Origin of the sequence: Cellulosilyticum ruminicola JCM 14822 (assembly GCF_001311925.1) — a bacterium.
In the GTDB taxonomy this organism is placed as follows: domain Bacteria; phylum Bacillota; class Clostridia; order Lachnospirales; family Cellulosilyticaceae; genus Cellulosilyticum; species Cellulosilyticum ruminicola.
In genome coordinates this window covers 1-52,824 of sequence record NZ_BBCG01000023.1, presented here as the reverse complement: position 1 = coordinate 52,824, position 52,824 = coordinate 1, and the positions used below count along the sequence as shown (strand labels likewise).

General features: G+C 32.2%; 46 protein-coding genes and 2 pseudogenes. 42 read left to right on the top strand and 6 right to left on the bottom strand.

The features are described from left to right. Positions 1-413: CAP domain-containing protein (locus JCM14822_RS09555; protein WP_242861469.1), on the top strand; the 413-nt coding region annotated here is incomplete at its 5' end. Between the two features lie 83 nt (positions 414-496). After that, positions 497-1,108, top strand: a complete 612-nt coding sequence (locus JCM14822_RS09550) for a TetR/AcrR family transcriptional regulator (protein ID WP_054741852.1) — start codon at positions 497-499, stop codon at positions 1,106-1,108. Between the two features lie 255 nt (positions 1,109-1,363). On the opposite strand, the pseudogene JCM14822_RS09545 reads toward JCM14822_RS09550, so the two are convergent. After that, positions 1,364-2,209: pseudogene (locus JCM14822_RS09545) on the bottom strand (IS110 family transposase); the annotation flags it as partial. Positions 2,210-2,510: 301 nt separating this feature from the next. On the opposite strand from JCM14822_RS09545, the gene JCM14822_RS09540 reads away from it, so the two are divergent. From JCM14822_RS09540 to JCM14822_RS23860, 18 genes and pseudogenes are all read left to right on the top strand, one after another. After that, complete coding sequence (locus tag JCM14822_RS09540; protein ID WP_054741854.1) at positions 2,511-4,259, top strand: ABC transporter ATP-binding protein; 1,749 nt, start codon at positions 2,511-2,513, stop codon at positions 4,257-4,259. Between the two features lie 18 nt (positions 4,260-4,277). Then, positions 4,278-6,032 (top strand): ABC transporter ATP-binding protein, encoded by a 1,755-nt coding sequence (locus JCM14822_RS09535; protein ID WP_054741848.1) that lies wholly within the window; start codon positions 4,278-4,280, stop codon positions 6,030-6,032. Between the two features lie 199 nt (positions 6,033-6,231). Beyond that, the gene (locus JCM14822_RS09530) at positions 6,232-6,981 is read left to right on the top strand and encodes a thioesterase II family protein (RefSeq protein WP_054741846.1); all 750 of its coding nucleotides are present in this window, start codon (positions 6,232-6,234) and stop codon (positions 6,979-6,981) included. A gap of 126 nt (positions 6,982-7,107) precedes the next feature. After that, positions 7,108-7,701 (top strand): MptD family putative ECF transporter S component, encoded by a 594-nt coding sequence (locus JCM14822_RS09525; RefSeq protein ID WP_054741844.1) that lies wholly within the window; start codon positions 7,108-7,110, stop codon positions 7,699-7,701. Next, complete coding sequence (locus JCM14822_RS09520) at positions 7,698-8,372, top strand: energy-coupling factor transporter transmembrane component T family protein (RefSeq protein ID WP_054741842.1); 675 nt, start codon at positions 7,698-7,700, stop codon at positions 8,370-8,372. Before JCM14822_RS09525 ends, JCM14822_RS09520 begins: the two co-directional genes overlap by 4 nt. Positions 8,373-8,380: 8 nt before the next feature. After that, complete coding sequence (locus tag JCM14822_RS09515; protein WP_083461361.1) at positions 8,381-9,688, top strand: ABC transporter ATP-binding protein; 1,308 nt, start codon at positions 8,381-8,383, stop codon at positions 9,686-9,688. A gap of 94 nt (positions 9,689-9,782) precedes the next feature. Then, a complete protein-coding gene (locus tag JCM14822_RS09510; RefSeq protein ID WP_054741840.1) occupies positions 9,783-10,763 on the top strand; it encodes a saccharopine dehydrogenase NADP-binding domain-containing protein in 981 nt (326 codons plus the stop codon). A gap of 122 nt (positions 10,764-10,885) precedes the next feature. Then, complete coding sequence (locus tag JCM14822_RS09505; RefSeq protein ID WP_054741838.1) at positions 10,886-14,212, top strand: non-ribosomal peptide synthetase; 3,327 nt, start codon at positions 10,886-10,888, stop codon at positions 14,210-14,212. A gap of 34 nt (positions 14,213-14,246) precedes the next feature. Further along, a complete protein-coding gene (locus JCM14822_RS09500; RefSeq protein ID WP_054741836.1) occupies positions 14,247-15,023 on the top strand; it encodes a thioesterase II family protein in 777 nt (258 codons plus the stop codon). Between the two features lie 15 nt (positions 15,024-15,038). Next, positions 15,039-16,616 carry a (2,3-dihydroxybenzoyl)adenylate synthase gene (locus tag JCM14822_RS09495; protein ID WP_054741835.1) on the top strand — a complete coding sequence of 526 codons (1,578 nt, stop codon included), beginning with the start codon at positions 15,039-15,041 and terminating at the stop codon, positions 16,614-16,616. A gap of 51 nt (positions 16,617-16,667) precedes the next feature. After that, positions 16,668-19,640 carry a non-ribosomal peptide synthetase gene (locus JCM14822_RS09490; RefSeq protein WP_054741833.1) on the top strand — a complete coding sequence of 991 codons (2,973 nt, stop codon included), beginning with the start codon at positions 16,668-16,670 and terminating at the stop codon, positions 19,638-19,640. Beyond that, positions 19,637-24,349, top strand: coding sequence for a non-ribosomal peptide synthetase (locus tag JCM14822_RS09485; RefSeq protein ID WP_054741831.1), 4,713 nt, complete (start codon positions 19,637-19,639; stop codon positions 24,347-24,349). The genes JCM14822_RS09490 and JCM14822_RS09485 overlap by 4 nt, the downstream gene beginning before the upstream one ends. 46 nt (positions 24,350-24,395) lie before the next feature. Then, on the top strand, positions 24,396-25,451 hold the full coding sequence (locus JCM14822_RS09480) for an SDR family oxidoreductase (protein WP_054741829.1): 1,056 nt from the start codon (positions 24,396-24,398) through the stop codon (positions 25,449-25,451). Then, positions 25,448-25,855: a hypothetical protein gene (locus tag JCM14822_RS09475; protein WP_054741827.1), complete on the top strand. Its 408-nt coding sequence runs from the start codon at positions 25,448-25,450 to the stop codon at positions 25,853-25,855. The genes JCM14822_RS09480 and JCM14822_RS09475 overlap by 4 nt, the downstream gene beginning before the upstream one ends. A gap of 257 nt (positions 25,856-26,112) precedes the next feature. Next, positions 26,113-26,610 (top strand): NADH-quinone oxidoreductase subunit NuoE family protein, encoded by a 498-nt coding sequence (locus tag JCM14822_RS09470; protein WP_054741825.1) that lies wholly within the window; start codon positions 26,113-26,115, stop codon positions 26,608-26,610. Between the two features lie 10 nt (positions 26,611-26,620). After that, positions 26,621-27,874 (top strand): complex I 51 kDa subunit family protein, encoded by a 1,254-nt coding sequence (locus tag JCM14822_RS09465; RefSeq protein ID WP_054741823.1) that lies wholly within the window; start codon positions 26,621-26,623, stop codon positions 27,872-27,874. After that, positions 27,874-29,330 (top strand): annotated as a pseudogene (locus tag JCM14822_RS09460) ([FeFe] hydrogenase, group A); the annotation flags it as partial. The gene JCM14822_RS09465 and the pseudogene JCM14822_RS09460, both read left to right, overlap by 1 nt. Then, a complete protein-coding gene (locus JCM14822_RS23860) occupies positions 29,310-29,615 on the top strand; it encodes an iron hydrogenase small subunit (protein WP_330377446.1) in 306 nt (101 codons plus the stop codon). The pseudogene JCM14822_RS09460 and the gene JCM14822_RS23860, both read left to right, overlap by 21 nt. A gap of 113 nt (positions 29,616-29,728) precedes the next feature. Here JCM14822_RS23860 and rpsD read toward each other — a convergent pair whose 3' ends face one another. Next, positions 29,729-30,316: a 30S ribosomal protein S4 gene (gene rpsD / locus JCM14822_RS09455; protein WP_054741821.1), complete on the bottom strand. Its 588-nt coding sequence runs from the start codon at positions 30,314-30,316 to the stop codon at positions 29,729-29,731. Between the two features lie 277 nt (positions 30,317-30,593). Between rpsD and JCM14822_RS20220 the strand changes: the two genes are divergently transcribed. From JCM14822_RS20220 to JCM14822_RS09445, 3 genes are all read left to right on the top strand, one after another. Then, entirely contained in the window at positions 30,594-30,821 is a 228-nt protein-coding gene (locus JCM14822_RS20220; protein ID WP_157047704.1) for a YdcF family protein, read from the top strand. Positions 30,822-30,829: 8 nt separating this feature from the next. Next, the gene (locus JCM14822_RS09450) at positions 30,830-31,045 is read left to right on the top strand and encodes a YdcF family protein (protein WP_083461359.1); all 216 of its coding nucleotides are present in this window, start codon (positions 30,830-30,832) and stop codon (positions 31,043-31,045) included. Positions 31,046-31,360: 315 nt separating this feature from the next. Further along, positions 31,361-31,984, top strand: coding sequence for a flavodoxin family protein (locus tag JCM14822_RS09445; RefSeq protein ID WP_054741817.1), 624 nt, complete (start codon positions 31,361-31,363; stop codon positions 31,982-31,984). Between the two features lie 72 nt (positions 31,985-32,056). On the opposite strand, the gene JCM14822_RS09440 is transcribed toward JCM14822_RS09445, so the two are convergent. Together JCM14822_RS09440 and JCM14822_RS09435 are read right to left on the bottom strand one after the other, a co-directional pair. Beyond that, the gene (locus JCM14822_RS09440; RefSeq protein WP_172674802.1) at positions 32,057-32,341 is read right to left on the bottom strand and encodes a hypothetical protein; all 285 of its coding nucleotides are present in this window, start codon (positions 32,339-32,341) and stop codon (positions 32,057-32,059) included. A 759-nt stretch (positions 32,342-33,100) separates the two neighbouring features. Then, positions 33,101-35,038, bottom strand: coding sequence for an ABC-F family ATP-binding cassette domain-containing protein (locus JCM14822_RS09435; protein WP_054741812.1), 1,938 nt, complete (start codon positions 35,036-35,038; stop codon positions 33,101-33,103). A gap of 145 nt (positions 35,039-35,183) precedes the next feature. On the opposite strand from JCM14822_RS09435, the gene JCM14822_RS09430 reads away from it, so the two are divergent. From JCM14822_RS09430 to JCM14822_RS22540, 18 genes are all read left to right on the top strand, one after another. After that, entirely contained in the window at positions 35,184-35,840 is a 657-nt protein-coding gene (locus JCM14822_RS09430; RefSeq protein WP_054741810.1) for a redox-sensing transcriptional repressor Rex, read from the top strand. Between the two features lie 136 nt (positions 35,841-35,976). Further along, positions 35,977-36,105 carry a hypothetical protein gene (locus JCM14822_RS22550; RefSeq protein ID WP_278287199.1) on the top strand — a complete coding sequence of 43 codons (129 nt, stop codon included), beginning with the start codon at positions 35,977-35,979 and terminating at the stop codon, positions 36,103-36,105. Between the two features lie 40 nt (positions 36,106-36,145). Next, positions 36,146-36,922: a hypothetical protein gene (locus JCM14822_RS09425; RefSeq protein WP_054741808.1), complete on the top strand. Its 777-nt coding sequence runs from the start codon at positions 36,146-36,148 to the stop codon at positions 36,920-36,922. Between the two features lie 395 nt (positions 36,923-37,317). Then, positions 37,318-38,004 carry a hypothetical protein gene (locus tag JCM14822_RS09420; RefSeq protein WP_054741806.1) on the top strand — a complete coding sequence of 229 codons (687 nt, stop codon included), beginning with the start codon at positions 37,318-37,320 and terminating at the stop codon, positions 38,002-38,004. Then, complete coding sequence (gene acpS / locus JCM14822_RS09415; protein WP_054741804.1) at positions 38,001-38,384, top strand: holo-ACP synthase; 384 nt, start codon at positions 38,001-38,003, stop codon at positions 38,382-38,384. Before JCM14822_RS09420 ends, acpS begins: the two co-directional genes overlap by 4 nt. Further along, the gene (locus JCM14822_RS09410; protein WP_054741802.1) at positions 38,381-39,097 is read left to right on the top strand and encodes an NAD(P)H-hydrate epimerase; all 717 of its coding nucleotides are present in this window, start codon (positions 38,381-38,383) and stop codon (positions 39,095-39,097) included. The genes acpS and JCM14822_RS09410 overlap by 4 nt, the downstream gene beginning before the upstream one ends. Beyond that, a complete protein-coding gene (locus tag JCM14822_RS09405) occupies positions 39,078-39,947 on the top strand; it encodes an NAD(P)H-hydrate dehydratase (RefSeq protein WP_054741800.1) in 870 nt (289 codons plus the stop codon). Before JCM14822_RS09410 ends, JCM14822_RS09405 begins: the two co-directional genes overlap by 20 nt. Before the next feature lie 34 nt (positions 39,948-39,981). Continuing rightward, a complete protein-coding gene (locus JCM14822_RS09400) occupies positions 39,982-40,431 on the top strand; it encodes a CBS domain-containing protein (RefSeq protein ID WP_054741798.1) in 450 nt (149 codons plus the stop codon). Positions 40,432-40,445: 14 nt separating this feature from the next. Then, positions 40,446-41,033, top strand: coding sequence for a hypothetical protein (locus JCM14822_RS09395; RefSeq protein WP_054741796.1), 588 nt, complete (start codon positions 40,446-40,448; stop codon positions 41,031-41,033). 27 nt (positions 41,034-41,060) lie between these two features. Further along, positions 41,061-42,188, top strand: coding sequence for an alanine racemase (gene alr / locus JCM14822_RS09390; protein ID WP_054741794.1), 1,128 nt, complete (start codon positions 41,061-41,063; stop codon positions 42,186-42,188). 76 nt (positions 42,189-42,264) lie between these two features. Beyond that, positions 42,265-42,531, top strand: coding sequence for a hypothetical protein (locus tag JCM14822_RS09385; RefSeq protein ID WP_054741792.1), 267 nt, complete (start codon positions 42,265-42,267; stop codon positions 42,529-42,531). Beyond that, positions 42,522-42,869 carry a type II toxin-antitoxin system PemK/MazF family toxin gene (locus JCM14822_RS09380; RefSeq protein WP_054741790.1) on the top strand — a complete coding sequence of 116 codons (348 nt, stop codon included), beginning with the start codon at positions 42,522-42,524 and terminating at the stop codon, positions 42,867-42,869. Before JCM14822_RS09385 ends, JCM14822_RS09380 begins: the two co-directional genes overlap by 10 nt. Before the next feature lie 341 nt (positions 42,870-43,210). Then, complete coding sequence (locus JCM14822_RS09375; protein WP_054741788.1) at positions 43,211-43,684, top strand: hypothetical protein; 474 nt, start codon at positions 43,211-43,213, stop codon at positions 43,682-43,684. A 50-nt stretch (positions 43,685-43,734) separates the two neighbouring features. Next, a complete protein-coding gene (locus tag JCM14822_RS09370) occupies positions 43,735-46,185 on the top strand; it encodes an ATP-dependent Clp protease ATP-binding subunit (RefSeq protein ID WP_054741786.1) in 2,451 nt (816 codons plus the stop codon). A 93-nt stretch (positions 46,186-46,278) separates the two neighbouring features. Next, positions 46,279-46,695 carry a hypothetical protein gene (locus tag JCM14822_RS09365; protein ID WP_054741785.1) on the top strand — a complete coding sequence of 139 codons (417 nt, stop codon included), beginning with the start codon at positions 46,279-46,281 and terminating at the stop codon, positions 46,693-46,695. Positions 46,696-46,823: 128 nt separating this feature from the next. Beyond that, positions 46,824-48,224 carry a DNA repair protein RadA gene (gene radA / locus JCM14822_RS09360; protein WP_054741784.1) on the top strand — a complete coding sequence of 467 codons (1,401 nt, stop codon included), beginning with the start codon at positions 46,824-46,826 and terminating at the stop codon, positions 48,222-48,224. Between the two features lie 819 nt (positions 48,225-49,043). Next, the gene (locus JCM14822_RS22545; RefSeq protein WP_278287198.1) at positions 49,044-49,730 is read left to right on the top strand and encodes an AbgT family transporter; all 687 of its coding nucleotides are present in this window, start codon (positions 49,044-49,046) and stop codon (positions 49,728-49,730) included. Then, the gene (locus tag JCM14822_RS22540; RefSeq protein ID WP_278287197.1) at positions 49,706-50,581 is read left to right on the top strand and encodes an AbgT family transporter; all 876 of its coding nucleotides are present in this window, start codon (positions 49,706-49,708) and stop codon (positions 50,579-50,581) included. Before JCM14822_RS22545 ends, JCM14822_RS22540 begins: the two co-directional genes overlap by 25 nt. 77 nt (positions 50,582-50,658) lie before the next feature. On the opposite strand, the gene JCM14822_RS09350 is transcribed toward JCM14822_RS22540, so the two are convergent. Next, a complete protein-coding gene (locus tag JCM14822_RS09350) occupies positions 50,659-51,135 on the bottom strand; it encodes an NUDIX domain-containing protein (protein ID WP_054741782.1) in 477 nt (158 codons plus the stop codon). 107 nt (positions 51,136-51,242) lie between these two features. Beyond that, complete coding sequence (locus JCM14822_RS09345) at positions 51,243-51,668, bottom strand: nucleoside triphosphate pyrophosphohydrolase family protein (protein ID WP_157047703.1); 426 nt, start codon at positions 51,666-51,668, stop codon at positions 51,243-51,245. Between the two features lie 243 nt (positions 51,669-51,911). Between JCM14822_RS09345 and JCM14822_RS09340 the strand changes: the two genes are divergently transcribed. Further along, positions 51,912-52,610: a M48 family metallopeptidase gene (locus JCM14822_RS09340; protein WP_054741778.1), complete on the top strand. Its 699-nt coding sequence runs from the start codon at positions 51,912-51,914 to the stop codon at positions 52,608-52,610. Positions 52,611-52,824 lie beyond the last annotated feature (214 nt).

Here is a 52,824-nt window from a genome sequence, read left to right as displayed (position 1 = left end):
CAACAAAACCAGAAACAAGCGAGTCAGAGACAAATCAAGCAGCTTTTGAGAATGAGGTATTAAGACTTGTAAATATTGAACGTAGTAAACAAGGATTAAGTGCACTTCAAATGGATGAAAATGTAAGAAATGTAGCAAAAGTAAAAGCAACAGATATGTATAAAAATAAATACTTTAGTCATACAAGTCCAACATATGGATCACCATTTGATATGATGAAAAAATTCGGTATTACATATAAAGCAGCAGCTGAGAACATTGCGCAAGGGCAAATAACTCCAGCACAAGTAGTAAATACATGGATGAATAGTTCAGGACATAGAGCAAATATTTTAAACAGTAAATACACACATATTGGAATTGGTTATGAAGCTAACGGCAATAACTGGGTGCAAATGTTCATAAGTAAATAGAACTTTATAAGAGTTAATAAAAATATTTTTCTTTTTTTTAATATTAATGGTCTTATAATAGCTAACAGAAGTGAGGGAAAAATATGAGACTAATTAATGAAAAATTAAAAGAAGCTATACAGGAAGCTGGTAAACAGGAGTTTTTAGCACAAGGCTTTCAAAAAGCATCTATGAGAAATATTGCGAAAGCGGCAGGTGCAACTACTGGAGCTGTATATAAATACTTCCCAGATAAGGAAGCATTATTTAATTCTATAATAAGTGATGTAGCAAATATACTAGAAACTAAATACAAGGCTACACAAGAAGAATTCCGAGATTTAAATATAAATGATCAAGTTGAAAGATTAGATAAGATTATAACAGAGGATTGGATGATAGATTATATTTATGATCATTACGATGTGTTTAAATTAATTTATTGCTGTTCAGCTGGCACAAAATATGAAAATTATATTGATTGTTTAGTAGATATTGAGGTAAGTGCAAGCTTAGATTTAATTAAGAGATTACAAACAGAGGGCTATAAGATATTTAATATTGATGAGGAACTTATTCATATCGTAGCAAACACATTATTTGCTGGTATATTTGAAACGATAGTCCATGATATGCCTAGACATAAGGCAAAGGAGTATGTGAAAAGTTTATATATTTTTTATGAAGCAGGATGGTTTAGGTTATTAGGTATATAAATGAAAATTATTTTCAAAAAATATAACAGAATATATAGAAAATATTGACATGAGTTGAAATAAGTTTTAAAATAACGGTGTTATTAAATAACGATGTTATTTTAAGCTATGGAAAAGTCCGGAGCTTAATGCTTCGGACTTTTTCTATTTTTAACAGGAAAATAGGAGGAGAATTAGTGTGAAAAAGGAAACCTAGAAGTAGACATAGCAAACAAGCCCTTGAATAGCTCCAAGAAGCGACAAATAAGATATTAAATACAATTCATGATTAAAATCCTCTTCTTTAGAAAGCATATGGTAAATACAGATTAGCATGGTTCTGGCAATTGCGATTAGGGCACGCTTATGATCACGACGCCGTTTGATGCGTTCATATTTAATACGAAATGGACTATCTATCTTTAATAGCTGCAAGGGTACATTGAACAAGAATAGGTTTTAGATAAGAGCCAGCTTTACTGATACGTACACTTTTCTTTTTACCTGCACTTTCATTATTTTGGGGTGTAAGCCCAGCCTAGGAACATAAATGTTTAGAACTATCAAACTTAGACAAGAAATCATATGATTAATAATAGCAGCGCTAGATTTACCGAAAGTGTCAGAAACAACACTAGCAATCATGATATTAGAGATGGTTAAGGAGTTTTGAACTCTATTTTTTTCACTAGAACGCATACTAACAAGTTTACGTCTATAACGTATAACATCTTTAAGATCACGAATAGATTTAGGTTGAATCAAACTGCCATGCACAAGACCATGTTTATGAAGATTAGCAATCCAGATAGAATCTTTCTTGTCTGTTTTCTTACCAGGAATAGCTTTAATATATTTAGGATTAGCTAAAGTGATATGACAAGAAGTTTCGAGGACATTAAAAATAGGAATCCAATACTTACCAGTGGATTCCATGCAGACTTCAGAGCAGTTATTATCCTTAAGCCAAGAAACGAGGCTGAGTAAATCATCGGTAGAAGTAGAAAACTGCTTAGTTTGATAGGTTGTAACATTATTGGAGTTAGTAGTGGCAAGCGTAGCGACAACAAATTTTTTGTGAACGTCTATGCCACAACAGATAGGATATACAATTTTAAGCATTTAAACACTCCTTTAGGCAAAAAAATAAAGTAAACAATCATTGACTGAATACTTAATAATAAACAAGGTTTTGCTTATGCAAAGATTAGTGTACGTGCTCAATGGCACAATTATTTGTACTTGGATAAAGTATTCGGCACATGTTAAGATATGGGATTTCCCGTAGAGGAATCGTCAATTCTCCTCCCGTGCTCTGTAGTATAATTGTTTACCTACTAAAAGTATTGCCAAAGGTATAGGGGCTTAAATATTTTTCATGAATTTTTGTGCCTTGAGCACAGCGAAAGGAATGATAGTTAAGATGGAAGAAAAAAAGAAACAGTCACCTATTAATACAGCTTTAGGATGGGGGAAAGCGTATAAAGGACAATTTTTTTTATCTGTAGTATTTGCAGTAATAGGTGTAGCGGGAGGCGTTTTGCCTTACTTTTGTGGGGCGCAAATAGTAACGGGGTTACTAGATGGTAATGAAGAGATGGTGTTTTATAGTAAATGGTGTATGTATGCTTTAATAGGTTACGTTATTAGAATTGTATTTATATGTATTTCTACAAGTATATCACATAGGGCAACTTATAAAACATTAAGGGATTTAAGACTTAATTTAATTAATAAATTAACTAGACTTCCTATGGGGACAATTTTAGATACACCATCTGGGCAATATAAAACGATAATAGTAGATTGCGTAGAGGGGATGGAATCTACATTAGCCCATCTCCTTCCAGAGATGACAGCGAATATATTGGTACCAATTGTAATCATTATATATTTATTTGTTTTAGATTGGAGAATGGCCTTGGCTTCTATGATTACAGTAGTAATTGGTATGGGTGTTTTGATGATGGGGATGAAAGATTATCCAGCTAAGTATGAGAAAGCAGTTGAGCTTGGAAAGAAGATGGCAGATACAGTAATTGAATATATTAGTGGAATTGAAGTAATTAAAACATTTAATCAATCAGCAGGTTCTTATGGAAAATATAAAGATGCTGTTTCGGACAATGGTAATTATTATATAGAGTGGATGAGAGAAAATCAAAAGACCATGAGTATATATCAAGCATTATTACCATCTACTTTATTAGCAATTCTTCCAATTGGATTTTTATTTTGGATAAAAGGAAGTCTTGAAATAAATGAATTTATAACAATTATTATTTTATCATTAGCAGCTATGGGACCTATTATGGCAGCTTTTACATTTACGGATGATATTGCAGTATTAAGTACAAATATTGCAGAAATAGAGGGTATTTTACAAGCAAAGGAGCTTGTTCGTCCGAACAAAGAAGTTGGATTAGTTAATAATAGTATTCAAATGACACATGTTTCTTTTAGATATGATGCAGCAAAAGATTATGTTCTAAAAGATATTACATTAGAGATTAAACCCAATACTATGGCAGCTTTAGTAGGACCTTCTGGTTCAGGTAAATCAACTATTGCAAAATTAATTGCAGGTTTTTGGGATGCTACAACAGGAAGCATTAAGTTTGGTGGTGTAGATATTAAACAAATACCACTTACACAACTTAATAAACAAATTGCTTATGTTTCTCAAGATACTTATTTATTTGATAAGAGTATTCGCGAAAATATTAGAATGGGCAATCCGAATGCTTCAGATGAGCAAGTAGAAGAAGTTGCTAGAAAAGCAGGTTGTGATGAATTTATTCGTAAATTAGATAATAGATATGAAACATTAGTTGGTACAGCAGGAGGTCAATTATCTGGTGGGGAAAGGCAAAGAATTACTATAGCTAGAGCCATGCTTAAGGATGCACCTATTGTTATTCTTGATGAAGCAACGGCTGCAATGGATCCTGAAAATGAAGCGGAAATTCAAAGAGCAATATCAGCTCTTACTAAAAATAAGACACTTATTGTAATAGCACACCGTTTATCTACGATTACAGAGGCAGATCAAATTATTGTAGTTAATAAAGGTCATATTGTAGAAACAGGAACACAAGAAGAATTACTTAAAAATAGCGATTTATATGCTTCAATGTGGCATGCACATATTGATGCAAAAGATCAAGCATAATACAAGGGGGAAGAGGATATGCTTCATATATTTAGGAAGATTTTTAAATTTGCAGGTAGCCGCAAAAAGCTACTTGTACAATCTATAGGAATTAACTTTATTGGTGCTATATTTTCTGCTTTTCAATTTTGGGCATTGATGATTGTTTTACAAGGTTTATTAAGTGAGAATAAAGAGTTAAAAATAGCTTTATGTGCATTTTTAGTTATGTTAATTTCGGTAATAGGTAAATCTTGGGCCACTTATGGTTCAATTATTAAACAGACAGAAACAGGATACGGAATGGTTATTGAAAAAAGAATACATATTGGTGACCGGTTAAGATACATTCCAATGGGTTTTTTTAATAAAAATAGTTTAGGAAATATTACGGCTGTAGTTACAACATCTTTAGGAGATGTAGAAAATACAGCAGCACGTAGTTTAGCTATTATTTTAAGTGGTATTTTACAATCATTAGCATTTGCACTAGCTATACTTATGATAGATTTTAGAATTGGATGTATTGTGCTAGGTGGTATAATAATTTATTTAATTATGACGGAAGTGGCCCAAAGACAATCTACAAAACATTCAGTTTTACGTCAAATGGCTCAAGAAGATTTAGTTGAAGCCACACTGGAATATGTGCAAGGAATGAGTATCGTTAAATCTTTCAATTTAGAAAAACTGGGAAACCAAAAAATTAATGAGACAATTAAAGATAGCCATGATAAGAATGTAAAATTAACAATAAGTAGTGTTCCTTTAGATGCTATGAAACAGTTTATTGTACGCGGTACAAGTGTGTGGATTTTATATACAACAGTTACTTTATACTTACAAAATAATTTAGATTTAGTAACAGCTTTACTTTTTGTAGTAGCGGCTTTTATGGTATATAGTGATTTAGAATCAGCAGGAAATATGGCATCTATGCTGCAAATGTTAAATGACTCTATGAATAAAGCTAATGAAATTGATAGTACACCAATTATGGATCAAGATGGAAGACATATACCGCTTAATTCCGCTGATATTGAATTTAAAAATGTAGACTTTTCTTATGGAAAAGATAAGAATGGTAATAAACGTAAAATTTTAGATAACGTAAGTTTTACAATACCCAATAAGACGACTACAGCAATTATTGGGCCAAGTGGTAGTGGAAAATCAACATTATGTAGTTTAATTGCTCGTTTTTGGGATGTAAATAAGGGCAAAGTATTGATAGGAGGTAGAGATATTAGAGAATATACTTTGGATAGTCTTTTAAAGAATGTTAGTATGGTCTTTCAAAATGTGTATTTATTCCAGGATACAATTGAAAATAACATTAAATTTGGTAAACCAGAAGCAACACATGAAGAGGTAGTACGAATAGCTAAAGCAGCTTGTTGTCATGATTTTATTTCTAAATTACCAGATGGTTATAATACAGTATTAGGAGAAGGTGGGGGAACACTTTCAGGTGGAGAAAAACAAAGAATTTCTATTGCAAGAGCAATGCTTAAAGATGCAAATATAGTTATATTAGATGAGGCAACAGCTAATGTCGACCCTGAAAATGAAGCAGATTTACAAAAAGCAATTGAAGCATTAACACATGATAAGACAATTATTATGATTGCACACAGATTAAAAACAGTACGTCATGCAGATCAGATTTTAGTTTTAGATAAAGGGCACATTGTACAATCTGGAAAGCATGAAGAACTTATTAAAAAACCAGGAATATATGCTGATTTTATCAACATAAGAAAACAATCAATAGGTTGGAAATTACAGAAATAGCTTATTAACAAAATCCTAAAAACAGTACATAATGCAGTATGAGTTTTTGGAATTTTGTTTTATTTAAATAAATCTTATTGAAAATAATTATCAAAATATATTGAAATAATTAAAATAGTCTGATATAATCACACATGAAGAGTCAGTAATGCGCGTTAATGAGTTAAGCAAAAATATATGATAGTATGGAGCGTATGATATGAATGACATACAAAATAAAAAAGTATTTCCGTTTGAGAGTAAGATGAGCCGTGATATGGAAGCTATGAATGTGTTTTGTTTTCAGCATGCAGGAGGAAGTGCCTCAAGTTATAGAAAATGGACACTTGAAGTATTACCTGTAAAAATTATTTGTGTAGAATTGCCCGGGAGAGGAATGAGGCGAAGAGAGAAATTTATTGAAGACTTTGAAGAACTTACAGACCATTTAGCACAGGAAATTTATACAAAAAATAATGGTGCAAAATTTAGCCTGTTTGGACATAGTATGGGAGCAGCACTTGCTTTTAAGGTATGTTATAAATTAGAGAAGCAGTACGGCATAAGTCCAAGTAAACTTATTGTAGCTGGTAGGCAAGCGCCTCAAAAAGAGAATTTATTAGAATTTAAGAGTTATATGGGAGATGAGGCCTTAATAGCAGAACTAAAACGTTATCAACAAACCCCAGAAGAAATTTTTAATGATAATGATTTTCTAAATCATATATTGAAAGAAATTAGAAAGGATTATAGATTAAACGATAGTTTTTTGTATAATCAAGAAGTGATTAGTACACCAATTATTGCTCATGCAGCTACTAATGATGTGGAAGCTACAAAAGACATTATGAAGAATTGGGAGCAAGTAACTCAAGAAAGCTTTTCTCTAAGAGAATTTGAAGGGAATCATTTCTTTGTACTTGATGATCAGACGTATTTATCGTATTTAGTAAAAGATATCTTAGCATAGGAGGATTAGAAAATTATAAACTAACCTTAGTATACCAAGCTAGTGAGAATGAATTTCTAAATCATATAATATATAAATTCAAAAAGAGTATAAATAAAATGAAACAATAAGGAGGAAATAAATCATATGAGTAGAGAAGTAAGTACAAGATTAGGCATGAAAGATATTATAGTAGCATCTGTTTTAGGTGTTGTATGTATTGCAATAAGATTTTTATTTATGATATTAGGTGGCATTATACCAATGGCATGGTTTGCATCACATATGTTAGGAGCACTTGTAATGGGGCCTGTATTTATGCTAATTGTGACTAAAACAAAAACAACTGGACCTATTTTTATTATTAGTGTTATTACTGGAATTATCTTTATAACATCTTCAGTTTCAATTATTATTTCAGAAATTATAGGTGGAATTCTTGCGGAAGTTATGTTACGTATAGGTGGATTTCGTAAGAAGTTTTGGATTATGATGGGCTATATTTTCTTTTCATTTGGATTTATTGGAGACTTTTATCAACTTTGGTTTAATAAAGAGGCCTTCTTAGAGTATTCAGCAAAATTTATGAATCAAGACTATTTAAATGCATTAAGTAGTGTAGTATCTACTCAAAGTGCAGTATTAATTATTTTAAGTATTTTTGTAGGAGCTATTATAGGAGGTTTATTTGGTTTTAAACTTATGAGAAAACACTTTGTTAAAGTTGGCATTGCAAGATGAGTAATAAAAAAGATAGGACGTTAGATCCTAGAACAGGAATTATACTTATTATTCTATCAGTCTTTATTGTATTTGCTCATACGAGCCTTTATATTGAATGGATATTTGTAGGGAGTATTTTGGTGTTAATGTATGTCTTTGGCATTAAAAGTACAATGATGAAAATGTTAGGTATGTATTTATTACTAACATGTATCCAAGTTTTAGTCATTCCTAATGTCAATGTGACTATAGCAAGTATATTATCAGTGTTTATATATTTTAAGATGATTTTTCCATGTGGAGCTATGGCAGCTTTGTTTTGCAGCATAACATCAGTTAGAGCACTTTTAGAAGCTTTCCGTAGAATGCATATTCCTAATTCTGTTTCAATAGCTTTTGCAGTATCTATGCGTTATTTCCCTATACTTAAGGAAGAAGTATCAGCCATATGGCATGCTATGTGTTTAAGAAATATAAAGGGTGTAGAGCAGAAGATAGAGGGTATGTATGTGCCATTACTTATGAGTGCAGTAAAAACTGGTGAAGAATTAGCACAGTCAGCCATCATAAGAGGTGTTGAAAGTCCGGTTGCTAAAACATCATTATTTGAAATTAAGTTTCGAGTAAAAGATATGATAGCAATAATATACTTTGTGTTATTAGCTGTGATTGCATTCTTGGTGAGGTGAGTAGAGAAATGATTTATATGGATCATGTAACGTTTAGTTATGAAGGTAGTAAAAGAGCTAATTTACAAGACTGTAATCTAAGGATTGCAAAGGGAGAATTTGTTGTATTGTGTGGAAAAAGCGGTTGTGGAAAAACTACATTAACAAAATTAATTAATGGTTTAATACCTTCACAGGTACTAGGAAAATTAGAGGGAAAAGTTTATCTAAATGGAGAGGATATCTCTAAAAAACCGCTTTGGGAAATTTCAAAGGATGTAGGGTCTGTTTTTCAGAATCCAAAGACCCAATTTTTTAATTTAGATACAACAAGTGAAATGGTATTTGGACTCGAGAATAAAGGTGTTCCTAGAGAAAAAATTAGAGAACGTTTAGATGAGGTTATTAAGGCGTATAAATTAGAAAATTTAATAGGTAAAAGTGTATTTGAGCTTTCAGGTGGTGAAAAACAAAAGGTAGCTATTGCAGCAGCTTATATGGAAAATCCTGCTGTATATGTATTTGATGAGCCATCTGCTAATTTAGATCAAGATGAGATTATACGTTTAAGGGAGCTACTTGTAAAACTAAAGGAGCAAGGAAAGACCATTGTAATTGCAGAACATCGGGTATGGTATTTAGCTGATTTATTAGATTGTACTATTTTATTAGATGATGGAAAGATTATTAAACAGTGGAATGCACAGCAATTTCAAAATCTAACAGCCGAGGAATGTGAGACATGGGGAATTCGCAGCATAGAAAGCGTAGAACTTCATCAAAATGAAGAAGAGCAATATGGAGAAGGATTAGAGATAAAAGGCATCTCAATTCTTCGTGGAAGTCGTACTTTATGGGAAGGACTTTCATTTAAAGGTATTAGAGGAAGAGCTGTTGCTATTTTTGGGAAAAATGGTAGAGGTAAAACTACTTTAGCTCAGTGTTTATGCGGATTAAGAAAATATAAGTATGGTGAGATACTTTTAGATGGCAAAAAAATGACACCTAAGATGCTTCGTAAAAATAGTTTTCTAATTATGCAGGATGTGAATCATCAATTGTTTGCAGATAGTGTTTTAGCAGAAGCTTTAATTGGTAATGACGTTTCTAAGAAAGAAGCTATAGAAGGGCTTAAAACAATGCAACTAGATAAATTTTTAGATAAACACCCAATGGCTTTATCTGGTGGACAAAAGCAAAGGCTTGCTGTAGTAGATGGGGCATTATGTAAAAGGGAAATCATTGTTTTTGATGAACCAACTAGTGGACTGGATTTAGATAACATGAAATGTGTAGGGAGTTTGATACAAGTGTTATTAGAAAAAATAAGATTGTAATTATTATTACTCATGATATAGAGTTCATCAATTATCTAAATGCAGATGTAATTAAATTAAGCTGATAAATTTTAGATAAGTGGGAGGAAGCAAAGTGATTGGTGTGCTAGGTGGATATGGAAATATTGGAAAGGAGGTTGTTAAGTTATTAATTCATTTGGGTTATACGGATATAATGATTGGGAGTAGAACGCATCATACTTTTGAAGATGAAAGAGATCAAATACTTAATGAGGTTATTTGGGAAGAACTCAATATAAAAGATGAAGAAAGCCTATGCACATTTATGAGAAAGAACGAAGTGATTATTAATGCAGCAGGTCCATCTTCACAGTTATCTTTAATAGTGGCAAGGTGTGCAAAAAATATGGGGAACCATGTCATTGACTGTGGATTCCATGAAGAAATTAAAAATCTTAAGCAAGAAGAAATGGCACAAAGTGTCTTATACAATATGGGATCTGTACCTGGAGTATCTGAGATTCTGCCTTTAGTTTTTAAAAGGGATTTTAAAGAAATTCAAAGTTTTATACATTTTTATGGTGTAAGAGGTGCTTTTACAGAAAGTGCAGCAGCTGATTTTATAGAAGGGGTTATAAAGCATACAGGAAATACTGTTAGCAAAGTATTAGATAACACGCCAAGTATGAAAGATATTTTACCATTCTTTGAAGATGTAAGGCGTATGATCCCTTATATAAATGAGGATACAGTAAAAATAGAAGAAAAATTAAATTGTCATTTAGCACAATGGTATACCGTAATAAGTGGAGAAAATACAGTAGCTTTTTTTAAAGATATGCTTAGAGGGTATTTTGTGGATAAGAATAAATTGGCAGTACAACTTAGTTTAGCTAGTGAATTAGATATGATGGGAAAAAAAGAAAGTATTAAGTTTTTAATAGAGATGAACGGTATAAATCAGTTTGGTGAAGAAAAACATCAAATATATATTATAACGGCACCAAGCCAAAAGGTATTATCAGCAGCATTTATGGTAGCAATATATGAAAGTTTAAAAGAAGATTGTATTGAAAGTGGCGTTGGCAGTATGGAAAAAATTAAAGAGCTATAGTGGTATTTGAGAAGCTTATGAAATATGGAATAGTTGATTTAAAAGTTTTAGAAGATGCACAACTTTTGGAATCAGAAGAGGGGGTACTATAATCTTATAGAAATATTAAGAAGGAGAATATTATGGAAGAGATTTTGAATTATTTAGAAGATTTAGAGAATAAAGGTGTACGTTTAAATGAAGAAGAGGGTAAGCTTAAATATAATGCGCCCAAAGGTGTTGTTACTAAAGAAGATTTAGGATTTTTAAAGGCAAATAAAGAAAAAGTTATTGAAGTTTTAAGAAGTAAACAAACGCCAGTAACACTTGAAATTAATCAAGAGAAATGGTATGAGCCATTTCCACTTACAAGTATTCAAGAAGCGTATTTGTTAGGAAGAAGTAAGAATTATAATCTAGGTGGTGTATCCTGCCATATTTACTTAGAAGTAGCTTATGATAATTTAGATGATGAAAAGGTAGAAGATGTTTGGAATCAGCTAGTCTCAAGACATGGTATGCTGAGAACTATATTTAATCAAAAGGGCTATCAAAAAGAGTTAAAAGAAGTACACAGATTTAAGATTTTGAAAGCCAATGATTCCAAAACTAGAGATGAGATGCGTCAAAATTTATCAAATAAATCATACGAGGTGAATCAATGGCCATTATTTGATATAGGTATATCTCATACTGATGAGGGGCATATTTTACATTACTCTACAGAGTTTTTAATAGTAGACTGGACTAGTATTTGGCGACTTTTAGGGGAATTTGAAGCAATTTATTTTAGAAATCAGCGACTGCCAGAATTAACACTTCATTTTAGAGATTACGTCTTAGGTGAAAAGCAATTTAGAGTAGGTAGAAAATATGAAAATGATAAAGAATATTGGATGCAGAAAATACCTATGTTACCTGAGGCACCTAAAATGCCGAGAAAGGCTAATAATCAGGTCAAAGATAGCTTTAAACGTATGCAATTAGAAATTAGCCCAAGTAAATGGCAGCAATTAAAGGATAAGTGTAAAGCAGCAGGTGTTACGCCAACTAGTTTAATTTTAACAATCTATGCCAAGGTATTAGCGCGTTTTAGTGAAGAGGCAAATTTCTGTATTAATATGATTATGTTAAATCGTTTACCGTTACATGAAGAAGTTAATCAGATTGTAGGAGATTTTACTTCTAATACACTGATTCCAATCGATTTAAAAGTTGGATCTATATTAAAAGAAGAAATAGGAGAAATTAATCGTACTTTATTTGAGGCGCTAGATCATGGTATGTATTCAGGAGTAGAGATTCTAAGAGAATTATCAAGACAAAAAGGTAAAGAGGCAGCTTTTATGCCTGTAGTTTTTACAAGCGCTATTGGTAGTAGTAATCAAAATAATGAAATAATTGGAAGAATTAGGAATACTGGTATTAGTCAAACGCCACAAGTATTTATAGATTGCCAGGTAATGGATGGAGCCTTTGGATTAAGAATTAATTGGGATATAAGAGAAGGTGTATTCTTAGATGGTTATGCAGAAGATATGTTTGAGGTGTTTAAGAACTGTATTTTTAAAGTAGCAAAGGAAGAATGTAATTGGAATGAATCTTATGAAATAAAATTACCAAAGTGGCAACAGGAAGAAAGGAAAATAGCCAATAATACTAATAGTCACAAAGTGAATGAAACACTTCATGGCGCTGTTTTAAAGCAAGCTAGAAAAACACCTGAAGATATTGCAGTTATAGATAAAGCCTATGAATTTACTTATAGTGAGCTGATTGCAAGAAGTATGAAAGTAGCCAAGGTATTAAAAAATTTAGGGTGCAAAGCAGGTGAAAATGTAGGAATTATCATGCCTAAAAGTGCTTATCAAGTTGTAGCAGCTCTGGGTATATTGATTGCTGGTGGTGTCTATGTGCCAATCGATGATGGTATAGCTACTGTACGTAATGAAAAAATATTAGAACGTGCGAAAATAAATATTGTATTGGTGTGTAATGAAACAAATTATAATGTGGTGGGACGTGAAGTAGTAGTCGTAGATGAAATAAAAGATGAAACAGATAGCATGGAATTAATTGAAGAAGGAATGAGTATTAGTCAAGATCCTGAATTACCTGCCTATATTATTCATACATCTGGTTCAACAGGAGAGCCTAAAGGTGTTGTAATCAGTCATAAAGCAGCTCTTAATACGATTGAAGATATTAATAGACGTTTTAATGTAGGAACAGGAGATTGCACTTTTGGTTTATCACAACTTAATTTCGACCTATCTGTATATGATATCTTTGGGCTATTAAGTATAGGGGGAAGAGTAGTTTATCCAGATAAAGAAAAATATGCAGATGCTTCTTATTGGGTACAACTTATTAAAGAATATAATGTTTCAGTATGGAATAGTGTGCCATCACTTATGGTTATGTTACAAGAATACTTAGAAACAAAAAAAGAAGAAAAGTTAGAACAAATAAAAGTAGTTTTACTTTCTGGAGACTGGATTCCATTACACTTACCAGAAAAGTTGAAGACTTCTCTTCCTAATGCACAAGTGGTGAGTTTAGGTGGTGCTACGGAAGCTGGTATTTGGTCTATTTATCATAAATATCAGGGATTAGAAGCTGATTGGGTAAGTATTCCTTATGGAAAACCATTAGCAAATCAGCAATTCTATGTATTAAATAATCAATTTGAAGAGTGTCCAATAGGCCTTAAAGGAGAGCTTTATATTGCAGGAGATGGTTTAGCACTTGAATATTATAATGATGAAATACGTACTAAAGAACGTTTCTTTGTAGTACCTTCTCTAGGCAAACGCGTTTATCGTACAGGGGATATGGGTAGATATATGAAAGGTGGAGAAATAGAGTTCTTAGGCAGAGAAGATAAGCAAGTTAAAATATTGGGTTTCCGTATTGAATTAGGAGAAATTGAAGCAGCATTGAAACAATATGAAGATGTAGAAAATGCAGTTGTTATTACAAAGAACTTTAGAAATAGCACGAAGATTATGGCGGCTGTATGGAGCCAAAGAGGCGTTATAAATGAAGATGAAATTAAAGAGTTTATAAAAGAAAAATTACCTTCTTATATGATGCCTTATCACGTATTTACATTACAAGAAGTTCCACTTACAGCTAATGGTAAGGTAGATCGAAAAGCCATTGAAAAATGTATTGATAAATGTATTGAAAATATTTTTGTAGAACAGGAAACAGTAGAAGAAGTAGTAAAGGATACATATACACAAGAAATTGAAAAGGTTGTTTGTAACGTATTAGGTATTGAAAGTATAGGTATAAAAGATGACTTTTATGTAGTAGGTGCAGATTCACTTATGATGAACAGGATAGCAGCAAATTTAACAGAAGTTTATGGTGAAAAATATGATTTTGAAGAGATATTAATACAGGTATTAAATTATTCAAATGTAGAAGCTGTTAGCAAATTTATAAAAGAAAAGTTAGCCTAAAGTGTTTAGAGTGTTTAAATGAAGGAGGATTATAATGGGTGAAATAATTAAAAGTAAGTGGATTACACATGATGTACAAAATAAAAATGCAGAAATTAATTTTATATGCTTTCCTTATGCAGGGGGAAGCCCTAGTTTATTTGCACCTTGGAAAAGTGAAATACCTGAAACAATTAACTTTTTTCCTATACTTTATCCACAAAGAGAACTTAGAAAAAATGATCCAATGCCTGAAAATGTAGATATTTTAGTAAGTAATTTTGTAGAAGAAAATATAGAGTTATTTAGTAAAGATTTTATCTTGTTTGGACATTGTACGGGAACATTAATAGCATATAAAGTTTTATTAGAAGTAAGGACACGTTTAGGCAAAGAGCCAATTGCTTTTATTGCATCGGGATCAGAATCACCTCGTTATGTTATGACTAGAGAAAGAGAAATGGGGAAAGAAGCTTTAGAAGATAAAATGCTTATAAAGCGTATGGTGGAATATGAATTAGTAGATGAAAAAACAGCTATGGGACCAATTTTTAGTAAGTACTACTTACCTATTTATAGAGCAGACCTAAGTATGCTATCTACTTATGAATATGAAGCAGAAGAAGTTTTAAAATGCCCTATTTATGTACTTTGGGGAAATACAGATTTAACACTTAGAGATAGTGCTTTAAAAGATTGGAAACAGTTTTCTAATGAGCAAGTTACGTTTAAACAATTTACAGGTAAACATTTTTATTTTGCTCAAGATAAAAAGCCATTGTTAGATTATTTAAACAATATTTTGGGAAGTATGCAGGTCGTTGCAGTGTAATAAGGAGAGAGAATAGTGAAAAGTAGAGTTTATGATATACCACAAATTACTTTTGGTGAGAAGTTATCAAATCTTGCAAAATTATATGCAGATAAAATTGCGATTATAGAGAAAGGTAAAAAATATACCTATAGTGAGTTAGAAGAAAAAGTAGAAAGACTTGCAAGTGGTTATAGAGAAATTGGTATCAAAAGAGATGACCATGTCTTAATACAACTACCTAATACAGCAGGTTGCATTTTTACAATTTTTGCATTAGCTAAGATTGGTGCAGTGCCTATTATGGGGTTACCTTCTCAACGTGAGGGAGATTTTAAAAGTATCATTGAATTAACTAAGCCAACAACCTATATTGCAGCAGAAAATCATTTGGGATTTAACTATGTAGAATTTGGAAGTAAATTACAAGAGAAATATCCTTTCATTAAAAATTTAGTTTTTGATGGCATAAGTGAAAAACATTATACAATTAATGCACTATGTAATATACAGGCGAAGCAAGTTACAGAAACTATAAATCCGCAATCTATTGTATTTTTATTACTTTCTGGTGGTACAACAAATACGCCGAAATTAATTCCTAGAACACATGCAGATTATTTATATAATGCCGAAAAGGCAGCTTTACGTTGCGGAATGGATAAGGATACTATTTATTTAACTTCATTGCCAATCGAACATAATTTTACACTTGGGAATGCAGGCATTATGGGAACATTTTTATCTGGAGGTAGTGTTGTTTTAAGTAAAACAAGTAGCCCGGATGAGTTATTAGAACTAATTGCTAAAGAAAAGGTAACTCATACAGGCATGGTACCTGCTGTAGCAAGCTTATGTATGGATATGCTTGAATGGTGGGATGAAGGTGATATATCTTCTTGGAAGGTTCTACAGGTGGGAGGATCTGTATTAGAAGAGAGTGTAGCAAAACGTATTATGGAGACTTTGCCATGTAAGTTACAACAAACATTTGGAGTAGCTGAAGGGTTAGTTTGTATGACAAAATTAGATGATAAAGATGAGGTTATTTTAAAATGCCAAGGGAAACCAGCTTCTGAACTGGATGAAATATGCATTGTAGATGAGAATGGGAATTGTTTGAAAAACGGAGAGTATGGAGAACTTTTGACAAGAGGGCCTTATACTATTCATGGTTATTACGCAGCAGAAGAGGTTAATAAAAGAAGTTTTACAGAAGATGGATTTTATCGTACAGGGGATAAAGCAACTATTTTATCAGATGGTAATCTGGTTGTTACAGGGAGAATAACAGAACAAATTAATCGTGGTGGCGAAAAAATTATGCCAATCGAGATAGAAACTTATTTATGTAAACATCCTCAGATTAAGGAAGCTTATGTAGTAGGTATTCCAGATGAAATGTATGGTAATGCTGTGTGTGGATTTGTTTTAACAGAGGATGATGAAACACTTGAATTAGTTAGTGTTAATGCATTTTTAAATGAGATGGGGATTGCTGAATATAAACGTTTAGATCACCTTATGATGGTCGAAGGTTTCCCATTAACAAATGTAGGCAAGGTAAATAAAAAACAATTAGTCAAACTAGCTATCGAGATGATTAAAAATTAATTGATATTAAAGAAGGGAGCGGGAGGGATTTAAGCCCTCCCCTATAGATATATGTTTGAATATGAGGAAACAAGAAAACAAGTTGAAAGTTTACTTCAAGTAAAACTAGGAGAAATGGAAGATGATGATAATCTTATAGAATTTGGGATTAATTCATTAAAGATTATGCGCTTAGTAAATATATGGCGTAAAAAAGGCGCAAAAGTAACTTTTGCTAAATTAATTTCAAATCCTACATTCAGTGAATGGTGGAAGATGATATCAGAAGTTAATATAGGGGGAAAAGAAAATAAGATATTACCATTACCACAACAAATAGGAGAAAAACAGTACCCTTTAACAGATGTACAATATGCCTATTGGATTGGACGTAGAGAAGGGCAAGTACTTGGAAATATTGGATGTCATGCTTATTTAGAAATAGATACACAAGATATTCAGCTTGATCAATTGCAGCGTGCATGGCAGCAATTAATTAAGCAGCATCCGGCACTTCGTACACGTTTTACAGAAGAAGGAAAGCAAGAAGTATTACAAGAGGCACCTTTTAAGCATATCGTATATCATGATATGAAATCGTATAGTAAGGCAGAAATTGAAAAGAGCCTTAATGAACTTCGCAGTTACCTTTCTCATCGTAAGTTACGTATAGAAGAAGGGGAAAATGCAGGTTTAAACATTTCACTTTTACCAGGGGAAAAAGCTAGAATTCATTTTGATGTAGATTTATTAGCTGCAGATGTACAAAGTTTTCAAGTCATACTACGTGATCTTGCAAGACTCTATAATGGTGAAACATTAAAGGCAAATCCTAATTGGAGCTTTGGAGAATACTTAGAGATAGTTGAAAAGCAAACAGTTAAGGCAAGAGAAGAAGCAAAAAGATTTTGGAAAGAAAAGATTCCAGATATGCCAATAGGTCCTAAATTACCTTTACAAAAGGCACCAGAAGAAATTAAAAATACAACTTTTACAACGCGTAAAGCTGAATTTTCTAAAGTGCAATGGGAAGCTATTAAGCAAAAGGCAGCTAAATATCAAATAACACCAGCCATGATATTTTTAACTGTATATAGTGAAGTATTAGAAAGATGGAGTGAAACTTCAAGATTTTTAGTGAACTTACCAATTTTTAATCGTCATACAGAGTTTGAAGGGATTGAAGATGTAGTTGCAGATTTTTCAAATATTTTATTACTAGATGTAGATTGTAGCAAAAAGCAAACCTTTGTGGAGAGAGCAAAGGAACTTCAAAAATCGTTCCATAATGATATGGGACATATAGCGTATTCTGGTGTAGAGGTTACGAGAGAATTGGCTAGATATTATCCAGAAGAAAAATGCATTGCTCCTGTAGTTTTTGCTTGTAATTTAGGTGAACCTTTGTTAGATGATAATTTCCATAAAACTTTTGGAAAACTTAACTTTATGTTATCTCAAACACCACAAGTTTGGATAGATTTTCAAATGTTTAATTATAATGAAGGACTTTATATTAAATGGGATGCAGTAGAAGAACTATTTTATGAGGGTATGCTAGATGAAATGTTTAAAAGCTGCTGCGAATATATTGGGAAACTTAGTGAAATAGAATCTGATTGGAATCAAGTATTTTCTATTGATTGTTTAAGTAAAGAAGTAAGTGATAGAAATGAAAAGTTCAACGTAGAAGAAACAACTGAGCTTACATCTATGTTGGAAGGATTTGTGAATTATGCAAAACAAAATCCTAATAAAAAGGCTATTATTCAAGGTGATACAAATGAAACAATTACCTATGGAGAACTTCTAGAAGAAGTTTTAAAGACAGGTGCCTATTTACAAAATGTTGGCGTAAAGCCAGGGGATGTTATTGCACTTAGTATGGAAAGAGGAATTAAGCAAATTACGGGAGCATTAGGGATATTAGCAGCAGGCGGATGTTATACACCAATAGGGCTTTCACAACCTGAGAAAAGAAGAAAGGCTATGTGTTATAGAGCCAATGCACAATTCGTGTTAACTAATATAGTTTCTAAAAAATCTTTAATAGAAGTAGAAGGTGTAACCATACTTATATTAGAAGAAAAAGACAAATTTATGCCTCTTAAAGAAATTGTAAAACAAGAAGCAAATGCAAGTAGTTATATTATCTTTACATCTGGTTCAACAGGAGAACCTAAAGGGGTTGAGATTAGTCATGAAGGTGCCCTTAATACGATAGAAATCATTAATAAGAAGTGTCAAGTTACAGATCAAGATACAGTGCTTGCTGTTTCATCAATGGAATTTGATTTATCTGTTTATGATATATTTGGGATGTTAAATGCAGGTGGCAGGATTGTGTGTATTCCAGAAGCAGAAAGAAGAAATGCAGACTTTTGGGTAAGTATGATCAAGAAGCATCATGTAACAGTGTGGAATAGTGTGCCTATTTTATTTGATATGTTATTAGTAGCAGCACAAAGTAATGCTACTAAGCTTGAGGAGTTACGTTGGGTATTTCTTTCAGGAGATTGGATTGGGTTAACGCTACCAGAACGTATGAAAAAACAGGCACCTTATAGCAAGATGTTAGCAATGGGAGGAGCAACTGAGGCTTCTATTTGGTCAAATTATTTTGAAGTGGAATTACCATTAGACAGTGAATGGAAGTCTATACCATATGGTTATCCGCTTGCAAATCAAAAATATATTATTATGGATCAATCAATGCGCCCTTGCCCATCATGGAAACCAGGAGAATTATGGATTGGTGGAAAAGGAGTTGCTTTATCTTATATTAATGACCTGGAATTAACAAATCAAAAGTTTGTAATGTATGAAGGGGAAAGATGGTATAGAACGGGCGACTTAGGACGCTACTGGAAAGATGGCAAAATTGAATTTTTAGGTAGAATGGATTTCCAAGTGAAAATTCGTGGTCATCGTATAGAGCTAGGAGAAATAGAAAATGCCCTTTTAGAACATGAAGGGATTGAAGAAGTAGTAGTAGTTGCAAAACAAATGCTTCAGGCCAAAAAGAATTACTTGCCTTTATTGTGACAAGTCATAAAGACATTGAGGTAAGTGAATTAAAAACATATTTAACAGGTAAAATACCTGAATATATGGTACCAAAACATTATGTAAATCTACTAACTTTACCAATTAGCCGTAATGGTAAAGTTGATCGCAAAAAGCTTCTACAAATGAGCATGTCATATGAAATCATAGTAGAAGAGTTAAAACATAAGCCTGAAACAAAATTAGAGAAAAAGCTTGCAGAAGTTTGGAAGCTGCTTTTAAATCAAGAAGAAGTCTTTATAGAAGACTCATACTTTGAATTAGGTGGAAACTCTTTAATTGCCACTAAACTTTCAGCTGCAATTCGTCAAACATTCAATGTGAAATTCATGATTGAAGATGTATTTGATTGTGTTACATTTACAGAGCAAGCACAAAGAATTGAAGAATTACTACAATTACAAGATGAAGATCAACTAGTGAAAAATACAGAAAACCAAATTATTGTAATGGATAAGGAAGGACGTTATAAACCATTTCCAATGACAGAAATTCAAAAGGCTTATTGGATTGGGAGAAAAGGTATTTATGATTTAGGAGAAGTATCTACACATTATTATTTTGAAATTGAAAATGAAGGTTTTAATATTACTAAATTTAATAGAGCATTAGATGCCTTTTTACGTAGCCATGATATGATGCATGCGGTTACTTTAGAAGATGGAGAAAATCAAATTGTACTTGAAGAAGTACCACCATATGCTTTAATGCAATATGATTTAGAAAATTTATCAGATGAAGAAGCAAATGAGAAGATTAAAGCTATTAGAGAAGAACTTACTCATCGTGTGTTTAAACCAGAAGAGTGGCCTTTGTTTGATATACGCGTGACGAAGTTATCAGAAGACCGCACAAGGCTTCATCTTTGTTTTGATAATATTATTTTTGATGGATATAGTATTTTCTTCTTCTTTAATGAAGTAAATCGTATGTATGAAGAAAATCAGTATGAAGTTAAAGAACCGGTTATTACTTTTAGAGATTACATTTTAGCGGTAGAAAAACTAAAGGAAAGTGCTGCATTTAAAGAAGACAAAAAGTACTGGATGGACCGTTTATATACATTACCACCAGCACCAGAACTTACAATTCAAGAAGCACAGCAACATACTTTTAAGCATTTAGAACATCGCATGTCAAAAGATAAATGGGAAAAGCTTCAAAAGTATCTTAGCTTAAAAGGTATTACACCATCTGTATTTTTAATTACAGCTTATGGAGAAATTTTAGCAACTTGGAGTAGACGTCAAAAGTTTACTTTGAACTTAACACGTTTCAATCGTATGGCATTACACCCTAGCATTAATGAAGTAGTGGGTGATTTCACATCTCTTACGTTACTTGAAATGGATATGCAAAGTGGTAATAATTGCACATTCTTAGAGCGTTGTAAGGCTATTCAAAAACAACTTTTATCAGATCTTCAGCATCCATTATTCTGTGGGGTACAAATGCAACGTGAACTTGGGAAAGTACAATCAAGCAGGCAAGGTGTATTAATGCCAGTTGTCTTTACAAGTTCACTTGGACTGCAAATAAATGAAGCAAAGAGTAAAAACTGGTTTGAAAATCGTGTGTTTAGTAGCTCAGAAACACCACAAGTATGGCTTGACCATCAAGTCACAGAAGAAAATGGTACATTAGTTTTAATATGGGATTATGTTAAAGAAATCTTCCCCAAAAATATGATTGATAAAATGTTTAAAGCTTATATTAGACTTTTAGATACATTAGCTGAAGAGTTCAATTACTTTAATGAAGTAGATAGTCATATGGTAGCATTACCTGAAATTGAAAAATTTGAAGCAGAGAATCAGTTAAATAGACCACTTCTTAAAGAAACACTTAATAGGCTTGTGAAAAGACAGCTGAAAGCTACGCCAGATAATATTGCTGTGATACATAATGATAAGAGTTTAACATATGGAGAACTGAATGAGGCTGTTAATAAAGTAGCAAATGCTATTTTGAAAGAAGAAAAGAAAAAATTAATTGGAATCTTTATGGAAAAGGGGATAGAACAAGTTGTTGCAGTCTTAGGAATTATGTGTAGTGGAGCTGGATATTTACCACTTGATCCACATCATCCAGCTGAAAGAATCAATAATTTATTAAAAGAAGCTGGCGTTGACATGATTTTGACTCAAAGCTGGATGAATAAAGAACAAGTTACAGCTAAGAGCTGGATTAATGTAGATGAAGTTATGAAAGAAGAGTACATAAGTGATATGCATTTATTTCAAGAAATAGAAGTAAAACCAGAAGATACGGCTTATGTTATTTATACTTCTGGATCGACAGGTAAGCCAAAGGGTGTAGCTATTTCTCATGAAAGTGCGGTTAATACAATTATAGATATTAATAAACGATTTAATGTAGGGGAAAAAGACCGCTGTATTGCTCTTTCTAACTTGAATTTCGACCTTTCAGTATATGATATTTTTGGACTTTTATCAGTGGGTGGTGCCATTGTAATACCACAGCAAAAAGAATTAAAAAATCCAGCTCATTGGTTAGAACTTTTAAAAGAACATAGTGTGAGTGTTTGGAATACTGTACCTACATTTATGAATATGTTAACGGAATATATGGGTAACCAAGGAAGTTATGAAATGCTTCGACTAGTCATGTTAAGTGGAGACTGGATTCCAATGAGCTTACCAGAAGAGGTAAAAGTAATTTTCCCAAACAGTAAGTTTATAAGTTTAGGCGGAGCAACTGAAGCATCTATTTGGTCTAACTATTACATTGTAGAAGAAATGAAAGATGAATGGAGAAGTATTCCATATGGCAAGCCGCTTACAAATCAAACATTACTTATATATAATGATCGCATGCAGCCTTGCCCAATTGGCATTTGTGGAGAACTTTATATAGGTGGTTTAGGAGTAGCTCAAGGTTATTGGTATGATGAAGATCGTACAAATGAACGTTTTATTATTCATCCTATTACAAAGGAAAGAGTTTATAAAACAGGTGACTTAGCATGTTATATGGAAGATGGAAATATTGAGTTCTTAGGACGTGAAGATCATCAAGTCAAGATTCGAGGATTCCGCATTGAATTAGGTGAAATTGAAAATGCCATTAATCAATCAGAAGAAGTAAAAGAATCTATTGTAATAGTAGAAAAAGAGCAACAACAACTCATTGCCTTTATGACACCAGCCAATATAGAAAATGAATATACACATGAAGCACTTAGATTAGAAGGTAATAAGGTGATTGCCCATATTAAGGCAGAAATGATAAAGAAAGAGAATAAACAAAAAACAGCTAGACTTATGAAAGAAATCAATCAAGTAAGTGCTTATGGGGCAGTTAATTTATTAAAGACATTAAACATAAATGAAAGCATGGATGGTATAGATAAACGCTATATAGCTTTAGTAGAACAATGGTTTAAGCAATTAGAAAAATTAAATATAGATGTAAAAGAATTAAAACAGTTTACACTACAAAACTATCAAGATTTATCTCAAGAAGCACAAGATTTAGTAGCATATTATAAGGATACCCAAACTATTTATGAAGCTATTCTAAAAGGAGAAAGAGACGTTATCTCTTTATTCCTAGATGAAAATTTTGCACAGTCTTTAAGTAAACTTGATTTTTATAATAATATAAATAGCTATTACTATAATGTGCTTATAGAACTTTTAGATAGATATTGTAGTGTAGAAAAAGCAAATCAAACAGTGAAAGTATTAGAATTAGGAACACGTTTTGGAAGCTTACTAGAGCATATTCAAAAGGCGAATTTAAATAAAAGCTGGGATTACACATATAGTGATGAATCTAAATATTTCTTAAAAAATAAAGAAGAACAATACAAAAATATTAATTTTAAAGTATTTGATATGAATAAGCCTGTAGAGGGGCAAGATATTTCAGGAGAAAAATATGATGTCATTTTAGCTGACAATAGCCTGCATAGAGCTAAAAATATTGATGTAGTATTAGAAAATGTAAAGCAACTTTTATCACCTGAAGGCGTTCTGTTATTTGTAGAAAATACAACAATGAATTGCTTTGATTTAAATGTAGCAGGGTTATATGAATATGGATTTAGCCAATATGAAGATGATCGTAAAGAAAAGCAAATGCCATTTTATAATTGCGCAAGTTGGACTAAAAAATTAGAGCAAAATAACATGGAAACTATAGCTATATTTGGGGCTGAAGAAAATCTGGATGAAGTCTATAATAGATGTTTATATGTGGTGAAATCAAAACAAAATACAAAAGCCATTCATCTTGAAGCATTAACAAAATTAATTACAGCAAGTCTTCCAGATTATATGGTCCCAAAGCGTTATGTGGTATTATCGAAATTACCAATTACGCCTAATGGAAAAATAGATCGTAAACGTCTTATGAGTTACGTAGCAAATAGTGAAGAAGCAAATCAAAAAGAAGTTGTAAAACCTATTAATGAGATGGAAGAATTTATTCTTAAATTATGGCAAGATATTTTACAACTTGAAACAATTAGTACAGAGGATAATTTCTTTGAAATTGGTGGGGATTCATTATTGGCGATACAATGTATGAATAGATTAGTTAAAAAATATATGGTGGATATATCTTTACAAGAAATATTTACAGTAAGTTCCATTCATAGTTTGGCAGGTATTATTTTAGAAAAACTAGCACTTACTGAAGATATGGATGAAGGTGAAATCTAAGTTTGTTAAAAGATTAATATTTATGAATAGTAAATAGGAGAATAGTATGGAGAAGATAATAACACTACCGGAGACACCATATGAAAATATTGTATATTCTATATGGAAGAGAATATTAGGGCATAATGAATTTGGTATAGATGATGATTTTTTTGAAGCAGGTGGTAATTCAATGAAGGCACTTGAAGTCATATCTGAATTAAATGAGAAATTTGAGTTTGACATTAATGACTTCTTTGGAACACCTAATATTAGAAGTATTGCTAAAGGATTACATGAAAATCCGGAAGCAATGAAAGCACGTCTTAAAGACGTATTAGAGTTTAGAGAATCTAAAGTAAAAGATATTAATGAATGGCAGAAATATGAGGCATCTTATCAGGCTATCGTAGATATAAAAAAAGAAATAGATGCTTATCAGCATATTTTAGTATTAGGTGCTACAGGATTTTTAGGCGTCTATTTACTAAGAGAAATTCTTATACAAAGTAAAGCGAAGGTTACAGTACTTATAAGGGGCAAAGGCATTGAACGTTTACAACATCAATATAACAATTTCTTTGGAGAAGGAGCTTTTGAAAAAGAAATAAATCGTATTCAAGTTGTAAATGGAGATTTAACAAAAAATTATATGGGGCTTAGTGAAGAAGACTTTAAGAAGCTTTCAGAAAATATAGATGCTATTGTGAATTCTGCAGCTCTTGTGAAACATATGGGTAAAAATGCAGAGTTTGAAACAGTGAATATTAATATTGTGAAAAATATTATTGAATTGGCTGCAATAGGAAGGAAAAAGGTCATCCATCATATGTCTACACTGGGAATTACTTACGGTGAACAAGGTGAAAGTAAGAAAAGCTTATTTACTGAATATGATGAGACGGTTCACCATGAGCTCACTAATCAATATCTACATTCTAAATATGAAGCAGAACAAATTTTATTTAAAGCCAGAAATCAGGGGATTGAAAGTACAATTTATCGTATGAATGGTATTTTGTTTGATTCTATGACAGGAAAATATCAAGAAAACATGGCTCAAAGTACAAATTATGTATTTTATCGTAATTTATATAAATTAGGTATTATCCAGAGGGGATGAGACGTCCAATGGATATTTCTAATGTAGATATGATTAGTAAAGCGATTGTAACAATTATGTTTTCTAATAGATCAAAAGGTGAAATTTATCACATTGTAAGTCCTTATACATTGCCTATTGGAGAAATACTACAAATGATGGCAGCAAGTCAAACAAATAAAAAATTTGAAGTTATGAATATAGAAGAAATTTATGACTACTATACAAAGAGTACAGACAAAGAATGTTTTAGTGAAATAGCTTTTGAATGTGAGATTATTAGTTATATAGCTAAAAATCAACTTAATATTTGTATGGAAAAAACAGTACATATATTAAGAGCACTAGAGTTTGAATGGAATATTCCAGATCAAGAAGCTATTAGAAGAGCGTGTATAGAAGCACAGAGAGTTGGATTTGCTTAAAAATAATTGTTTAAATAATAACAAATAGTTATAAAAACAAAGATATCTTGTAATAGAAAATTATACAAGATATCTTTGTTTTTTATGCCTAAAATTACTTATTTATCAAGATGCTTTAATTTAAATAGATAAAAATTTAACGCTTGATTTTATAGAAAATTTAGTGTCTAATATAAATTAAATAATATAATTAATATTTTGGTATAAAATTTTTTTAAGATATTTATTAATTGAACTTATATGAAGGTGGGGAAAATATGAAATTAAAGAATATTAATCAGCCATTAACTCATGAACAAGTAGAAGTTATAAATCGTATTATTAAAAAATATGGCAATGAACATTCAAGATTATTAGAGATTTTATTAGAAGTACAATCTTTAATGGAAGGGCAATATATTTCAAAAGCAGTAGCGTATTATATTGCAGAAAAAATGTCTTTACATATAAGTCGTGTATATGATGTTATTTCGTTTTTCTCAGCATTGTCAGAAGTACCAAGAGCAAAATATCCAATCCAAGTTTGCGAGAGCATTGTTTGTAGGGTGAATGAAAGTGATAACCTTTTAAACCAATTACAATCCCTTTTAGGAATTCGTTTAAATGAAGTCACTTATGATCACAAATTTATAATTGAACAAGTCCCTTGCTTTGGCGCTTGCGATAAAGCTCCAGCTGTACGTATTAATGGAAAGGTATATGGTCCATTACATAGCAAAGAACAGATTAAAGAAGTACTTAATTCATTAGAATAGGAGGAAAGGCATGAAAAAAACAGTAAGCTTTATAACTCAAAATTTTGGAAGATATGATATTCATTCAATAGAATCTTATGAAGCCATTGGTGGCTTTTCAGCTTTAAAAAAAGCCATTGTAATGGATGGCTTTGATATTGCAGACCTTATTGCTTCATATGGGGTAAAAGGGCGCGGTGGTGCAGCTTATGATATGGGCAAAAAATGGCGTCAAGCAAAAGAAGTATTAGGAGAAGATAAAGTAGTTGTCTGTAATGCAGATGAAGGTGAACCTTGTACATTTAAAGACCGTACACTTATTGAAAATGATCCATTTCGCCTTGTAGAGGCGATGATTATTGCAGGTTATAGTGTAGAAGCTAAAAATGGTTATATTTATATGCGAGAAGAATATAGTCACTTAAGACCACTTCTTTTAAATGCCATTGAAGCAGCCAAAGCAAAAGGATATTTAGGAAAAAATATTTTAGGTAAAGGCTTTGACTATGAATTACATTTATATTCAGGTGCAGGAGCTTATGTATGCGGAGAAGGTACTGCCCTTGTAGAATCTATGGAAGGAAAAAGTGGTAGACCTAGAATGAAGCCACCATTTATTAAACAAAGTGGATTATTTAGTTTACCAACTTGCCTTAATAATGTAGAAAGCTTATGTTTAGTACCAAGTATTTTATTAGATGATGAGAAGAAATATTTACAATATGGCACAGAAGAATCCGTGGGGACTAAGATGATTAGTGTAGGTGGAAATGTTCAAAAACCAGGAGCTTTTGAAATTCCATTTGGACTTACGGTAAGAGAAATTATTAATGAACTTGCAGGTGGCGTCACAGAAGACCACGAAATCAAACTTATTCAATTCGGTGGGGCATCAGGTAAGATTGCAGGGCCAGAAATTTTAGATGTACCTTATACATATGAAGCACTCAAAGCAGCTGGAGTAGGTGTAGGTTCAGGGGCAATTTTAGTCATCGATGACCGCACAGAAGTCATTGATTTTTTACAAACAACACAAAAATTCTTCTCACATGAAAGCTGTGGTCAATGTACACCTTGTAGAGAAGGAAATCGCCATGTGAAATTAATACTTCAAAAAATTAAAGAAGGTAGACATACAAAAGAGGATATTAAAACACTTAAAAAAATCGGAATGATTATGCAAAATGCTTCACTTTGTGGGCTTGGAGAAACAGCACAAAGTGCCACAATGAGTGCCATGAATGTATTCCCAGAAGTATTTGAAGTAAGAGGAGGTAAGGCTTAATGGTAAATATCAAAATTAATAATATGCCACTTACAGTTAAAAAAGGAACACGCGTGATTGATGCAGCAAAACTTGTAGGGATTGATATTCCTCATTTATGTTATCATCCTGATCAAAGTGTTAAAGCCCATTGCAGAATGTGCGTAGTAGAAGTAGTAGGGAGCAGAAAATTATTAGCTTCTTGTTCTACACTTGTATGGGAAGGGATGGAGATTCATACAGATACACAAAAAGTAAGAGATACACAAGTGGGCATTTTAGAAATGATTTTAGCGGATCATAATCAAGATTGTTTAAGTTGTGCAAGAAATGGAAATTGTGATTTACAAAACTTATGTAGCCGCTTTAATATTTTAAAACCAACGCTTGAACCAGTTGTTGTTAAAAAATCAGTACAAGATGGTAATCCAAGTTTGGTGCGTGATCTATCTAAATGTATTAAATGTGGCCGCTGCGTGAAGGCTTGTAGTGAGACACAAGGCATTTGTGCACTGAGCTATTCTGACCGTTCTGAGAATTTCACAGTAACTACAGCCTATAATGACCAATTAGAAAAAACGGATTGTGTATTATGTGGTCAATGTTCTACAGTTTGTCCAGTAGGGGCCATCGTAGAAAAAGATGATACACAAAAAGTATGGGATGCACTACATGATAAAAATAAACATGTAATTGTACAAGTTGCTCCATCTGTAAGGGTAACATTAGGGGAAGCATTCGGTATGGCAAAAGGAAGTGTTGTAACAGGAAAAATGGTAAGTGCCCTTCGTATCATTGGATTTGATAAAGTATTTGATACAAACTTTGCAGCTGATGTAACAATTATGGAGGAAGGCACAGAATTACTTCATCGCATCAAAGAAGGTAAAGGGCTTCCTATGATTACATCTTGTAGCCAGGATGGGTAAATTATATGGAAAAACATTATGATCATTTAACAGGTCATTTATCAACAGCTAAATCACCACAACAAATCTTTGGTGCCCTTGCAAAATCATATTATAGTCAAAAAGCTGATATTGACCCAGCCAATATTGTAACGGTTTCAATTATGCCTTGTGTAGCTAAAAAGTATGAAGCAGCAAGACCAGAAATGGAAGCTAATGGTCATAGAGATGTAGATATCGTCCTTACAACACGTGAATTTATTAAAATGATTAAATATGTAGGTCTTGATTTTGCTAATTTACAAGAAGGTGAATTTGATAGTCCTCTAGGAGAAGGAAGTGGAGCTGGAGCTATTTTTGGAACAACAGGTGGCGTTATGGAAGCAGCGCTTCGTACCGTATCAGAAGTTTATACAGGGAAACCACTTAAGAGTTTAGAATTTGAAGCTGTAAGAGGTAATGAAGGTATTAAAGAAGCTACAGTAGATTTAGATGGCACAGAAATAAAAATCGCTATGGCACACGGTCTTAAAAATGCAAAAATCATCATGGACCAAATTAATGCAGGCACAAGTGACTATACATTTATAGAAATTATGGCATGCCCAGGAGGCTGCATTGGTGGTGGTGGACAACCTATTAATGCCACATTTGATGTGAAGAAAATTCGTCAAGATGCACTTTATAGTATTGATAAAGATTCGAGTGTTCGTAAATCTCATGAAAATCCAGAAGTACAAACACTTTATAGTGAGTTCTTAGGTAAACCATTAAGTGAAAAATCACATCATTTATTACATACCTACTATAATAAGCAAGAAAAAATGAATGCAATGAATTGCTACGATTTATAAAAATGGCTAAAGGCTATGGAGGTTCTAAATCCATAGCCTTTTTTAGGGGAATAATGGCGGTTCTAAGACCATTATTCATTTAAGATATATTGGTTCTAAATGCGTGATTAAAATTATCTTGAGTAGTATTCAATAATAAGTTGTTCGTTAATCTCAATAGGAAGTTCGTCACGCTCTGGCATCCTAATAAGAGTACCTTGAAGTTTATCGCGGTCTACATTAAGGTATGGATAATCAGTAGAAAGTTCCATGTTATCCTTGAAAATTTGTAAATCCTGAGATTTTTCTTTTAGTGAAATTACATCACCAACTTTAATAGCATAAGAAGGTCTATCAACTTTCTTGCCATTAATGAGAAAATGTCCATGGTTAACCATTTGTCTTGCTTGGCGGATAGAACGTGCAAAGCCCATTCTATAAACCATATTATCAAATCTTGTTTCAAGAGCTGATAAGAAAATTGGACCAGGGTTTGAGCCTGCTTTGAATGCCTTGTGTACGTATTTAGCAAATTGCTTTTCTAAAACCCCATAATATGCTCTTAATCTTTGTTTCTCAAGTAATTGAGTTCCATAATCAGAGAGTTTTTTGCTGTCTCTACTTGTTGTATTTGTTGCTCTGTCCATTGCTTTAGGATGTCCTACTACGTTTAATCCAAGGCTTCGGCACATCTTAAAACGTGGACCCATCATTTTTGCCATATTGTCCTCCTAACATTTAATAATAAGCTTATCATATGATTATAATAACATAAATCATAAACTAATGAAAGTCATTTTCAATAAAAATAATAAGTTTATTTATTATGAATATAAAATTTATAGAAAGTAATATGTTATTTAGTTAGTATGAATAAAATAAATTAAAATTATTTGATGGTCTGCAAGGAAATGAGAGTTAATGACGCTAAAATAACATACACTAGGCATAACCAAAAAGATTTATAACTTTTTCTTTAAAAGAAAATGGTTTAAAGGTTTGTTTATAGTAGCATTAAGTTCCTTTATATTAGTTGAAGGATGTATTGTATTAAGAGAAATGGGGTTTGATGTGCCTCAAAATAGTGATTATCTCATTGTGCTAGGGACAAGAGTACGAGGCGAGAAGATTTCACTTTTTTTAAAAGCACGTTTAGATAAGGCATTATGTGAGTATTTAAATGAAAATCCCAATACTCAGGTGATCTTATCGGGGGCAAATGACTAGGAGAAGATATTTCAGAAGCTGAAGCCGTGAATAGATATTTGTTGAAACAAGGAATTGCAATAGAAAGATTATATTTAGAAGACCAATCTAAGGATACATCTGAGAATCTTAAAAACTCATTTAAAATAATAGATGCACAAAAAGAAAATACTACTGTTATTGTAGTGACAAATAGATTTCATATTTTAAGAAGTAAAATGATTGCAAAAGATTTAGGAAGGTAAGTAGCATAGGTGCTGATACATTACCTTATTTAGTTCCTACTTATTATTTAAGAGAATTTTTTGCAGTAATTATAGAAGGGATAATTATATTATTATTATGTTGAGTTTATTGAAAGAGCACTATGATAGAATAAAGTAAGTAATGTAAGAATAAAAGGGATTGAAATTTATTGTTCTGAATTCAAGTTATATTACAATATTTTTTAAAATAAATTATTTGTGTTAAAATAATTATGCATTATAATATAGATATTAAGTATGTTATATAGATGATAACATATTCAATATGTAACTTATATTCGGGGAGTGAGAGAAATGAAAGTATTACTTATTAATGGAAGTCCTCATAAAAATGGTTGTACTTTTACAGCATTAAGTGAGGTTGCTAAAACTTTAAATGAAAATAGTATTGAGACTGAAATCTTTCATATTGGCGTAAAACCTATAGGTGGGTGCGTTGCTTGTGCCGGATGTAGTGGCAAAGGTCAATGCGTTTTTAATGATGGCGTAGTTAATGAACTTATTGCAAAAGCTAAAGAAGCAGATGGATTTGTTGTGGGGTCGCCAGTTTATTATGCATCACCTAATGGTAGCTTATTAAGTGTCTTAGATAGAGCTTTTTATGCAGGTAAAAATAATTTTGTACACAAACCAGCAGCAGCCATTGCAAGTGCCAGGAGAGCAGGAACAACTGCTACATTAGAAGTTATTAATAAGTACTTTACTTTGGCACAAATGCCACTTGTATCTTCAAGTTATTGGAATATGGTACATGGCGGAAAACCAGAAGATGTTATGCAAGATTTAGAAGGTTTACAAACTATGCGTAATTTAGGTAGAAATATGGCATGGCTTCTTAAATGTATTGAAGCAGGTAAACAAAATGGCATTGAACTTCCTCAAAATGAATTTAATAATAAAACAAACTTTATTAGATAATAAGGTTTAAAATAAAAGTGTCATGAACTCATAAATGATTTCGTGACACTTTTATTTATTTAAGTGAGTTTGTTAATTAAGCTCTCTAAAACGTTTATGATATAAACCTAGAATACAAATACATGTACCCGTTAAGCTAGAACATAAGAAAATAAGTGCAAGGCCACTGCCAGCACCAGTTTCAACGATAGTGCTAAAAAATCTTTGTAAAGCAGAAGGCGTAGTCATAAAAGGTTTAAAATAGTAATCAGCAAGGACGCCGCCTAGTAAATAACTAATAGGAATAATGCTATATTGCAAGGCATCTCTAGCAGAGAATACACGGGCCTGTAATTCTATAGGAATATTGTTACGCATAAGTGTAGTCATATAGGCAGATAAAATAGATAAAGGCAAACTGCCTATAAAGTTAGCAGTAATCCAAACTACAGGATTATGAAATAATGCCAGGGCAAATCACATATGAAGAAAGATAATCTACAGCTGATAAAAATAACACGAATAGGATTTTTAGTAGACTTCATAAATGTAACAATAAAGCCGCCAAACTATCATATATTAAAATAACCTTTTTCTTAGAATGCCTATCTACAAAAGTCCCTGCAAAAGCCCAATAATCACAGAAGACATATAAGTAAATAAAGCAAGGAGCGCCACACTTAAAGTAGTTTGCGTTTGTTTATACACCAAAAGTAGCAGAGCATAACTTGTCATAGAACTTCCTAAGGTAGATAAACTTTTGGCTAAGCCATAAGATTAAAAAATATTTTAAGACTAAGATATCATTGTTATTAACATACAAGCCTCCTATAAATAGATATATTTATAAACATATCAAAACCTATTTAAAATATATCATAAAATACACAGTGGAATAAATGAATTTGTTGAAATTTTCAATACATAATAGAAGATTATGTGGATAAGTATATAAAGAAATTCAATCTAACATTGAACCCAAATAGAGTAGGCTGAAAAGTACCTTTGCTAAACGTAACCTCAGCCGCCTTTTACGCAGGTGAGATAGGTCTAACGATATTGCAGATAACCTAGTATAGTGTCAACTTAAAGTGTATTTAAGACTGCCAACACTTTAAGTTGACAGCCTTAAATACCTTATAGATTGTTACTAAGGTTTTCCCATTCTTCATAAAGCTCAGTAACTTTTTCTTCAAGAATTCCTTTTCTTTGAATGAGTTCTTTGCTTTTTTCTGCATTTGTATAAACTTCTTCGAGACAAAGATCGGCATCAATGCTTTCCATTTCAGCTTCAGCCTCTTGAATAGCTGTTTCTACTTTTGCAATTTGATTTTGAATACGGCGGATTCTGGTTTGTTCTTCCTTTTGTTTTTGCCAGTCATCTTTATTAGATGAAGCAGCAGTTGTTGTTTGAGTAACTGGAAGAGGTGTCTTCGCCATATTTTTAGAAGGAGCAGCAACAACAGGTGTGTTTAAAAGTTCCTTTTTCTTTTCGATATAATAATCATAGTCTCCAAGATATTCTTTTGTGCCAACTTGAGTCATTTCAACTACTTTAGTAGCTGTTTGATTAATGAAGTAACGGTCATGGGAAACGTATAATACAGTTCCTTCATAATTTGAAATAGCACTTTCTAAAATTTCTTTAGATAAAATATCTAAGTGGTTAGTTGGTTCGTCTAGGATTAAGAAGTTTGCTTTAGATAACATAATTTTGGCAAGAGCCACACGTCCGCGTTCTCCACCACTTAATGCAGAGATTGGCTTAAATACATCATCATTTGTAAATAAGAATGCTGCAAGCATATTACGGATTTCACCATTTTTAAGTTCAGGAAATGAAGTTTGGATTTCTTCCATAACAGTATTACTTGTATCTAATGTAGAATGTTCTTGGTCATAATAGCCAATCATAACATTAGAACCAATTTTTATTGATCCAGCAGTAGCAGGAATTTTTTCTAATATAATACGGAATAATGTCGTTTTTCCTACACCATTAGGACCAACTAAAGCTACCTTGTCCCCCTTTTTAATAGACATATTCATACTGTTAAATAAAGGTGCATCTTCAAAGGATTTGCTGACTTCTTTTACATCAAGTACATCATTTCCACTTGGAATACGTGGTGTAAGAACGAGCTGCATTGGTTTGTTATCAATCATTGGTGCATCCATGATTTCCACTTTTTCAAGTGCTTTCTCACGGCTTCTTGCACGTTTAAGAGATTTTTCGCGGTTAAACTGTTTGAGTTTAGCAATGACAGCTTGTTGCTGTGCGATTTCTCTTTGTTGTTTTTCAAAGTGTTTCATAGCAATTTCATACTCTTTTTCACTTTTAATGACATAATCACTATAGTTACCGTTATAAACAAAAGCTTGACCGAATTCTAAGTGAATGACTTTAGTTACAATCTTATCTAAGAAGTAACGGTCATGGGAAATAATAATAACAGAACCTTTATAGCTGCGAAGAAAGCCTTCTAGCCATTCGATGGCTTCAATATCTAAGTGGTTAGTTGGTTCGTCGAGAAGTAAAAGATTCGGTTCTTGAAGTAAAAGCTTGCCAAGGGCTACACGGTTTTTTTGACCTCCAGATAAGATGGAAATAGGTTTTTCATAAACCGATTCATCAAAGCCAAGTCCTTTTAAAACCCCTTTTACAAGACTTTTATATTCATAACCCTTTTTATTTTCAAATTCCATACGAAGGGCATCATAAGCGCCTATTAAATCTAAAGAAGAAGTTCTTGCAATTTCAGATTCCATTTCATGAAGTTTTTCTTCAAGGGCAATAACTTCATCAAATACATGGAGAAGTTCTTCATAAACCGTACGCTCTGAATCTAAATCCATATGTTGTTTTAAATAACCTATAGAACAGTCTTTGCTATAAGAAATAGTTCCGCTATCGCTTTCCATTTCTTTTGTAAGGATTTTAAGAAGTGTTGTTTTACCAGCACCATTATTTCCTATTAAAGCGACCTTTTCATGATCTTCTATATGAAAACTAACATTTTTAAGTACAGGTTGATCAATAAATGTTTTTTGTATATTACTGCATGAAATAATCATTTTTAGCCTCCTTAGTAAATCTTCTCTAATTTTAGCAAAAAAAAACGCAAAATGAAAGAAAAGAGGCCAAGAAACTACATTGACAAAAAAAAAACCTAAATGTATACTGAAATCAATAATAAACGCGTAGTGAGGAGTTGAAAACATGATAGAAGAAAGAAAGATTTCGATGACTGTAGTAAGACGCCTTCCACGATATTATCGTTATTTAGGTGAGTTATTACAAAAGGGTGTCACTAAAATCTCTTCTAGAGAATTAAGTGAGAAAATGAATGTAACAGCCTCACAAATTCGTCAAGATCTTAACAATTTCGGAGGTTTTGGGCAACAAGGATATGGGTATAATGTAGAGTATCTATATACTGAAATTGGAAAAATTCTCGGACTTCACCAGAATTACAAAATGATTATTGTTGGAGTAGGTAATTTAGGACAAGCAATTGCTAATTCAAATTCATTCAGTAAACGTGGTTTTAAATTAGTAGGTCTTTTTGATGTTAACCCAAGACTTATTGGCATGAGTATACATGGTGTTGAAGTACAAGACATTGATAAGATGGAAGAGTTCGTAAAGGAAAATGGTGTGGAGATTGCCATTTTAACAATGCCAAAAGCACGTGTAAAAGAAACAGCAGAAAGTTTAGCACAGTGGGGAATTAAGGGATTATGGAATTTCTCACCTGTTGACTTATTTTTACCTGAAACTGTACAAGTAGAAAATGTACACTTATCACATAGTTTAATGACATTGGCATACAAAATTAATGAAGCAGAACATGGGCGTAAGCCAAAACAACTTTAAATGTAAAATGGGTATTTAAAAATGTTCATTAGTCTTTGGATAATTAATCAAGAGTCTAATGAACATTTTTTCAAATACAGGATTATTCAATCATATATTGAATCGTATAAACAATGCAAAACAGGAGGAAAAAATAATGTTTGCTTATGAAAAAGAAAATATTAAATCTAGAACAAAAGAATTAACCCCTTTGCCAATACGAGAAAAGAAATATGAGGCTCGGACATTAGCGGTATTTTCTAGAATGAATCCAACCTGTAGGTAGTAGTGTAAAGCAGTTATATGAAGCAAATAAAAGGGAGTCAATGGCTAATCATTTAGCTGGTCAAGGACCTGTTATTCAAATGCAAAGAAAGGCAATATTAGGTAGGATTTCGGACATAGTAGATTGGTTAGCTTACAAATGGGGAAAGTTAAAGAATATAAAATTAGAAGGAAGTGAAGAAGAAATAAAAGATAGTGAAGAAGAGAGAGATACAATTTTAGAGAAAATGTATCGTATATTAGGAAATGGTAAATGGGATTTTGCTATTAATGATGAGTGGATGCAAACAGGTCAAATAAGAGGGGGACAAGGGAGTAATTATTATAACTTGTTTAAGGAGATTGATACATTATTAGATGAACAAGGAAAGCAAGCTTTAAATGAATTATTAGGTAGATACGATAGCAATGATGAAAGGCTTAAAGTGTTATTTACAAATAATAGAGCACATAAATTAGGGAAGCAATATGCAAAGGTAGTAGAAAAGAAATTAAGTGAAGAGGAGGTAGAGCAAATATCTGAGAAAATGGATGAAATATATAAAGATGATCAAATGAATGAAATAGGAATAGATAAAGGAGGGATGTTTAAAATCTTATTACAAACTAATCAAAATTCAATAGATGAAGTGATAGGAGTAATAAATAAATATTCAGCTGAAAAGACAAAAGAAGAAACAGTGGTTTCATCTGATGAATATGAAGAATATAAAAAATTTATTAATAGTACTTATAAAGATAGTTTGTTTGAAGAAGGTAAAAATGCATTTATTTATTATGTGATAAAAGAACAATGGCAAAATACTAACTTTTTTTAACAAGACATATACAACCCAAAAACCTCTAGATATTTTTAGAGAAACAGTATCTAATGAGCAGAATAACAGTCAAGACTACGACATAATAAGAAAAAAATATGGGGTACCAACAATATTGACGCATGAGATACAGCTTTTAATTAATAGTGGTTATTATTTTATAAAGCATAAAAAAGGAATGCTTGCAGTAAAAGACAAAAAGGCAGCAGAAGCCTATTTGGCTAATAAAGCCCTTAAGAAGAGTATAACTGATCTAATAACCCCATAACTAGGGATGATAATCCATAAATTCAATTTTATAGTTTTGGTTGCCGAAAACATTATATATGCTTATAGTATAAAACACGCTATAATAATTAAGAGTCTTTAAGAGGCAATGGTTAAGGGGGCAGTGTATGTTTAGTTTTTTAAAGAAAAACAGAAAAGTTGTGATCCAAGATGAAATTGGAGATGACGTAAAAATATCAGACAAAAAAGTAGAGCTCAAAAAAGGCTATGTAAGGGAAGTTCTAGAGAATAAAAAATTGCCTATAGTACTTTTAGACCCATTGTGGTACACAGTAAAAGAGCAGATTAAAAGTAATATTATTACTGAAAATGAAAAGAAGCTTCAAGGATTACTTAAAGAGCAGGCACGTTTAAATACTGATTATAAAGAGTATGTTAAAGTGAAACAAAACTTCTTAAAACAGATTTTAGATCTAAGTGGACAGGTTCAAGATGAAAATAGTACAAAGAAAATAGAAGAGCTTAATAAGCTTCATCAAAGTACTTTGGAAGTGAATAATCGTTTAGAAGAGATTGAAAAACGTTTAGAAGAAGTGGATGAAGAGGTTATAGCAACAAATAATGCACTTGTTGAAGAGATGGTTGCAGTAGGATATGAATATATTGAGCTGCATCGTTTAAAAGAAATAAAGTTAGAAGCAGAAATAGCAGAGCTTAGAGAAGAAATGCTTCAAAAAACTAATGAAAAGAAACAAAGTGAAAAGTTTTTAAAAGATATTTATAACTATCTTCATAATATTGTAGGACAACAACAAATTGAAATTATTGATAAGACCCTAGGGGATACAAAATGATAGTAGGAATAGGTACAGATATTATAGAAATTAAACGCATAGAAAAAGCTGTAACAAAAACACCATCTTTTTTTAATAAGATTTTTACAGAAAAAGAAAGAGCCTATTTTAAAACAAAAAATAATCGTGCCGAAACAATAGCAGGTGTTTTTGCAGCTAAAGAAGCTGTAAGTAAAGCACTTGGGACAGGGTTTAGAAGCTTTGCACCAAGAGATATTGAAATTACACCGGACAAACTGGGAAAACCCCAAGTTTGTCTATTAGGGTGTGCAAAAAAGTTAGGCCAGCAAATAGGCATACAGAGAATATTAGTTAGTATTTCACATTGTCAAACTTATGCAGTAGCATATGCTTTAGCAGAAGGAGGAGAAGAAATATGAAATTAATGACACCTACACAGATGCGAAAAATAGATGAATTAGCTGTGGCTAGGTATAAGATACCTAGCCTTTTACTTATGGAGCAAGCTTCTTATCAGGTGTTCAAAGAGATAGAGGCAATGGACAGCAAATTAGAAGAAGTTGTGATTGTGTGTGGACCAGGAAATAATGGAGGAGATGGGTTATCTCTTGCAAGACAGCTTATGGTGTGGTCTAAGCGTAAAGTAACAGTAATGATGTTGACTAAAGTTGATAAACTTGCAGCAGATGGCAGGATATATTATGAAATAGCAGAGAGTATGCAAGCTAATCTAGTGCATATTACAAATGAAAATATAGAGGTCTCTAAGAAGTATCTTGAAAAGGGTGACATTATAGTAGATGCAATCTTTGGAACAGGTTTATCAAGAACTGTGGAAGGGCTATTTGCAGAAATTATAACCACTATAAATGAAGAAGAAGCGGTTAAAATTTGTGTCGATATTCCTTCAGGCATAGATGGGCTAACGGGAAAAGTACAAGGCATTGCTGTAAGAGGAGATGTAACTATTACTTTTGCAGCACTTAAACGAGGGCTTGTATTATATCCAGCAATAGATTATATAGGACAGTTAAAAGTTGTGCCAATTGGCATACCACAAGAGCTTATTAATGAGACACAAACAAAGTATTTTTCACTAGAAAAAAGAAGAAATGAAAGCAATAATGCCTAAACGTTTTACAAGAAGCAATAAAGGCAGCTATGGCCGCATAATTATTATAGGTGGGCAAAGAGGGATGTCAGGTGCGGTTACCTTGGCTAGCCAGGCAGCTATTAGGATCGGGAGTGGACTTGTAACAGCAGCAGTGCCAGAAAATATTCATGATATCATGGAGGTTAAACTTACAGAGGTTATGACGATTCCATTAAAAGCTGAGGAAGGGCATATTGCTAAGGAGGCTACAATGCAAATAGCATCTTTAATACCAAGTTATCAAAAAGTTGCAATAGGACCTGGACTTGGAAGAAGCCGAGCGGCTAAAGATGCAGTAGAAGAAGTTTTAAAAAGTGATCAGCCTTGTTTAATTGACGCTGATGGTTTGTATTACCTAAAAGATATGTTAGAAATCATAAGAAAAAGGAAAGCACCTACGATTTTGACACCACATCCTGGAGAAATGGCTAGGCTTATAGGATGCACTATTGAAGAAGTTTTAGAACGTCCTTTAGAAGTTTCTAGTGAATTTGCACAAAAAAATAAGGTTATTTTGGTTCTGAAAATAGAAAGAACAGTAATTGCAGATGAGTATGGTAACATATATATAAGTAGGAACGGGAATAATGGCATGGCAAAAGGAGGGAGTGGTGACGTCTTAACGGGAATAATAATAGGACTATGGGCACAGAACATAGAACCAATAGATGCCGCTAAATTGGGTGTTTATATACAATCAAGAGCTGGAGATTTATTAAGAAAGAAGAAAAATGAATATAGTATGCTACCTAGCGATATATATATAAAGGGCATAGATTTAGTCATTGAGGAATTTAATCTAAGAAACAAGTATAGTCTATTGAGATAAATGGTTAAGTATGAGTCACCTAGGAGGTGAAAAAATGCGTGCTAGAGATATCATGAAAAAGAATGTAATAGCAGTATCTGCAGAAGAACGTGTAAAAGATATCGTAAGCATACTACTACAAAATCATGTAAGCGGTGTGCCAGTTGTAGATCAAAATAGACAATTGGTAGGAATTGTAACTGAAAAGGATTTAATTACTAAAGAAAAAGGATTAAATATTTCATCATATCTAGAGTTTATCGTGAGTATATTATTTATAGATGGGGAAATACAGCATAAACATAAGTATAGACATTTGAATTACCTTACTGCAAGTGATATAATGTCATCACCGGTTTACGCAGTCCATGTGGATGCAACTATCGGTGAAATAGCATCAATTATGGTTAATCGAAGAATTAATCGTATACCTGTTATTAATGAAAAAAATCAACTTGTAGGTATTATAGGTAGAAGTGACTTACTTCCAACACTTATTAAATAATAGGGGGAAGGAAAGTGAGAGAACAAAGGATTGTCTTATTTACTTTTTTATTACTTTTATCGGTTGTGTTTTATGGCTGTCAAAAAGAAGGTGGCAATGCATCAGATGATGTAAATTTAGTGCTTAGTAAGATGAAGTACTATGAAGTAGATGCTACGGTTACATTTTTGAAAGACACACAACCTAATGTAATAAAAATGAAGCAGAAAGCCCAAGTAGGCGGATCATATACTATGATCATTGAAAGCCCTGAGCGTCTTAAGGGATACCAAGTAAGTTATGAAAACAATGAAGTAATAGAATATAATCCAATTACAAAGACGAGTTCAAAAGGTAAAGTGTTAACGGCAAGAAACGAAATACTTCTGGGAAACTTTATCAAACATTATTTAGAAGAAAGTGAATCCAAGTGTGAGAAGGCAACTTTAGATAATGTAAAAGCAATCTGTTTTGAGACAATAATACCAGGAGACTATAAATATATGGCAAGTGAAAAGTTGTGGTTTGATGAAAACAAGAAAGCACCCATTAAAATGGAAGTTATTGGCGTAGATGGCAGTACATCCATACTTATTGAATTTGAAAGTTTTAAATATAACTAATGAAGAGGGAAAACCAAGGAGGAGAATATGGAATCTCTTAGACCACGTGTAGTTGCAGAAGTCAGTGTTTCAGCAATTAAACATAATTACAAAGAAATTAGAAAGCATATACCTAAATATACAGAAATGATGGCAATTATTAAGGCAGATGCCTACGGGCATGGCGCACTACAAATTGCAAAGATTTTGCAAGAAGAAGGTGTAAATAGATTTGCTGTTGCAATTGCTAAAGAAGGTGAAGAACTTAGAAATAATGGGATTACCTCACCAATACTCGTATTAGGATATACACCAAGAGCTGATATTAAAACTTTAATTGAAAATGATTTAACACAAACAGTATTTTCTTATGACATGGCCAAATATATATCAGATGAGGTAGCTAAGTTAAATAAGACAGTTAATGTGCATATTAAGGTAGATACAGGAATGGGACGTATTGGTTTCTTATCTAATCCGCAAAGTATAGAAGAAGTACAGAAAATTTCAAAGCTGCCTCATATTAATATGGAAGGAATCTTTACACACTTTTCGACAGCCGATGAAGAAGATGTAAGTTATACAAAAGAGCAGTGGAGCATATTTGAAGGATTTTTAAAAGAGTTACATGAAGTAGGTATAGATTTACCTGTAATACATGCGGCAAATAGTGCAGCTATTATGTGTCACAATTATGCGGACCTTAATGTAGTAAGGCCCGGCATTATCTTGTACGGCTATTATCCATCTTCTTATTTAGAAAGAAAAGTATTAGACTTACAACCAGCCATGACACTTAAATCACAAGTTGTACATGTAAAAGAACTTCCAGAAGGTAATTATGTAGGTTATGGCAGAAAGTATTATACCCATCAAAAAACAAAGATAGCTACTATTCCAATTGGTTATGCAGATGGTTACTCTAGAAGACTAAGCAATAAAGGGAGAGTCCTTATTCGTGGTCAGTATGCACCAATAGTAGGAAATATTTGTATGGACCAATTCATGGTAGATGTAAGCCATATTAAAGATGTGAGAGTAGAAGACGAAGTTGTTATATTTGGAACTCAAGGAGATAATAGCATTCCGATAGAAGAAATAGCTGATATTCTAGGAACCATTAATTATGAGATAATGTGCATGATAGGAAAGCGTGTTCCACGTATTTATGTGTAAATAAAAATCTAATAACATCGTATAAATTAATAAGAAAATGGCAAAAATGAAAATAGCTAGTTAGGAGTAAATCACGATGTTAGTGGGGAGTGATTTGCAAATGGCGAAGTCAAGAAGTGATTATAGCAAAAATGAATCCAAGATGATGCAAAATCATCTCGTGCATTCCAATAGAAACAAAGAGAAAGTCCCCTATGATGGATATGCATTTGATACGATGAAAAGGGGCTATAAAGAAATGGCGGCTATTAATTTGGCTCTCTCTAATTTTTGCTTTCAAGCAGAAAGTGAGGTTCAGTCTTATTACGATCGCATAGCGGAGTGTGAGGAAAAGTGCAAGTAAAACGTGGAGATATATTTTATGCAGATTTAAGTCCTGTTATAGGGTCAGAGCAAGGCGGGATTAGACCTGTACTTGTCGTACAAAATGATGTTGGTAATAAATTTAGTCCTACTGTAATTTGTGCAGCAATCACTTCAAAGATAAATAAAGCCAAGCTTCCTACGCATGTGGAAATTGATGCAGCAGAATATGAGCTAGTTAAAAATTCTGTTATACTCCTAGAGCAAATCAGGACGATCGATAAAAAAAGACTTAAAGAAAAAATTTGCCATTTAGATGAAGAGCTTATGGCTCAAGTTGATAAGGGGATAAAAGTTAGTTTTGCACTAAATACATAGTCAATGTATCGGAGACTTATTTTGAAGTCTCCTTTTTTTGTGTTTATAAATATTGAAAGTAAAATGTATTAATCATAGTATTTTTGTTTAAAATATCAAATAAGTGTGATAAAATAAAAAGAAAAATTAAGGATACAGCAGTTTGATTGCTATCTTAATAGTAACTTTATTTTTTCCCAATATAATAACTATAACCAAACATTATTCTATTAAATAAAAACATTATTACACAATAAGGTACTAGTTATAAGCAATATGAGCATATATTTAATAGAGGATAAATATATAGACTAGAAGTAATGTAATTAAAATAGAGAAAACAATATTTGGGAGGTATAAAAATGGCAGACATTTTTAGCAAGTTAGGAGATAGTATTAAAACAACAATTAAACAAGCAGTAGGTCAGACACAAAAATCAGTTGATCAAGCCAGTATTAGAACTGATTTACTTACTAAAAAGAGTGAACTTAAAAAGTTATATCAGGCACTAGGAGAAAGTCACTACAAAGCATATGCAATGGGTGAGACAGATGAAACTCAGGGTGCCATTTATGAAAAGATTACAGAGCTTGTAAAAGATATAGCAGAAGCAGAAAAGAGATTAGAGGATATTGTAACAACTCAAAAAACAAGTTTTAGTACTTTTAAAGAAGATGTAAAAACCACTTGGAATGAGCCAACAGTAGGTGCGCAGAAAAATGAGGAAGAAACTCAAAATGATAATGTAAAAGTGATGAAAGTATGTCCCGTATGTAATACAGGTAATAATATTCACGCAGCATATTGCATTCACTGTGGTAATAAATTTGAGTAGTACAAAATCAAGACTTGAGATGAGACCTCTAGGATAGGAGATGAGCATATATGGAAATTAAATTTACACCACAAGCACAAGTTGCTATTGAATATGCAGAACAGGTTATGACAGAGTTTAGACATGGATATTTAGGAACAGAACATTTATTAGTAGGATTAATTCATTCTCCTAATTCAGTTTCTAAAAAAGCCTTGGAGAATTGTGGTATAGTCGAAGAAGACATTTTAGCTAAAATCAAAGAAGTTATAGGAGTGGGCGTGGTTAATCTCGCCCTTCCTAAAGACTTTACACCTAGAGTGAAAAGAATCTTTGAGATGAGTGCACAATTTACAAAAGAACTTGGAACAGATGGCATAGGAACAGAATATTTACTTATTAGCATGTTAAGAGAAAAAAATTGTGTTGCAGTAAGATTACTAGAAACATTAGGTGTGAATACAAATAAATTATTAAGTTCTTTAATGGAAGTGTTAACTGGCGGTAATCAAAAAACAGAAATTAATTTTACTACTGTAAAAGATACCAATAAAAAAGTAAAATCTACAACACCTACATTAGATAAATATAGTAGAGATTTAACACAGCTTGCAAAAGATGAGAAATTTGACCCTATTATAGGAAGAGAAGCAGAAATTGAACGTGTGATTCAAATTCTTTCCCGAAGAACGAAAAATAACCCATGTCTTGTAGGAGAACCAGGGGTTGGTAAAACAGCAGTTGTAGAAGGACTAGCTCAAAAAATTATTAGTGGGAATATACCAGATTTATTAAAAGATAAACGTGTAGTATCACTAGATTTATCAACTATGATTTCAGGTACTAAATATCGTGGCGAATTTGAAGAACGTATTAATAAAGTACTTGAAGAAGTAAGAACAGTAGGAGATGTTATTCTCTTTATTGATGAGCTTCATACAATTATAGGTGCAGGAGCAGCAGAAGGGGCTATGGATGCTTCTAATATTTTAAAACCTTCTTTAGCAAGAGGAGAAATTCAACTTGTAGGTGCCACTACGCTTGATGAATATCGTAAGCATATTGAAAAAGATGCGGCTTTAGAAAGACGTTTCCAACCAGTACAAGTAGAAGAACCTACAACAGAAGAAACACTAGAGATTTTAAAAGGAATCAAAGATAAATATGAAGTACATCATCAAGTACAAATTACAGAAGAAACACTTAAAGCAGCAGTTAAGCTTTCAAGTAGATATATTGCAGATCGTTACTTACCAGATAAGGCCATTGATCTTATAGATGAAGCAGCATCTAAAGTAAGATTACGTGCATATAGTTCACCAGCTAATGTAAAAGTTTTAGAAGATAAACTTGCTAAGTTAGCTAAAGCAAAAGAAGAGGCTATTATTAGTGAGGAATATGAAAAAGCTGCTGAGATTAAACAAGAAGAAAATGAAGTTAAAGAACAAATCGCAAGTGTAAAAGTAGAATGGGATACTAAGCACACTAAAAATAATCAAATCGTTACAGAGGAAGATGTGGCAGACATCGTAAGCAGTTGGACACATATTCCAGTAAAACGTTTAGCAGAAGAAGAATCAGAACGTCTTCGTAATATGGAAAATATCTTACACGAACGTGTAATAGGCCAAGAAGAAGCTATCAAAGCTGTATCTAAGGCTGTAAGAAGGGGTAGAGTAGGATTAAAAGATCCTAATAGACCAATTGGTTCATTTATTTTCTTAGGGCCAACAGGTGTAGGTAAGACAGAACTTACAAAAGCCTTAGCAGAAGCTATGTTTGGTGATGAAAATGCAATGATTCGTGTAGATATGTCTGAATATATGGAGAAACATACGGTTTCTAAGATGATTGGATCCCCTCCAGGATATGTTGGATATGATGAAGGTGGACAAGTTACTGAAAAAGTAAGACGTAAACCTTATAGTGTAGTATTATTTGATGAAATTGAAAAAGCACATGGTGATGTATTTAATATTTTACTTCAAATTTTAGATGATGGACATATTACAGATTCTAAAGGGCGCCGCATAGATTTTAAAAATACAATTATTATTATGACTTCTAATATAGGGGCAAGAAATATTGTTGAGCCAAAACGTGTAGGATTTGTATCTATGGAAGATGCCAAGAAGTCATATGAAGATATGAAGAAGAATGTAATGGAAGAAGTAAAACGTACATTTAAACCAGAGTTCTTAAATCGTATTGATGAAACAATTGTATTCCATCCACTTTCAACAGAAAATATTAGAGCAATTGCAAGCATTATGATTAATAAACTGATTACACGCATTAGCAAAAATGTAGGTATTGAAATTGAACTTAACAAAGAAACTTTAGATTTCTTAGCTGATGAGGGGTATGATAAAGCTTATGGTGCAAGACCACTTAGAAGAACAATTCAAACTTATATTGAAGATAAGCTTTCAGATGAAATCTTAGCAGGTAATTTGCGTGAAGGTGACAAGGTAATTGTGGGCATCAAAGATAAAGAATGTGTATTTAATAAACAAAACTAAAAAATAACAAAAATGTATACTTCTTTTAGTGAATCATGTATAATAAAGTAATAATACATTATTAAAGAGAGAAAAGCATTGGAGGATTTAGCAATGGCTGTTGTAAATGAAATTATTAGGGTAGAAGAAAATGGGGCACTTAGCTTTGGAAACTATGAACTTCAATCAAAAACTAAAGTTGAAAACTTTGAGGTAGAAGGAAGGTTATACAAAGCGAAGACTTTTTACGAAGTAACTAAACTTAAAAGAGATGGTGCGCTTGTATATGAATCATTACCAGGTACAACTGTTCATGATTTTAAAATAACAGATCAAGAAGTAAGTTTTAATGTAGAAGGAAATGAAAGTTCACAAATTACATTAGAATTAGAAACTAATACAGAGTACAAACTTATGATTGACGATATGACAGTTGGAAATGTTAAATCTAATTTATCAGGAAAAGTAAGTTTCAATGTAGAGTGCGGTCAAAGAGCACAAGAAGTAATCTTAAAGAAAGTAATGAAATAAATAAAGAGACTACCTAAAGAATTCTTTAGGTAGTCTCTTTATTTGGTATCAAAAATAGCAAAGTTGGTATATACTAAGAAAAGCTTATTAATATAAATATAAAAACAAATAGAATAGGAAAGAGAAAAATGGCAAAACCAAAACAAATATATGTATGTACAAGTTGTGGACAAGTATATTCAAAATGGCAAGGGAAATGTGATGGCTGTAAAGAATGGAATACAATTATTGAACAAGCACCAGAACAAGTAAGAAAAGTTGGTGGTTCTCGTGTTGTAAAAGGAAATATTGCAACTAAAAGACTTGTAGATGTTTCAGGGAGTACTTCAGAACGTATTATTACAAACATTAGTGAGTTTAACCGTGTAATGGGTGGCGGAATTGTAAAAGATTCTATGACGATTATTACAGCAAGACCAGGAGCAGGAAAATCTACATTATTACTTCAAGTGGCACAGGATATAGCAAGCCAAGGGTTAAATGTATTATATGCTTCAGGGGAAGAAAGTGAAGGACAAATTAAAAATCGTGCAGAACGTATATTAGATTCTGTACATCCTAATATTTGGATTCACTCTGATGTAAGTATGAATAATGTATTAGCTGTGATTGAAGAAATCGATGCAGATTTAATCATTGTAGATAGTATCCAAACATTTATTATGGAAGAACATAGTTCAAGACCAGGTAGTCCTGTGCAAACTATGGAATGCGCCAATGCTTTATTACATGTTGCCAAAGGAAGTAAAAAACCAAGAGCTGTTATTGTAGTAGGGCAAATGACCAAAGATGATGAAATTGCAGGGGTAAGAGCCCTTGAACACTTAGTAGATGCTGTACTGATTATAGAAGGAGAAAGTGGTGAAGAGCTTAGAGGTATTATTGCATCTAAAAATCGTTTTGGTTCTACAGGAGAGGCCGCATTTTTTGCTATGACGGAAAAAGGGATGGAACCAATTGAAAACCCTTCTGAATATTTTATGACAGATAGGGAAGAAGATGACAAAGTATCAGGCTGTGCTTTGACCGTTGTAAGAGAAGGAACAAGACCGATTATTGTAGAGGTAGAAAGTTTAGTAAGCACTTCATTTACTCCATATCCTTCAAGAATTAGTGAAAATATTAAACGAGAACAGCTTAATACACTTATCTCGATATTAGAACAACGTGGAAAGATTCAATTATATGATAAAAATGTAGTTGTAAAGACTACAGGTGGTTTGAAGTTAAAAGAACAAGCAGCCAACTTAGCTATTATTATGAGTGTTGTATCTTCTGAAAAAGGTAAGAGCATTCCAAATAGTACACTATTTATAGCGGATATTGGTTTGACGGGAGAATTAAAAAGAGTGCCAACTTTAGAAGCTAGACTTCGAGAAGCGGATCGTATGGGTTATCAAAAAGCTTATGTAGCGAGAAAGTCAATTCAACGTGATTTAAAATTAAAAAACCTGCAAATTATAGAGAAGAATACATTAAGTGAAGTAATTTGGAGTGTGTTTGAGGAAGACAAAAATATTCCTTTCTAGGAAGAATTCTAACAATTAATTAGTTAATGAACAAAAGGGGTTATTGAAATATATATTACGATATTTCAATAACCCCTTTTGTTTTTATCTATATATAAAGAAAAAATTAAAAAAACTTCCTTATATATAGTGAGAGATTAGTATTCAATTGTAATTGCATTAACAGGACAATAGTCTGCAACTTCAGTAGCAGTTTCTATCATAGTTTCAGTGATTATATTAGAAGTACTTTGTGCAAGACTATCTTTACACATGAAAACACAAAGTCTGTATCCAATACAAATATTTTAGTTTACTATAGCTTTTATAGCAATTAGTCTTGGTTTGAAAAAAATATTAAATGAAAATATTCTTTTAAATAGTTCGAGTAATAAAGACAAATATACAATTAAAAAATACATCAAATTATTTAACTATGCGATATTAAAGATAACATAAAAAGTAGCGTGTTACCATAAAAGAAGTGAGGATGAAATAGGGAAAATGTAGTAACGGAATACATAAAAATGTAAAATATGCAGGAATGATTGGGGTAAATTGCGAATTTCACTATAGGTTAGATAATTATAGAAGGAAAATCAGAGAATAAAATAAGAGAATTACTATGAAAGACAAAGGATGCGCTGATTTTATGAATATCTGAAATAACAGTCGTAATAATTTTTTTGCAAAACAAAGCTTGCAAAATAAAAAACTTGTTGTTATAATGAGAACCAGTTAAAAACTTAACATAATAAAATAGTGTTTATATGCGAGATAGAAATAAGCGATATAAAAGATATGTAAATACTCATGTTAGAATCAACGAGGAGGAAAGTTATGAAAAGCAAAGATAAAAACAAACAATCTTTGATTGAAAGAATTGGTAAAAATATTCCAGATCCTGTTATTATCTTTATAGGATTATATGTGATTACAATGTTTATCACTTTAGTTTTAGGTGGTAAAGAGTTTAGCACATTAGCAGCTGATGGTAGTGCAATCAGTTATCAAATCAAAAACATGTTTAGTTCAGAGAACATTAGATGGATTTTTGATAATGCACTTACAACAAACTGGTTACAATACGGTGGAGGGGTTCTCGGGACAATTCTCGTAGTAATGTTAGGGGTAGGACTTGCAGAAGAGTCAGGGCTTCTTTCAACACTTATTAAAAAAGTAGGACTTAAAGTATCAGACAAATTCTTACCATATGTACTTGTATTTTTAGGGATTATGAGTAGTATCGCAACAGATGCTGGGTACGTTATTCTTATTCCACTTGCAGGACTTTTATATGCAGGTCTTAAGAAAAATCCATTAATCGGTATGGCAGCAGCATTCGCGGGGGTATCTGCTGGTTTCAGTGCGAACTTACTTCCAGCTACACCAGTAGACGTTATTCTTGGTACAAATGCGAAGGCGTTTGCTGAAGCACAAGGTGTACCATTGTTAATGCAGCAGGAACTGCACTTAATGCATCAACAATGCACTATTATTTCGTGGCAATTTCAACATTCATCTTAACACTTGTAGGTGGATTTGTTACAAGTAGAATTATTAAACCAAAACTTGAAAAACAAGAATATATTATTCCAGCTGATATGAATTTTGATGATTTCACAGTAAAACCAGAAGAGGATAAAGCTCTTGCTTGGGCTGGAATTGGTCTTTTAGTAGCAACAGCTATCGTAGTAGTACTTGGTATGGGACCTCTTGCTTCATATGTAAGTGAAGAAGGGAAAAAAGTAACACCATTCCTTAACAACATTATCTTAATTATTACATTCTTATTCTTTGTACCAGGTTTATTCTATGGTGTAAAAGTTGGTATGTTCAAAAAAGCAGATGACGTTGTTAAAGCAATGTCTAAATCCATGAGTTCAATGGGAGCTGTAATTGTACTTACATTCTTCTCATACAACTTCTTAGCACTTTTAAGCCAATCACAACTTGGCACATATATTACTTACTTAGGTGCAACAGCACTTCAAAGCATGGGACTTTCAGATTATCCAATCTTACTTATCATTGGATTTATTATTGTAACAGCAATCATCAATTTATTCGTTGGTGGTATGACATCTAAATGGATGTTACTTGGACCAATCTTTGTACCAATGTTATATCAAGTAAATAATCATATGACACCAGATATCGTAGCAGCTGCATATAGAGTAGCTGACTCATCAACTAATATTATTACACCACTTATGTCATATGCAGGTTTAATATTAGTATTTATGAGAAAATACAAACCAGAATACTCAGTAGGTGATTTAGTAAGCTTAATGTTCCCTTACTCAATTACATTCTTAGTAATTTGGTCAACAGCATTAATCGGATTCTTTACATTTGGACTTTCATTAGGATTCTAAATGTTAAAAGCAGACAACACATATGTTGTCTGCTTTTTTATAAAAAAGCCACTTAAAACAAGCGTTTGGAACTTGTTTTAAGTGGTTAATTGACCTCGTTGATAAATTTCGTGTCCTATAAAGTTATCTTTTAAATCTATCCAAAATTGTTCTTTGAATACAGGTGGATAAATTGGAATGTGAGAAGCCTTTAAATCGCTTTCAGAAATGAAACGACAATTTATAATAAACTGTTGTTCTATTTCAGGATCCATACCAGGCTTTAAGTTTTCGATGTCATCTACTTGAGTAAGAAAGAAAAGACCTAAATGATGTGTGTTGATTTTATAATCTACATATTCACTGACATAAATTAGACGGATAGGACGACAGTGAATATTGCACTCTTCTTCAACTTCGCGGACGATTGTATCAATTACACTTTCTTCACCTTCCATGCCTCCACCAGGAAGAGTCCACCATTCAAAATGAGTTACAGGATCTTTCAGTTGTAGAACAAGTAATTCTTTCTTTTCGTTTAGAATGATTGCGGCAGCTCTTGGTCGTAGATTCATATAAGCCTCCTAGATTTTTCATTTGTAATATGAAATGATTATAACATATATTATTAAGTAGATTGTGTGAAATAATAGATTCTTATCCATTATAATAATAGGAGGTATTAACGCAATGAATATTCTCCTAATAGAGAAGTACGATATTTTTCATCTTCAAGTACTTTATCGAGTGGAATGTTAAATGTATTTGCAATGGCGCCTAAATAAAAAAGTACACGCCCCATTTCTTTCGAGATGAGTTCTTCACAAGATGGACATAGCTTACCGTTAACATGTGAACTAAGTAAAGTTCGTAGTTCGCCTAAAGAAACTTCATCATTAATGAAATAAGGTTGCTTAGAAGCATTGATTGTAATACAGCCACAGGTTGTTGATGCTTTAGAAATGTTACGACAAAGGTGTGTACAGGCATCCTGAAGTTTAGTTGTTTGATCGAGGATACTTTTGTTGCGGATTAGAACTGTACTTATAAAAACTTGGAAATCTTGTAGTTCGCTATTATTATCTGGCATTGTAATCTCCTTTCTCATATTAAAATATCTTCTATTATAGGATATTTTTGGAGTTTTATATATTATAACATATTAGAATAGTGTGATAAATATATAAAATTACTATTGATGTAAATAAAAATCTAGAAATAATGGAATAATAAATTATATTTCGTTGCATATATGTGAACTTAGATATGTACAAAATTGTTGGGATTTGATATAATAAACAATGTTTGTTCTTAGAATTAAACATGGATTAAAAAATGAAGGGGTACTAAAATGAAACTACACTTTGATTACAAAGGCACCAAAATAACCTATGAGCTAACCTATAAAAAAACTAGAGCAATCTCCATTAATATTGATGCTGATGGAAAAGTTAGTGTAATGGCTCCAATAGGGACACCAGTATTTGCTGTAATGGATAAAGTAAAAGGACATGCTCCTTGGATTGCTAATGAACTTGCAAAGAATGCAGTAGAACTTAAAAGAGTAGAAGAAGTTAAATTATTAGACCAATACACTTATGTAGGTAAGAATTATGGTTTAGAAATTATTGAAGTAGCAGAAGGACCTATTAAGGTAAAAATGGCAAGAGGTAAATTTGTTGTAGAAACAAACACAAATGACAAAGCTGAAATTAGAAATGCTATTATTGAATGGTACAAAGGCAAAGTTGAGGCTAAAATCAAGGAAAGATTAAAAGCTTATAGTGAACAATTTGAAAAAGTACCAAAAGAAATTACAGTAGCAGATGATTCAAATGTATTCTTCCGTGCTAATAGTAATAATATCTTTGCAAATGTAAGATTAGGTATGGTAACTGCAGATGTAATGGATTACGTTATTGTAAGTAGTTTATGCTACATTAATAATGAAGATAAAGAAGCTGCAACTAAGAAGTTAGAAAAAGTTCTTCCAAACTACAGAAAGAGTGCAGAATGGATCCAAGAAAATAAAAATCAATTAAGCTTATAAAATGTGTTGACAAATAGTGATACAATCTAGTATAATTCTTTGAGTCAGCACATTACTGGGCTGATGAAGGGAAATAATTACTTGACAAGTATCAAGCGATTTGATATACTAGTCAAGTATTGTACTTTGAAAACTGAACACAATAATGATAGATTTTAGTGAATCGTATTAAACATAATTTGTATTAACGATTTGTGCCTAACGATAAATGTAT

Coding starts and splice junctions, on each gene's coding strand:
- JCM14822_RS09550 (WP_054741852.1), top strand. CDS start 497: ATGAGACTAATTAATGAAAAATTAAAAGAAGCTATACAGGAAGCTGGT.
- JCM14822_RS09540 (WP_054741854.1), top strand. CDS start 2,511: ATGGAAGAAAAAAAGAAACAGTCACCTATTAATACAGCTTTAGGATGG.
- JCM14822_RS09535 (WP_054741848.1), top strand. CDS start 4,278: ATGCTTCATATATTTAGGAAGATTTTTAAATTTGCAGGTAGCCGCAAA.
- JCM14822_RS09530 (WP_054741846.1), top strand. CDS start 6,232: ATGAATGACATACAAAATAAAAAAGTATTTCCGTTTGAGAGTAAGATG.
- JCM14822_RS09525 (WP_054741844.1), top strand. CDS start 7,108: ATGAGTAGAGAAGTAAGTACAAGATTAGGCATGAAAGATATTATAGTA.
- JCM14822_RS09520 (WP_054741842.1), top strand. CDS start 7,698: ATGAGTAATAAAAAAGATAGGACGTTAGATCCTAGAACAGGAATTATA.
- JCM14822_RS09515 (WP_083461361.1), top strand. CDS start 8,381: ATGATTTATATGGATCATGTAACGTTTAGTTATGAAGGTAGTAAAAGA.
- JCM14822_RS09505 (WP_054741838.1), top strand. CDS start 10,886: ATGGAAGAGATTTTGAATTATTTAGAAGATTTAGAGAATAAAGGTGTA.
- JCM14822_RS09500 (WP_054741836.1), top strand. CDS start 14,247: ATGGGTGAAATAATTAAAAGTAAGTGGATTACACATGATGTACAAAAT.
- JCM14822_RS09490 (WP_054741833.1), top strand. CDS start 16,668: ATGTTTGAATATGAGGAAACAAGAAAACAAGTTGAAAGTTTACTTCAA.
- JCM14822_RS09480 (WP_054741829.1), top strand. CDS start 24,396: ATGGAGAAGATAATAACACTACCGGAGACACCATATGAAAATATTGTA.
- JCM14822_RS09475 (WP_054741827.1), top strand. CDS start 25,448: ATGAGACGTCCAATGGATATTTCTAATGTAGATATGATTAGTAAAGCG.
- JCM14822_RS09470 (WP_054741825.1), top strand. CDS start 26,113: ATGAAATTAAAGAATATTAATCAGCCATTAACTCATGAACAAGTAGAA.
- JCM14822_RS09465 (WP_054741823.1), top strand. CDS start 26,621: ATGAAAAAAACAGTAAGCTTTATAACTCAAAATTTTGGAAGATATGAT.
- JCM14822_RS23860 (WP_330377446.1), top strand. CDS start 29,310: ATGGACCAAATTAATGCAGGCACAAGTGACTATACATTTATAGAAATT.
- rpsD (WP_054741821.1), bottom strand. CDS start 30,316: ATGGCAAAAATGATGGGTCCACGTTTTAAGATGTGCCGAAGCCTTGGA.
- JCM14822_RS09445 (WP_054741817.1), top strand. CDS start 31,361: ATGAAAGTATTACTTATTAATGGAAGTCCTCATAAAAATGGTTGTACT.
- JCM14822_RS09440 (WP_172674802.1), bottom strand. CDS start 32,341: ATGCGTAACAATATTCCTATAGAATTACAGGCCCGTGTATTCTCTGCT.
- JCM14822_RS09435 (WP_054741812.1), bottom strand. CDS start 35,038: ATGATTATTTCATGCAGTAATATACAAAAAACATTTATTGATCAACCT.
- JCM14822_RS09430 (WP_054741810.1), top strand. CDS start 35,184: ATGATAGAAGAAAGAAAGATTTCGATGACTGTAGTAAGACGCCTTCCA.
- JCM14822_RS22550 (WP_278287199.1), top strand. CDS start 35,977: ATGTTTGCTTATGAAAAAGAAAATATTAAATCTAGAACAAAAGAATTA.
- JCM14822_RS09425 (WP_054741808.1), top strand. CDS start 36,146: ATGGCTAATCATTTAGCTGGTCAAGGACCTGTTATTCAAATGCAAAGA.
- JCM14822_RS09420 (WP_054741806.1), top strand. CDS start 37,318: ATGTTTAGTTTTTTAAAGAAAAACAGAAAAGTTGTGATCCAAGATGAA.
- acpS (WP_054741804.1), top strand. CDS start 38,001: ATGATAGTAGGAATAGGTACAGATATTATAGAAATTAAACGCATAGAA.
- JCM14822_RS09410 (WP_054741802.1), top strand. CDS start 38,381: ATGAAATTAATGACACCTACACAGATGCGAAAAATAGATGAATTAGCT.
- JCM14822_RS09405 (WP_054741800.1), top strand. CDS start 39,078: ATGAAAGCAATAATGCCTAAACGTTTTACAAGAAGCAATAAAGGCAGC.
- JCM14822_RS09400 (WP_054741798.1), top strand. CDS start 39,982: ATGCGTGCTAGAGATATCATGAAAAAGAATGTAATAGCAGTATCTGCA.
- alr (WP_054741794.1), top strand. CDS start 41,061: ATGGAATCTCTTAGACCACGTGTAGTTGCAGAAGTCAGTGTTTCAGCA.
- JCM14822_RS09385 (WP_054741792.1), top strand. CDS start 42,265: ATGTTAGTGGGGAGTGATTTGCAAATGGCGAAGTCAAGAAGTGATTAT.
- JCM14822_RS09375 (WP_054741788.1), top strand. CDS start 43,211: ATGGCAGACATTTTTAGCAAGTTAGGAGATAGTATTAAAACAACAATT.
- JCM14822_RS09370 (WP_054741786.1), top strand. CDS start 43,735: ATGGAAATTAAATTTACACCACAAGCACAAGTTGCTATTGAATATGCA.
- JCM14822_RS09365 (WP_054741785.1), top strand. CDS start 46,279: ATGGCTGTTGTAAATGAAATTATTAGGGTAGAAGAAAATGGGGCACTT.
- radA (WP_054741784.1), top strand. CDS start 46,824: ATGGCAAAACCAAAACAAATATATGTATGTACAAGTTGTGGACAAGTA.
- JCM14822_RS22545 (WP_278287198.1), top strand. CDS start 49,044: ATGAAAAGCAAAGATAAAAACAAACAATCTTTGATTGAAAGAATTGGT.
- JCM14822_RS09350 (WP_054741782.1), bottom strand. CDS start 51,135: ATGAATCTACGACCAAGAGCTGCCGCAATCATTCTAAACGAAAAGAAA.
- JCM14822_RS09345 (WP_157047703.1), bottom strand. CDS start 51,668: ATGAGAAAGGAGATTACAATGCCAGATAATAATAGCGAACTACAAGAT.
- JCM14822_RS09340 (WP_054741778.1), top strand. CDS start 51,912: ATGAAACTACACTTTGATTACAAAGGCACCAAAATAACCTATGAGCTA.